Source organism: Nocardia sp. CDC159 (assembly GCF_023740735.1).
Taxonomy (GTDB): domain Bacteria; phylum Actinomycetota; class Actinomycetes; order Mycobacteriales; family Mycobacteriaceae; genus Nocardia; species Nocardia pulmonis.
On sequence record NZ_JAMRXH010000002.1, the window covers coordinates 57,672 to 115,342 of the forward strand.

Genomic DNA, 57,671 nt, shown 5'->3' on the forward strand with positions numbered 1-57,671 from the left:
GATTCGAGTAACGATGTCAAATTCGTACGTTGGCCCGCCGAAAACGAAATGCGCAGGTATTGCCGGATGCACAACATTCCGTGCCTCCTCGTGGTGGAGGGCGGCGTGGAACCCCCGGTTTGCGACGACCCCTGTGAGGACTGGGTCCGGACGCCGATATCGCACTCGGACCTGGAAGCACGGGTTGCCGCCCTCCGGCATCGCGCCTACGGGCGGCAGGCACCCACTGTCGACGCCGCCGGCACGGTTCATTTCGGACGGAAAACAGTCGGCCTGTCGACCATCCAGGCAGAATTAATGGAGCTGTTGGTCGAGAGTTATCGAGATGTGGTCTATCGATCCGAACTGACCCAACGACTCGCGGAAAGCAGCCAGGGCGATGCGACCCGCAATTCGCTGGATCTGCACATCATGCGGCTGCGCAAGCGATTGACCCCGGTACAGCTGGTGATCCGAACCGTATGGGGTCGTGGTTATCGACTCGAACCGCAGATAAGAATTCCCATTCCCGCCGATAGATTGAATTCACGGGTGAGTTGAATGACATCCACAGAATGTTCGCAGGTGGCCCTCATATTTCCGGGCCAGGGCACGCAACAGGCCGGTATGGGCCGGATCTGGCGCGAAACGCCGTCGTGGCGACTGGTGAGCCAGCTGTCCGAGCTCACCGGGCACGACATCGCCGAACTGCTCACCGACCGTTCCGCCGAAGACCTGCGCCGCACGGATCTGGCTCAGCTGGCCCTCTTCTCGATCTGCGCGCTGGCGCTGGACGCCCTGACATCGGTCATCGAGCCGCGACCCGTCGCATTCGCCGGGCACAGCCTCGGCGAATACAGCGCCCTGTGCGCTGCGGGCGCTCTCTCGCTCGCCGACGGCGCGCGCCTGGTCCAGGTGCGGGGTCGTGCCATGCGGGAGGCCGCCGAGGAGCAGGCGGGCACGATGGGAGTCCTGGTCGGGCAGGATCTGCACGCGGTCCAGGCCGTGGTCGACGCGGTGCGCACGCGCGGCCACGGCCTGTGGTTCGCGAACTTCAACGGCCCTGGCCAGCACGTGCTGTCGGGCACGGTCGAGGGCGTCGCGGCGGCCGCCGAACTCGCCGGTGCGGCCGGATACAAGTTCATCGACATCCCGGTCGGCGGCGCATTCCACAGCCCGATGATGGCCGCCGCCGTCCCCGCGCTCGACAAGGCGCTCGCCGCGGCCGATTTCGCGCCCACGCACGGGCCGGTGGTGGCCAATGTGGATGCCGCCGTCCATACCAAGGGCGGGGTGTGGCCCGGCCTGCTCGCACGGCAGCTGACCCATCCGGTGCAGTGGGAGCGAACCGTCCGAACCCTCGCCGACGATCTGTCCTGCCGCAGGCTGATCGAGATCGGCCCCAAGCGAACCCTCGCCGGGATGGTGCGGCGCATCGCCCCCGAGGTCGAGGTCGTCAGCGTCGGCGGCCCGGCCGACATCGAGCGGTTGGCCGGGCGCGGCCGGGCCGCCGATCACGCGTGATCGGCCTCGGCCAGCCTGCCCATATACTCCGCGGTCTCCGCTTGCCTGCCCGAGCCGCCCTGGGCGAAGTGGCAGCGCACCCGGTCGCGCGTTTCCGCGTCCTGCTCCTGGCTGAGTTTGAACATCGCCTCGGCGCGGGTGATCGTGAGCCGGAACGCGCCGACGCCACCAATTATTCGGCGGAAGTAGTCGAGCGAGTCGGACATGTCCCAGCCGTAACCGAATTCGGCCTCGAGGTTCCGTACGGTGGTTTGCACCACGGACAGGGTTTCCTCCTCGGACTCGATCCTGTGGATTACCCCACGAATCTGCGCGGCGGTGAAATTCCAGGTCGGTGCCGCGGGAGTGAACCGGTAGACGGTCGGCGAGACGTAGGCGTTCGGTCCCGCGAAGCTCAGCACGGCGGGCATCGACGCCCGCAGGGCCTTCCACTGGGGATTCGCGCGATTCATATGCCCCAGCAATGTCGCCCCCGTCAATTCGGTGGGCGGATCGGCGAGCAGGTCCGGGTCCGGAACGACCGGCAGATGCGTCGCGTAGGGGCCGTCCGCGTCGGCGCCGTTGGTCATGAACAATGCCAATGGATTTCGGCGCATCAACTCGAGAATCCACGTCGAATCGGGTTCTCGATACATTCGAGGTACGAACATCACAACCACGTTTTCCAGAAGATCTCGCGACGGCGCTAGTCGGCCGCCATGGCCTCGCGCAGGGTCCTGGGACGCATATCGGTCCAGTTCTGCTCGACATAATCCACGCACTCGTTCCGGGCGGCCTCGCCGAACACCACCCGCCATCCCGCGGGGATCTCGGCGAAGCTCGGCCACAGCGAATGCTGATCCTCGTCGTTGACCAGCACGTAGAAGCGACCGTCCTCGTCGTCGAAGGGGTTGGTGCTCACTGTCTTTCTCCTTAGCTGTCGAAACGTCCTCAGGACGCGTTCTGGCTCTCGAGTTCCTGGTGGGCCCGCTGCTCGAGCAGGCGGGCGAGATGCTGCCAATCGTGTGCACGTTGCCGGGCGAGCTTGGCGACGCTGGCGACGGCGTGGCTGGGAATATTGGCAATCAGGGTGGTCCAATCGGTGTCGTCCCCGGCCGGGGCGTCCAGCCAACGCAGCAGGGTGCGCCCGGAATCGGTGAATCGCAACGACGGATCCTTGCGTAGGCGCCGCAACTCCTCGACCGACTCGGCCTTCGCCGCGGTCGCCGCTGCCGGCGCGGGCGCGAGTCTCGAGATCGACGTGTCGGCCGGTTCCGCGAGGGGGCGGGGGCGCAGACGTAGCGGGTCCTGCCCCTTGCGCAGGCGTTGGCGAATGTCCTTGGCGGTGGTCACCGATATGCCCGCCTTCGCCGCGATCGCCCGAACCGACGCACCCGGATCGGCGGCCCACAGCTCCACCGCCCGGGCGCGCCCCCGTACCCGATCGGTCCGGTGCCACACCCCGTTTCGCGCGACCCGGCCGGTCGGCTGCGGAGAATCCGCACTCAGCCGCCGGCGCGCGGCCGCGACCGTCTTGTCCGAGACGCCCGAGACCCCCGCGATCGCCCGATCCGACCACTGCGGATGCGTCCGCAGGATTCGTTCCACCGCGGCCTTGCGATCGGCCAGCGACAGCGGCAGCCCGTGCGCGGTGTTCAGCCGAACCGCCAGCACGAACGCCTCCGCGGGATCTCCCTCGAAAAACACCGCCGGCAGCCGCTCCTGCCCTCGTGCCTGCGCCGCCCGCCACCGGTGCACCCCGTCGATCACGCCCATCGTTGCGCGGTCCACGACTATCGGCGGCAGCCCGTTCGCCTCGGCCAGCAGCCGTACATGTCCGGCATTCTCCCCACCCGCCCGCAACGGCGAATCGCACAGCCGCAGATCCGCCACGGCAACCTCGACAACCTTCGAAAACATCAGCAGTTCGTGTTGCCTACCGGCACCCGACATGTCGTCTCTCATCGAGTCCGGATTCTGCGCGGATGAGCCCACACCTGTGGCGTCCATTCATTCCCTCCCCAATTCGAGGCATTACCCCCGATGAGCGACGGGCACGGCCCGTGTTCAGAACAACTCTGGCCACATCTTTGAACACCCCCCAGGTGGGCGTCAAGGATTAAACAAAGCAACGGATATCAGCCATAGGGCAGAGCTATAATCCGAGATGGAACATGTCGCGCTCAAATTATGCAACCACAGAAAACAGGGTCTTGCGCCCTCTGAACACAAACGGGAACGAATTTCCACCAGCACGCACGGCAGGCATCGAAAACCTGGGTCACGCATATCCAATCAATTGCTTGAAATTTGCAGAAAAGACCAACTAATCCCGATCGGATCGCCACACCGAGATCACCGATCGGCTGGTACCGTGCGAAAACGAGTCGCCGATGCGCCCGCCGCGAGGGCACGGAGCGCGATAGCTGACAATCCAGCACACATCATCGAAACCACGCCGAGCCTCTTGTCAAGATCTGCCCATAACCGAACGCTTTGGTGGACTGGCCGCCCGCGCGCCGACGAGTCGGACCCCCGGCGATCAGCCTGTCCGTGGTATCGGGCCTGCCTGGATCGTTTGGACTGGTGCACGGTCAAGCCAACATGCACGGCGAGCCCTCGCGCCCACAGGACGTCCGGCACCGCACCGATCGAGGCAGCGTCCGTAACGCTTGCCGCCGTCCAGGTCGAATTCGACTTCACCAAGCGACCAGCAAGAAGACGCCGGTCGGCACTTATCCCATACATATGGAGCCCCGCCGGGGGCTCCATGGTCCTTCCGGTGGGCTTCGAAGGCGTCCTGGCAGTAGGTGCCGGGGTCGGTGCCCCGAAGACCCATTGATCATGAATCCGACACGAGCGCAACCCGATCCGTCCCGACGAAGAACAGTCTACGTGGCAGGAATTCACTGAACACGCCTAGACAGGAGGCGAGGCGCACCAGCCACCCTCGCTCGGACCTCGGGGCCTGATCTTCTTCGGCGACTATCCCGAAACGAAGTAAACAGCTATTTCGAGACCTGTCTGAATATCAATGGACGCCTTGCGGGCAACCGCTCGACGTCTGCGGGACCCACCTTCTGGATCGGCGACGGCCAACCGACCTGCCCCGCCCACCGATGACGTGGTACTGGCACCCAGCGTGTTCGGTCAGCGCGACCATGCCGGCGAAGTCCCGTGATCGAGCTGAGACAGAAGCTGACCAGATCGGCAATGTGGGACACCCTCTAAGCAAACCAGTTCTTTCGAACTTACCATGGGTGCAGGCTGTCACCCGAAGCGGAATCCGAAGATTCCGCCGGCATCAGTATCGTCAGTCAGGCGTGTGTTGAGGATGTAGGGCTTGGATTCGAAAGCGCCGTCGCTCTGCACCTCAACACTCGTCAAGAAATCCGAGTTGAGCGTTACGATGTACTGGAACCCATGTTCCTCGGCTAGCCTGGCTCCGATATTGAGGCAAGATGCGACTTGCCTTCCATCGATCGCATCAAAGAGATGGCTGTCATGAACAAGAATGCGCGGCGCTCGCCTCGCTTTGATCGCGGATATAGCGCAGACGATGTCAAGCATAAAAGTTTTCACGCTACGAATACCCGAGCTCGCGTCACCAGAGATACGCGGTTCGACGGTAAGAATACCCTTGGAATTAGTTGAAATGAGGAGCGATGCCTCGCGGTCGATGTAGATCTCGGCACCGAGTTCACTGAACAGTGAGATCGCTTCGTCCAGCTGTTCTGCTCGTTCATGCGTCTCCGCTCGAACCGCGGTGACAAGTTCGGCTGTCTTCAGCTTGATTGTGTCGTTGATCGTACTGATCGACTGAGCAGCATCGAGTCGCCGTTCGAGGTCTGCAACGTCGGCCTCACGCTGAGCAAGATCGCGTTGCGCGCTCAGGAACGTGTCGAGAGCGACGGTCTCGCTGAGCAACTGCATGACTTGCGCTCTCTGACGATCCAACACCCGGCGTTCCTGATCGATCACCTCGAGCCGGGACCGCACTGCGCCCAACTCTTGTTCGAGAAACAATTGCCGATTGCGCACGATCGACTCATGGAAGACTGCAACTTCCTCATAGCGCCGCATTACTGAATCCGGCACTATCAGGCCAACTTCCGCGTAGACCCGACCGAGCCGCGCAGTCAGATCGGTACTCGTGGCGATGGTCGCCTCGTCACGCAGTGTCTCCTCCAGTTCTCGCAATCGCCTCTGGAGCGTCAGTCCCTCGTCGTTGAGTCTGCGGATTTCCCCGCTCAACCGGTCGGCTTCTCGCTGATGGTCGGCGTATCGTCCGTCAACTTTGAAGGCGCGTAGATCATCCCGCATACGCTCACGCAGCCGACGAGCTGTTGCAAGGCGGGCACGCAGAGCGGACTCGTCGAGAGAAAGGTGCGCGAGCGCACCTTCCTGGACTGCCTTGCGGATCGCCTTGCTCTGTTTGGTGAGCCGGTCGATTTCACCAGCCTTACCCAAAATTTCCGGTGACAGGCCCAACATAAATCCGAGCTTTACGCCGGATTCCCAATCAGATTCGGCATGATGCCCCTTGATCGGGCTGCCAAAATAAGTGCGGATCAGCTGCGCCCATATCTGGCCGGACGTCGGACGGCTGACATTGTCCGGAATATGAAAAACCCTTCGGGACAGCAGCTCCTTCCAATCGTCGACCCGTAACTCCGAACCGCCCACAACCTCCGACCAACCGGATACCCACACCTTGGTGCTAGGGGATACCGCACGTGTGATAGATACCTCCTCGCCTGTCTCATCAGACCCGGAGAGCTCTAGACGGGCCGTGAATTGATGCTCCGACAGTTCTGCTACTTTGAACTCCGGAGGTAAATCACCGCCGAGCAGGTAGCGCAGAATCTTGACGAAACTCGTTTTACCACTGCTGTTTCGGCTCTCACCCTGTTCTGAAGCCACCGTGCGGTCCGCAACGAGAATGTTGAGGCCCGCGCGAAACCGCACTGCCTTGAACCGCGGATCCGAGGAGGACAGCTCACTGAGAAACATCGATGCGCCTTACTCGGCCGTCGTCGAACAAGTCGACCAACCGCATCGTATACAAGGACGCAAGTGCGAGCGAGAACCAGTCGAAGGTGATCCGCCGAGGAGACCTCGATGAACGCTGACGGGCACAGTAGCGCTCCCAGAGCGCGGAGACCGATATCGGGTCGTTCAGCTCCTCGAGAAGCTCGGAGCCAACTGTGATCAGAGCACGCTCTGGCGACACCCCTTTAGTTGGCAGAAGCATCGGAAAGCTCCACATTGGATACCGTTTCTGAACTGGACGGCAGCTCGAAGATATGGCAAGAGTCGAAGAAGTAGGAGACAACAGCGAACGCGGCGTTGGCGCGCGTGCCGTCCATGCGCACATTCGCGCCAGCGACGGCGACGTACAGGCGCTCCAGGATCTCGGCTGGATTCGATGTGATTGACCGCGCTTCCTCATATAAGGCGCGGAACCGAGCACCATGCGCGTCGTAGAGTCCTGGATCTGAAAATGCCTCATACCACTGGTCTATTCGCGGTGCTAGTAGTCGGCCATAGTTGAATTCCGCCCGGCTGGCCGCAGGAAGATCGTTGAAGTCCATTTTAGTCTCCGGGACAGGCAGCACCGCGCCCTCCGGGGCGGTGGCCTCATTCGCAGTGCCGAGGGCGTCGAGCAGCGGGATCAGGTCTGCCAGCTCGACGTTCGCGATTCCCGGCGCACCCGGAAACAGCTCGTTCAAGACCGACATACCCAGCTTAGCCACCACCTCGAGCCACAGTCTCTCGGAGTTGAAAAGACGAATCGTCAACGGGCGCTGGGATTCCTGCCCATGAGCCTGCTGCAGTCCGACGATAACCTTCGACGCCACCGGGCCGACAGGCGCATTAGTCACAAACCGCCAGGTATGAAAAGAGATCCACTGGTCGATCGCTCGTGCAAAGTCTTTACTGATCTTCTTGGCCAGCTCACCCTCGGCATTCCGGCCCGGCCGCTGTCCATAACAGGCATACGCGATGGTCCCAGCCTCAGCGAGACCATCGCATCCTCCGTCTCCCAGCCTGCCGGTTGGTGACGGGTTCAGGAAGTCGTCATGGAAGCGCGCGAGTACTTTCGCGACGTAGTCTTCGAACGGGGTTCCCGACTTGACACATTCCTGCTGATGGCGGCCGTGGTACCAGTCGAGCCAGTTGGCCGTCAGCACCGTTGGCACTTCCATCACCAATCCCCCTCAGATCGACTAATGATTGGTCTTCCGTCCAAGCTAACCGACAGCGCGACGGTCGGCACGAGAATGACGATACCGAGGTCCTGGACGGAAACAGTCATCATGGCGATGATCAACCTCGGTACCCACTAAGGTGGGAGTCCGTGTCAGAGCCTCGACAGGTAGCTGAAGACAGACAGGGGGAACGGTGACGGGCCAGGCTATCGACAATCCGATCCTAAACTCACCGTACGAGCAGCCGGACCGCTACTACGAGATCAACAACGGCCCCACCGGTGTCATCCGCGACGGGCGCAGGCCCAGTGAATCGTTCATCCCGATTGCGTTGTCCAGGAAAGGGCAGAGCGACGCGGTGCAGGGAGAGTTCGACCTGCTTACCGGGGAACGCACCGTGCGCAACAGACTGATAAACGACCTGCGTCGCGACGTCGACCGCTGGCGCCGCGGCGGACACTACGACGGAGCTACAGCGATCAGCCGTAAGCTGCTGCAGCACTGGGCCGATCCGGAGCGCGAGAACCGGGTGCTGTTCTGTCAACGAGAGGCCGCGGAGACTGCCATCTTCCTAACGGAGGTCGCCGGCCGTAAGGGCATGACCGACTGGCGCAAGCGGCTTGAGCCGGAGAACGACTCGCATAACGCGGGGCTCCCCCGAGTCGCACTGAAGATGGCCACCGGCTCGGGCAAGACCGTAGTGATGGCGATGCTCATCGCATGGCATACGTTGAACAAGATGTACTCGCCACGCGACGCGCGTTTCACCAATCGCTTTCTCGTGGTCGCACCCGGCATCACCATCCGGGACCGGCTGCGCGTTCTGCTACCGGAGGACCCGGACAACTACTATGACCTGCGTGATCTGATCCCGACCGATCTCCGGGGCGGACTCGAGCAGGCCCGCGTCGCGATCACCAACTATCACTCCTTCCTCCTCCGGGACGCCAAGGAAGTACGCGGGATCGCGCGCAACACCAGGCTGCTTCTGCGAGGCGATCGCCCTGACGACCCGTTCAGGGAGACGCCGCAAGCAATGGTGTCCCGGGTGCTACGCAATCTGGGCGTGACCGCCAAGAACCAGCAGCAGATCGTCGTGCTCAACGATGAGGCCCACCACTGCTATCAGGACCGCCCGGTGAGTTCCGGGGTGAAGCTCACAGCCGAGGAGCAGGAGGCGAATGAGGAGGCCCGGGTCTGGTTCAAGGGTCTGCAGGCGGTGGCAAAACATGCTGGGATCAAACAGATTTACGATCTCTCAGCCACCCCGTTCTATCTGAGCGGCTCCGGGTACAACGAGGGCCATATCTTCCCGTGGACCGTGAGCGACTTCTCGCTGATGGACGCCATCGAGTCGGGTATCGTCAAGGTGCCCCGTACACCGGTTGACGACGACGCGGCGCACCCGCTGGTGACGTACCTGCGGCTGTGGGAGTTCGTGGGTAAGAGCCTGCCCAAGCGTGCCGCCCGAGGCGTGGTCGACAACTGGATTCCGCAGCCCGAGCTCGAGGGTGCGTTGCGTAGTCTCTACCGCAGTTACGAACGGGCGTTCGCGCATTGGGAATCCGTCCTGCGCCACCATGGCGAGACTCCACCGGTCTTCATTGTCGTCTGTCCGAACACGGCGGTGAGCAAGCTGGTCTACGAGTGGATCGCTGGTGAAGAGGTAGTCCAGGACGACGAAGTCGTTGCGCATCGGCCTGGCAACCTCGAGCTGTTGAGCAACGTCGTGGATGGTAGACCACTGGCTCGGCCGCGCACGATCCTCATCGACTCGGCCCAGTTGGAGTCGGGTGGGGGCATCAAGGCCGATTTCAAGCAGGCCGCCGGCGCGGAGATCCTCGCGTTCAAACAGGAGTACCGGCTGCGCAATCCAGGCGCAGACATCGAGAAGATCGGCGACGACGAGCTGCTTCGCGAAGTGATGAACACCGTCGGCAAGCGTGGCAAGCTCGGCGAGCAGATTCGTTGTGTCGTGAGTGTGTCGATGCTTACCGAAGGCTGGGACGCCAACACAGTCACCCACATCCTCGGAGTGCGTGCCTTCCGCAGCCAGCTGCTGTGCGAGCAGGTGGTTGGGCGGGGCCTGCGGCGGCGTTCGTATGCCGTGAATCCGGAGACCGGGCACTTCGAGCCCGAATACGCAAACGTGTACGGCATTCCGTTCCAATTCATTTCGTCGGACAAGCCGTTGCCGGATCCGATGCCTCCGCGACCGGTCATCGAGGTCTGTGCGACTAAGGGCCGGGAGCATCTGGGGATCACGTTCCCAAAACTGGACGGATATCGGGTCGAAATACCGGACGAACCCCTCGTGTTCGACCCGGAAGGCCTGCCCACTTTCGTGATAGGCCCCAACACGGTACCGCGCTGGGTCGAGATGCAGGGGGTTGTCGGCGCCTCCGAGCACGAAGGCGGCGACCACCGGAAGTACCGGAAGCAGGAGGTCGCCTACGCCCTCGCCAAGCGCGTTCTGGATAGGTGGCTGAACACAGGCGAGGATCGGCGGCCGTGGCTATTTCCGGAACTCGTGCAGATTTGCGCTGAATGGCTCGATCGTTGCGTGACCATCACACCGCCGTATGATCTCGGTTACCTGATGACCATCACGGAGGCTCAGGTCGAGGCGAGCGAAAAGATCTGGGATGCGATCGTTCGTGAACAAGGCGACCGCCGTGACCGATTGCGTCCGATGCTCAACCGCTTCGACCCCGAAGGTTCCACCGGCGAAGTCTGTTTCCCGACCCGCAAGGCGGCGGTCGAAGCAGTGAAATCGGAGGTCTCTCACGTGACCCTCGACGGCAAAGACGGCAACACCTGGGAACAGCTGCTCGCCGCGGAACTGGAACTCAACGACAATGTCCATTCCTACGTCAAGAATGACCACCTCGGGTTCATCATCCCGTACGTGCACAAGGGCCGCAACCACTCGTATCTGCCCGACTTCCTGGTGCGTTTGCGACAGCGCGATTCTGAAGATGTCCCCCGCACGCTAATTATCGAGGTGTCCGGTAGCCGGAAGAGTCCCGGCCCGACGCAGGCGAAAGCGGAGACTGCACGGAACTCGTGGTGCGTCGCCGTGAACAACCACGGCGGATTCGGACGGTGGGGCTACGTCGAGATGACCAATCCGCTTGAGTTCAAGACGAGGCTGGCGGACGCGATCCGGCAGCTGTACGACAATGCGCCGATCATCGGCGACCCTGACCTGCTGGACCTCGACATCTGGAGGAGCGCACGTGGCGCGTAGGAACACCCCGGCCGGCCCGACCGCAGTCGACGCCATCCGGCACACCGACAAACGCGCCAACATCCCGACCGCCGACGCACAAGAATTCGTCGGGCCGGAGGTCGAGGCCGTTCGGAAGGTTCGACTGGAGCGCGACGAGAGCCTGGACCCGCAATTGGTGTGGAAGGGCAAGTACGATGCCAACGGGGCAGGCAACGACCTGGTTACGGATGCTCCGCCGATATACATCCAAGAAAAGATTGCCCCGCGCGTGCTGATAGAAAACCTTCGCCGGACCGCCAAGCGTCCGGGAAATGAGCCGGAACCGAGCCTCTTCGACGACTTCGCCGACTTCGACGGACTTCCCGAACTTGACCGGCTCGATTTCTACAATCACGGCGCCAAATGGTCGAACCGGATAATCCTAGGTGACTCTCTTCAGGTGATGGCCTCGCTGGCCGACCGAGAGCAGTTGCGCGGCAAGGTGCAGATGGTCTACATCGACCCGCCGTACGGGATCAAATTCGGGTCCAATTGGCAAGTATCGGCGCGGAAGCGGGACGTCAAAGACGGCAAGCTCGAGGATGCCGCTCGGGAAGCTGAGCAGATTAAGGCTTTTCGGGATACGTGGGAGTTGGGAATCCACTCGTACCTGTCGTATCTGCGCGACCGATTGCTTATGGCGCGAGAATTGCTCACCGAGTCGGGATCATGCTTCGTACAAATTGGTGACGAGAACGTACATCTCGTGCGGAGTTTGATGGATGAAGTCTTCGGTAGTGAGAACTTTGTCAGCCAAATTTCTTTCTCGACCACATCAGGCGCCGGCAGTTTTGCAGGTGGGACAAACGTGTTGCCATCCGTAAATAGTTTCATAATCTGGTACGCGCGCGCTATGGATCGCGTGAAGTACCGCCAACTGTACCGGCTGCGAGAGCACGGTGGCGCTGGGGCGGGGAAATACACCACGGCAGAGCTGGCCGACGGTTCAAGAATTCCTGCATCGCAGCTCATCGACGGACAACAGGCACGGCTTCTTCGCTACGACAACCTCACCTCCCAAACGACACGCGTCGGTCAAACTACCGTCTTTCCAGTCACTATCGATGGGAAAACTGTCAAGCCCCAGTCAGGTGGATGGAAAACGAACATCACTGGCATGGGAAAGCTCGTGGCGGCTCAACGAGTCGCACTGACAGGAAGAACACTTTCGTATATCCGTTATTTTGACGACTTCCCGGCCTTTCCACTGACGAATAGTTGGCCCGATATCGGTGGTATTCAGAGCCGGGCGGACCCGAAGGTCTATGTAGTTCAAACAGCTACATCGGCAGTCGAGCGGTGTCTACTTATGTGTACCGACCCGGGTGACCTCGTCGTCGACCCGACTTGCGGCTCCGGTACGACAGCGTTCGTAGCCGAGCAGTGGGGGCGCCGCTGGATCACTATCGACACCTCCCGCGTTGCGTTGGCCCTGGCCCGCCAACGCATCATGGGTGCGAAGTATCCGTGGCACCTGCTTGCTGATTCAGCAGATGGCTATGCCAAAGAACAATCGCTCACTGTTCAGCCCCTGCCCCGCAAGGATTTCACCAACGACATACGTCATGGCTTCGTCTACGAGCGAGTCCAGCACATCACCCTGAAGTCCATCGCGAACAACCCAGACATCAAGGAAGGCATGAGCCGCAAAGAGATCGACGACGCGATCAAGCGGCACGCCGAGTTCGAACTGCTCTACGACAAGCCCTGCGAGGACAAGCGGAAGGTTCGTGTCTCCGGCCCCTTCACTGTCGAGTCGCTGAGCCCGCACCGCTCGCTGGCGTTCCCAGGTCCGGAGTCGGTAACCGCCGAATCACGCTGTGAAACGGAAGCGGCAAAGGAGGCGGACGCGCCGACCTTCGAGCAGTCGATCCTCGACAACCTCGCCAAGGCCGGAATCCAGAATGGGCGCCGCAACGAGCGAATCACGTTCGTGGCTTTCGCGACCTACGCCGGCACCTACATCCAGGCCATCGGTGAACGAGAGGCGACAAACGGCGACGAACCGGGCGAGCCCGCCCGCATTGCAATCGCCGTCGGCCCGCAATACGGCACAGTCAGCGCCTCCTACGTCAAGCAGGCGGCGCGTGAAGCGATTAGGGCGGAGAGCGTGGACCTGCTCTGCATCCTCGCCTTCGCGTTCGATCCACAGGTCACCGGCATCACCGAGGAGGACGGCGTGACCGTGGACACCTCGGACGACGGATTTGCGAACGTCGCGGGTTCTCGCCGGCTCGGCAGGTTGCCGGTGCTGATGGTCAGGATGAATCCCGATCTGCTTATGGGCGAACAGCTACGCAAGACCGGTGCCGGAAACCTGTTCACTGTCTTCGGCGAGCCAGACATCGATATGACCGAAACGCCCGAGGGCTACGTAGTCACCATCAATGGGGTCGACGTCTACGACCCGACCACGGGCAAGGTCCGCAGCAAAGATACGAGCCAGATCGCGCTGTGGATGATCGATACTGATTACAATGAGGAGTCGTTCTTCGTCCGGCACTGCTACTTCACGGGCGGCGGTGACCCGTACAAACGGCTCAAGATCGCCCTCAGAGCCGAAGTCGACGCGGCTGCGTGGGAGTCGCTGTACCGCACCGAATCCCGCCCGTTCCCACGGCCGGAGAGCGGCATGATTGCGGTGAAAGTGATCAACGACTACGGCGACGAAGTCATGAAAGTGCTCGAGGTGTGATGACCGAGTACACCGCTTCCCAGCAGGAAGCTATCGCTTGTCTTGACGAGCCCCTGCAAATCATCGCATGCGCCGGCTCGGGGAAAACCCAGGTGATCTCTCAGCGAATCGCCGACATCCTCGCGCTGCCGGGAGTCGAGCCCCGCAACGTTGTCGCGTTCACCTTCACCGATAGGGCAGCGGCGGAATTGAAGGATCGTGTGCTACGCATGGTCGAGAAGCAGCACGGCACGATTACCGGGATGGCCGAAATGTACATCGGCACCATGCACGGCTACTGCCGGGATCTGCTGCAGCGGCTCGTGCCCGACACCTTCAAGTTCTCGGTGCTCACCGAGATCACGGCTCGGCTGCTGGTCGACCGCAACAGTCGGAAGTCCGGGCTCACTACATGTCCGACGTCTTCATCGCGGGTGCCGACGTTGCGGCGCTATATCCATTCAGGACTCTTCCTGCAAGTTATGAGCGTGCTTCGCGAGGACGAAATCGCCGACGACCTCGTGCCAGCCGAGGTGTGGCAATCGTTCGTCGCCTACGTGACACTCCTTAATCGTCATGCGAGCTTCGATTTCACCGAGTTGATTAACCAGTCGGTGCAACTGCTGTCCGGCGATCCCGCCGAGGATAAGGATGCGCGTGTGGTCCAGGCGCACATCCGCGACGACATCAAGTACGTGGTGGTCGATGAATACCAGGACGTCAACGCCCTCCAGGAGCGGCTCGTCGAGGGACTGGTTCGGTTCGGCGCCAACTTGTGCGTGGTCGGCGATGACGACCAGACGATCTATCAGTGGCGTGGCAGTCAGGTTTCCAACATCATCACCTTCGATAAGCGCTATGTCGGCGTCCGAAAGGTCACGCTGGCGGACAACTTTCGGTCGAGCAGGGGGATCGTGGAGCTAGGACAGTCGGTGGCCGAGCGCATTCCGCGCAATCAACGGCTGGCGAAGGAGATGGTGTCGGTCGAGCGTCAGCAGTGGGAGCGTGGCGACCTGCTCGCTCTCGATTTCGCCGACGCTGGCGCCGAGGCACGTTGGATCTGCGATCGGATCGAAGAGCTGCGCGGTGTCCTTTTCCGCGACGACCCGGAATCTTCACCACGCGGACTGTCGTGGTCCGACTTCTCGGTCTTGTTCCGCTCGGTGGCCAAGGACGCCGACCCGCTGGTTGCCCAACTGCAGCAGCGCGGTATCCCATACGTGGTAAAGGGATTGAATCGCCTCTTCGAGAGCGCCGAAATCCGAGCCGTTGTCGGCATTTTCAGATTCATGGCGCGTGAGCTGTCAGCCGGAGATCTCCGTGCGCTCTGGGATCATGCCGACCTACTTCCGGAGCCGCATCGGTGGGAGCCCGCGCTCGCGGTCCTCGAGCAGGGACGTGACTTCGATCGCGGCGCCCGCTGGGGTGTTTACAATATCCAACGTCTCTACCTGGATTTCCTAGAGGCGTTGCAGCTTCGCGAAGAGACTGTCCCCGGCCTGCCTGGGCGGGGCGAGCTGGTGTTCTACCAGCTTGGCAAGTTCAGCCAGGTGATCTCCGACTTCGAGCAGATCAACTTCAACACCGAGCCTGCCGAGAAGTACGCCACGTTTGCGAAATGGCTCGAGCATCAGGCGCCCGACTATTACGCGGAGTCCGACGCAGATGTCGGCTACGCCTCACCCGACGCCGTCATGCTGTCCACGGTGCATCAGGCGAAGGGCATGCAGTGGCCAGCGGTGTTTATCCCCTGTCTGCGCCGCAACCGCTTTCCCTCGAAGCGCCAAGGCGGCCTTGGCGTCTTTCACATCGTCCCTGAGGAGGCGATCGAGGACGCGGACCGGTACCGTGGGACGGTCGAGGACGAGACTCGGCTGTTCTATGTCGCGATCACGAGGGCGCAGAAGTATCTAGCAGTCACTTACTCGCCCGGGCCGAACCAAATGTACCGAAAGCAGTCCGAATTCTTCACTCACTGCACTGGCAACCCCTGGGTATCGACCCGGCCGAGCCTCCGGCCGCTGCTGAAACGGATCGAGCCCCGTGCGCTGCACGAGGTTCCACAGGTCACGTTCTCGTTCTCCGAGTTGAAGTATTTGTTCGAGTGTCCATACTCGTTCAAGCTTCGCTTCCTCTACGGTTTCAACCCACCAGTGCACGAAGCCATCGGATATGGCAAGGGCCTGCACGATGCACTCGCCGAAGTGCACAAGAAGGCTGTGGCCGGCGAGGTCCTTGATGCCTCGTACGCCGAGGAACTGGTCGAGCGGCATCTGTATACACCCTTCGCAGACCTGGAACTCCGGGATACGCTGAAGCGGTCTGCCAAAGCCGCCATCGAGCGCTACTTCGCCACGCACGGTGACGATATCCCCCGGACTGTCCATTCGGAGAAGCAGATTCAGGTGCACATCGCTCCGGGCATCACGGTCGATGGCCGGATCGATCTGATCCGGAGGCTCGACACCGACGAGCTCGCAATCGTCGATTTCAAGTCGACAGACAGGGCGCAGGCCGAGGATGTCACACGGGATCAGCTGCATGTTTACGCAGTCGGGTACGAAGAACTCACCGGTCATGATGCCGACCTCATCGAGGTGCTCAATCTCGATGAGGAAGGGAAGAGCACCCGGGAAGAGGTCGAGGAATCACTTCTGTCGGCCGTGAAGATCCGCATCAAGGAGGCCGGGGACGCCCTGCGCGCCAACCATCTGCCCCGCCTACCCTCGTGGTGTTCCCACTGTGACCGATGCGACCTGGCTGGACTTTGCCGAAGCAAGAGCTGATCCGGAACTGGCCAGTGAATCCACACCACTCGGCCCAACCCACAGCCCCACCGCCGATCACAGCGCCAAGTCCGCTTCAATGACCAGTTGGCTTCAGGGGGACCCGCTGTTCACCACGGTTACCATTCGACGCCGGCTAGGTAGGCGCTGGAGTTGTAGGCGGTTGGGTCCATGTGGGGTGCCTTCCCTTGATTCACAACAGCTTTCGCAGCTTCAGGTCGCTGACGTACTTCTCGATCAGCTGCGGGGTCAGGTCGGGGATGTCGCGGGTGGGGCCGAGGGCGGCGGACTGGACGGCGGACTGGAATTTCTTGGCGGGCAGGAGGGCGCCGCGGATCGGGTCGGCGGGATGGCGGTAGGCCTGTAGCAAGGGTAGGACCGATTGTTGGCGTTGGGGTTCGGGGAGGGCGCGCAGGGCGGCCTCGAAGCGCGAGAGCCATTCGGAGTAGTCGTCGACGCGGTCGATCGGATGTCCGGCCTCGATCAGCCAGTCGACGAAGGTGTCCAGAGAGATGCCGTCGTCGTGCGGGTTGAGGACGTCGAAGGTGTCGAAGCCGGTGGGCTTTGCCAGGGTGGTGACGGCCGCGGCGGTGAAGTCGACGGGCAGGCCCTCGTAGTGCGCGCGCTGGCGGTGGCCGGTGGCGTCGAGGCGGTAGAACGAGCGCGGGGCGAGGCCGGTGGTGAGCAGGCTCAGCAGCAGGCGGGTGAACATGTCGGCGATGTTCAGCTGGCCCGCGTAGCGGGTGTGGGCCAGGATCATGTCCGATCGGAACACCGTCACCGGCAGGCCGCACAGGTCGTGGGCCTGGCGCAGCAGCACCTCTCCGGCCCATTTGCTGTTGCCGTAGCCGTTGGCGTAGCTGTCGTCGATCGAGCGCTCCGCGCTCATCCGGCGAATGTCGCCGTCCTCGGTGAATTTCGCGAGATCTATCTGCGTGGTCACCGCCACCGAGGACAGGTAGGTGAGCGGTTTGCGGCGGCCGGTGAGCGCCAGCCGAATGATCTCCGCGGTGCCGACCACATTGGGGCCGAACAGCTGACCGTAGGGCAGGACGTGGTTCACCAGCGCGGCGGCGTGCACGATCACGTCGACCGCGTCGGCCAATCGTCTCCAATCCCGTTCGGCCAGGCCGAGATTCGGATCGCCGATATCGCCGGGCAGCACCTCCAGCGTGCCCTCGGCCAGAGTGCGGAAGTGCCGCAGTAGATCCGGATCGCCGCTGTCGAAGGCGTCGTCGAGCCGGGCCCGGGCCGCGGCGGCGGTGCTGCCGCGCACCAGACAGATTACGGTGCCACCCGCCTCGTGCAGCCGCTGCAGCCACTCCAGGCAGAGAAACCGGCCGAGGTAGCCGTTGGCGCCGGTCAGCAGCACCGTACGCACCGGCTGCGGTGCGGGCGGGACCGTGCTCGCGGCGGAAAGCGTTGCGGCATCGAGGAATCGGTCCAGGGTGAGGTCCGCGGTGCGGATCCGCGTCCCCGTGCCGTGCACGGACGTCGCCGTGGGCCGCCGCAGGCCCGACCGCCGTTGCGTCTCGATGTAGTCCGCGACCTGGCGCAGGCTGTTGGCCGCGCTGACGATGACGCCGACATCCACCTCGACGCCGAACATCTCGCTCAGCAGATTCGACAGCGACAGCGCAGACAGCGAGTCCCCGCCCAGATCGGTGAAATGCGCATCCGGATCCACATCCGTTGTAGCCGAACCCAATACCGCTCGCACCGCACGGCACACCCCCGCCAGCGCCGGTTGGTCGGCCGCGTCGCCGCCGCGCAACCGTCGCAGTTCGGCGACCTCCTGCCGGGCCAACTCGTCGTACAGCCGCTCGAGTCGTTCGCCGTAGCGCTGTTTCAGCTTGGGCCGCAACAGCTTTCCAATACCCGACAGCAGCCCGTCGGCCGTGCTGAACGGCTCGGTCTCGATCAGGAAGTCACGCGGAATCTCGTAGGAGCTCAGCTCGGCGTCCTTGGCCACCTGGCGCAGTGACGCACCGATCGCGGCCTTCAGCTCCGCGGTGTCCGGATAGGCGGCCAGTGCGTCGGTGGTCGGCACGATCACCGCCAGCAGATAGGCCCGTTCGCCGCTGCCGTAGACGTAGATCTGCCGGATCAGCAGGCTGGTGGCGTAGATGGCCTCCAACTTCGACACCGCCACGTATTCACCCTGCGACAGCTTCAGCACATTGTTGCGCCGATCGACATAGGCCAATCGGTCCGGCCCGATCTGGGCCATGACGTCGCCGGTGCGATAGAAGCCGTCGTCGTCGAAGATCGTCTCGTTCAGCTCGGGCCGCCGGTAGTAGCCGGGGATCAGCGTTTCGGTCTTCACGAGCAGCTCGCCGCGCGGAAACGGGGTGTCGGTCCCGTAGTAACCCAGCTCGGGCACGTCGACGAGCTTGTAGTCGATCACCGGCGGACGCTGAATCCTGTTGTCGACCAGGATGTCCACCCCGGTCTCGGTCGCGCCGTAGCCGTCCACGACGCTCATCCCGAGGACCGATTCCACGAATGCCCGCATCTCCGCCGACAGCGGTGCGCTACCGACCGTGACCGTCAGCAATCGGCCACCGAAAACCTGTTGTCGCAGTTCGATTCTCACCTGCTCCTCGACCGCCGACTGGTCGCCGCCGTCGACCAGTCGGCGGTCGACCTCGTGCTGGAACCGCTGAAACACCATGTCGCAGACGCGCGGAACCAGGAACTGCACCGTCGGCCGCGCCAGTGCGATGTCGTCGAACAGCGTGGACATATCGCTGCGCGCGGCGAAGTAGACGGTGCCGCCCTGGCCGAGGGCCGACATGAGCGAGTTCCGTCCGGCGATATGGCTCATCGGCAGATAGTTCAAGACAATGCTCGGTACCGCCACCCGGTCACCGGCGTGCCACATCCGCGCGACCAGCCGCTCGGGATACATCGCGCCCTTGGGCGTTCCAGTGCTGCCGGAGGTGTAGATGAGCAGGGCGAGCTCGTCCACATTGCCGTCGGTGCGCGGCGACACGGCCGGAGCTTGCCGCCCGCGCGCGAGCACCTCGTCGAGGATCTCCACCCGCACCCCACCGCCGGCCAGCCGATCGCGGACCGACGCCACGGCGGCACGATGATCGTCGTCCTCGGCGTGGTAGTCGAATACCACCAGCGACTCCACCGAACCGGCGCCGTGCACCAGCTCCGCCGCCCGCTCCAGTTGTTCGACATTGGTCGCGAGCACCCGCGGCTCGGTCTCGGCCACGATCGCTGCCAGCTGCGCCGATGCCGCACCGGCCTGCAGCGGTACCGACACCAGACCGAGTACCGCACAGCCGAGGTCGACGGTGGTGTAGTCGACGCTCGCGAAGCCCAGGATCGCGACAAAATCGCCTGCCCGCCTTGGCCTTTCCGCGTCGTGATGCCAGGCCGCGGCCAGTGCGCCGATTCGTTCCCCCAGCTCTCGATAGGTGATGGTCTCGAACTCGGCCAGCAGCCGCATCCGGCGTCGGCCGGTCTCGTCGGTGACGAATTCGATCGCCCGCCGACCGAGCGCCGGGCGGTCGGCATAGCCGTGCACGACCGTGGCCACGATCTGCGCCAGCCGCATATCCGGTCGCCGCAGGGCCGCGTCGATCTCCGCGCTCGGCAGCGCGGCGCGGACCTGTTCGTCGCGCGCCACCAGATCGGCGACCCGCTGCCGTAATTCGGTTGACCACTCCTCGTTTTCGGCCGACATGTCCGACCGGCCCTAGCTGCCGTATCCGACGGCGAGTTTCCGCATATCTCCTCCTGAATGCTCGAGAGGACACGGTTCGGTAATGGCTACAGCCCCGTCTCGAGGAACTCGTGAATCCGCTCGCTCAATGCCGTCATCGCGGCCATCGGCCGGATCATGCTGGTCATGACGGCAATTCGATCGGAATCATCGACCTGCAGCAGCGCGATACCGTCGGCGGCCACATTGTCGACATGACCACGAAACAACAGCACCCGCGCCTGTGCGGGACCCGAGTTCCAGACCGCCCCCGACAGTTCGCCCAGATAGTGAACGTGGTCGAAGACCTCCAACAGGGCCTGGAACAGCGGACGTCCCGCATCGCGCCCCCGAATCGGTTCGGCCGCCACCGCGGAGTGCAATTCGAAATCCGGCCCGAGTTCGGCCGTCATCGCTTCCAGGTCATGGGCCAGATAGGCGGCGCGAAATCGGGTGACGGCGTCGGATAGGACAGGTCCCACGGCAACCTCCTATTGTGTCGGTGCCAACGTACACCCGCGGCCCGAATTCGTGGTGCTGTGTCAACGCAAATTGTGGTTTCCACGCGGGTATCGTGCCGAATGACGGATGGCACGTTCGAGCTCGCGATCACCGACACGACAATCGGAGGCAGCACGTGAACACCTCGCCGACAGCCGCCCTCACCCAGGAAATCAGCCGCTGGTACGGGAGCTATCTCGATGCGCTTCCCGAGATCGTCTCCGGCGAGGTCCCGAAACTGTTCGACTATTTCGCCGTACCGCTGCTGTCCATCACCAGCAGCGGCGCGGTGTCGCTGCGCGACGCGGCCGAGGTGGTGAACCAATTCGTGACCATGTTCGAGGGCACCCACCTGCCGGAGCACGGTCATGCGCTCGAATGCGGGCATACGATCCGCATTCTCAACGCCCGCGCGGCCATCATCGCCGCCACCTGGGAATGGCGGGACGGCAAGGGCGAGATCGGGAAGAGCATCCCCTACGAGAATCTCGTCGCCGACAGCGGGAACGGGTGGCGAATCGTGGTGATGACGCAACTGGATCCCGGGTTGGGCGCCACCGCGGCGAGCCCGCTCCCGTTGGAAAGCCGGGCCGTGCCGATCAATCCGCAGCTCGGAGCGTAGGCGTGGCCGGGCGGAAGGGAGCCGCGATTTCCTGGCGCCGCCGGGCGGGTGTCGCCGCCTGCCTGCTGGTGACGGTGTCGTCGGGGGTGCTGTCCGGCGGCTCGGCAACCGCGCAGCCGACCGGCGAGATCCCGATCGAGCCGCTGCCGGTGGCCGTGCTGCCCCCGGAACTCGACCCCTTCTACAGGGCGCCCGCGAGCGATATCGCCGCGACACCGCCCGGCGGCATTCTGAAGGCGCGGCAGATCACATCCTCCTATTTCAACGTGATACCCGAGCAGGTCGACGCCTGGCAGGTGCTCTACCGCACCAACGACAGCCACGGCCGCGCGACAGCCACCGTGACCACCCTGATCCGGGGACGCGGGGCACCGCCGCCGGCCGGCCGGAAATTGCTGTCCTATCAGATCCAGGAGGATTCGACCGCGGCGTACTGCGCGCCGTCCTACGGATTGCAGCAGGGCAGCATCCCGTACTTCTCGGACTTCCTCAATCAGTTCGAGAGCAATATCGGTATCGCCGAGGCCCTGTCGAACGGGTACGCGGTATCGATTCCGGACCACCAGGGCCCGAACTCGGCGTTCGCCGCGGCGATCCTCGAGGGTCAGGCCACTCTCGATGGCATCCGGGCGGCGGAAAACTTTGCGCCGCTCCAGCTTTCCGGTAAGGACACCCCGGTCGGACTGCTCGGTTATTCCGGGGGCAGCGTACCCTCGGCGTGGGCGGCCGAGAACGCCCGGACCTACGCCCCCGAGCTGAATATCGCGGCCATCGGCATCGGCGGTGTGGTGATGGCCGATCTGCCCGCCGTCGCGCGCAACAACAATGCCAACCTCTTCGCCGGACTGGTCGCGCCCGCGCTCTTCGGCCTGAGCACCGAATATCCGGATATCAAGCGCGTACTGGACACCAAGACCGACTGGCTCACCCGATTCGTGACCACCACCAAGGTCGGGTTGTGCCACACGCCGTACGGGACCATCGACTTCCCGTTCTGGAACCTCCTGGGCGGCTACACCGGAACCGAGCCCGGCGGACTGCTCGCCGAGCCCGCGATCGTCGCCGCGATCGAGGACACCCGGCTGGGCAAGAACCGCCCGAGCGTGCCGCTGTACGTCTATCACGCCCAGAACGACGAGATCATCCCGATCCCGGGCACCGACCGGCTGGTGGACTGGTACTGCCAGGACCCGGGCCAGTCGATCACCTACACCCGCGAACAGATCGCCGAACATCTGATCGGCTTCTTCTCGTGGATGGCCAAGAGTTACAACTTCGTCGTCGACCGGCTCGAGGGCAGGCCCGCGCGGCAGGGCTGCGTCGTCGACAGCCCGACCACGACCATCACCGACGGTGAGCTCGCGGGCATGCTCGAGGAGACCTTCCCGGCGACCGGAGCGCTCATGACCGGCCAGGAGGTGCGGCCGCGCCCGCATACGCCGCGCTGACCGTCAGCCGCCGCGCCCGGTGCGCTGCTGGAGTTCGTCGATCAGCCGCGACGCCTGTGCCTTGGTCAGGCCCTCCGGCACGTCCGTACCCGCCTCCTGGGCCAGGGTGTGCAGATAGGACTCCTGCGGGCCGGTGATCGGCTCGTCGCCGGTAGTCCACTCGTTCGGATCCTTCTCCGGATTCGGCTGCACCATCGCCGCTCCTCACGCTCGACAGAACAGGTGTTCGACTCCGACTTACCCGGATCGGCGATCTCCAATCATCGATGCCGGATTGCTCCAGCGGGCGAGCAGGACGGTGGCATCGTCCTGGAAGATGCCGTGCTGGTGGGCGAGTACCGCCCGGATCAGGCGGCGCGCGGTTTCGGGCGGCGGGTGGCCGGAGGCGGCCTCGCGGCGCAGGAAATCGACCAGGCGGCCCTCCCCGAAGAACTCGCCGTTCGGGTCGCGCGCCTCGGTGATGCCGTCGGTGTAGAGGATCAGCCAGTCGTCGGGCTGCAGGGCCTCCTCACCGACAGTCAGCTCGCCCTGGCCGATACCCAACGGTCGGCGGCGACCGGACCGGAGCGGCTTGACGATCTTTCCCGATCGCATGATCAGCGGCTCCGGATGCCCGGCGTTGATATAGCGCAGTCGTCCGGTCGGCAGATCCACCTCGGCGACGACGGCGGTGGCGAATGCCCCGGGGCCGAACTGATCTCGGATCGCCACGTCCATCACCCGGGCCTGCTCGTACAGGCCATGACCGGCGTGCCGAGCGCTGCGGTAGGCCGCCAGCGCGGTGGCCGCGATCAGGCCGCTGCGCAGATCGTGTCCGACGGCATCCACGACGAGGAGCCGGGCGGTGCGCTCGGTGAGGTCGTAGTCGAACGCGTCGCCGCTGTTGCTGTGGCGCGGTTCGACAACCGCGGATACGACGAAGCTGTCCACCCCGGCGGTCAGCGGCGGCAACAGCGACCAGATCAGCTCGCTACCGACGGTGCGAGCCGCGGGCAACCGGATCTGGTCCAGCGCATGGCCGTACTGGTCCATGATGGTCACCAGATGCCCCACCAGCATTGCCAGCCAACGGCATTGGGTGCGCAGCGCGGGGTCGTAGCGCTCCTCCGCATCGATGACCTCGACCTCCAGCACGCCCAGCCGTTCGACGCCGTCCAGCAACGGCACCCACAGCCGCGGACGCGGGGTGGCCTGCGGCAGGATGCGAACCTGCCGGAAGGCGCGGCCCGCCAGTGTCGCGTCCACATCCAAAAGACCATCCGAACCGGCATTCTCACTCGCCCGGCCGGTGCCGACCGGACGTAGGAAGCGCTGGTCGTAGTCGATCAGATACATCCTGATCCGGACGTTCAAAGCTTGTCCGGCGGCCTCGAGCAGGACGGGCAACCGCTCCGGCGGAGCCAACTCGGCCGATTCCAGCAGTGACACCAGCGCGGTCAGCATCTGTCCGCGCGGCGCGCTCTCGCGCAGCCGCCGGGAATAGGTTGCCCGGTGCGACCAGGTCAGCTCGTCGAGGCGCTCGTTCACCGCCTGCGCGAGCACATCGCGTTGCAGGGTCTCCAGTGCGCCCAGACCGTGGACGTAGGCGTCGACCTCCCACAGGCCCGCACTGCCGCCGATGGCGAAATACCGCAGCCACAACTGCTCCACGCCCAGTTGGGCGCGTTGTAACGCCAGCGCGAGACTGCGCTGCTGCTGTTCGGCCCCGTCGTGCTTCATCCGCTCACCGAAGCCGCCGCACCGTGGAACCGACGAGGCGTTCCGCGGCGCGCTGCACCGTCATTCGGTGCTGCCGAGCCGTCTCCGTGAGTTTCAGGAAGGCGGTGCGCTCGTCGACGCTGTCGCGCGCCATCACGATGCCCTTGGCCATTGCCATCACCTCCCGCCCGCGCAGGCTCTGCGTGAGCAGATCGCTGACGCGCTCGGCCTCGCGCGCGGTCTGCATATTGGCCAGCAGGAGGGCCGCCTGGGCGGCGAACAGGGTGAGCCAGTGCTCCTCTCGCTCTCCATACGAATTCGGTTGATCGGCATAGATTTTCAGCGCTCCGAGTGCCTGCGATCCGGCGACCAGCGGCACGCTGAGCGAGGATCGCAGGCCCAGCCCGGCCGCCTCTCGCGCCCATCGAGGCCACCGGCGGTCGCCGTTCAGATCGTCGATGCGCACGACCACGCGATCCGCCCAGGCCGTCAGGCACGGCCCCTGCCGGATGCGGTACTGCACCGCGTCGGCCTGTTCGACCACGGCATCGGTCGCCGCGGCGGTGACGCGTTCGCCGTGCGAATCCAGCAGCGTGATGCCGGAGCCCACCGTTCCCGGAACCGTCAGCGCGGCAAGCGAAGTGATGAGCTCCAGGGCCGTGTGCACGGTCTCGGCGGACAGCCACAGGCCCGAGGCGCGCGCGAACGCCGCCACCAGCTCGTCGGCCATCGCGGCATCGGCGCTGTTCATCTCGACCTCCAGGGGTCCGCCGACCCATCGGGCGACCGAACCATCGGTTTGGTGGCGGGCCCACCCTCTCGGTCCGAAGACGAACCCGTCCTCTTCGGGATAGCAAGATGCGGCATCCGCAAACCCGGCATCGCGGGGCAGCGATGTACAAGGCCCCGCACCTCTGCTATGAAGGAGAAGCGGAATAGCCTTGAATGGGCAGGGCCGATTTCGTGTCATCGCGCACCGTTGTGCGCCGACGAATCGAGTGCACCATGAGCACTACCTCCGATCTTGCGAATCTTCTCGGTCACCACGCCGTGCTGGACGACGAACCGGCGGGTGCGCGCCGTCGACTGTCCACCCGGCTGGAGCACCGCGGCCGGGCGGTCATCGTCCGGACCGACGGCGAGGTCGACGCCTACACCCTGCCGACCTGGCGACGCCTACTCCGGGAGGCCGCCGCCACGGTACGGTCGGGCCTGCTGATCGTGGACACCACGGGCCTCGATTTCATGGGATATCGCGGATACGTTGCGCTGGCCGAGGAATCGGCACGCTGCCGACACCGCGGCGTCCAGCTGCGCATGGTGGCCGACCGACCGGTCGTGGCCCGCCTGCTGGCGGCGGCCGGACTGAGCGCCGAACTGCCGATCCACGCCGACACAGATCAGGCCCTCGCGCAGCCGGAGGCGGAGGTAAACCGTTCGAGGGCGATATGGTCCGATACTGGCCGCTCGGCGTAGGACGGATCGTCACCGGTGAATTCGGGCCCCGACCCGATGGTTTCCACTGGGGCGCCGACTTCGGTCGCGTCGGCGGCAGTGCCGGCATGCCGGTCTACGCCTCCCAGGGCGGCAGCGTCGTATACTCCGGTGCCGCAAGAGGATTCGGCGGCCCCGACCCGGCGGGCTGGCTCGTTGTCGACCATCCGACCGAGGACGGCAGCGGCACCACCGTCTACGGGCATATCGTGCGCGAGGTGCCACACAATGCCCGGGTCGAGGCCGGGCAGCGGATCGCTCGGATCAATCCGGACCGGGCCACCAACGGTGGCGTGGCACCGCATTTGCATTTCGAGGTCCATCGCTACAGCTACGCCCCACCCGGTCCCGACCGGCTCGACCCGCTAGCGTGGCTGGAAGGCGCCGCCGAACCGGAGACGGCTGGAGACTGCCGGTAAGGGTTTGGTGCGCCCGGCACGGGAATCCAGGAAACGATGAGCGAACCGATCGACTTTGCCCCGGGCGACGCGGCCGACGTGGCCGCGGCGACCACCCGAGTACCCACGGTCGGCAGCTTCCGCGTCTGGTTCGCGACCCGCCGCTGGGAGTGGTCGGAGGACCTCTACCGGATGCACGGCTACGTGCCGGGCGAGATCGAGCCCACCACCGAACTGATTCTCCGGCACAAACATCCCGCCGATCGCGAACACGTCGCCGCACTCATCGATCGGTCGCTGAACCAGCGCGAGGCGTTTTCCAGCCGACACCGGTTCTTCGACACCGCCGGAGCCGAGCACAACGTCATGGTGGTCGCCGACCTCATCTACGACCAGGACCGGAAGGCGGTCGGCACGTCAGGGTTCTACATCGACCTCACCGACACGCTCGCCGAGGCCAGAGCCGCGGCGGTGAACGCGACGCTGCCCGACGTGGTCCGCGCCCGAGCGGAGATCGAACAGGCCAAGGGCGTCCTGATGCGCATGTACAAGGTCAGCGCCGATCAGGCCTTCCGCGTCCTGGTCTGGCGATCGCAGGAGACCAATACGAAACTGCGGGACCTGGCCCAGCAACTGCTCGCCGACCTCGACGACCTGCCCGCCTGCCCACCCGGTCTGGTCAGCGAGTTCGACCACATGCTGCTGACCACCCACCTGCGGGTGCGGTCCCGACAGCAGCCGTAGCCGACCGCTCCGCTAGGACGTCGCCGCCAGTTGCGCGCGCAGCCGGGCGTTTTCCTGCTCCAGCAGGGTCAGCCGCTCGCGGATGGGGGTCAGCGCGCGCTCGAGTTCGGCCTCGGAGTAGCGCGGGGTGATGTGCTGATGGCAGTTCCAGTTGTAGCCCTCCACGCGGATGAGCAGCAGGCGCTCGGGGCGGCCGTCGGTGCGGATCGAGCACAGGCGCTCGGTGAGCGCGGGGTCATCGGTCAGCGCGCGGGTTTCGGCGCGGCCGAAGATCTTCAGGCGCAGGCGGCGCGGATAGTCCATCAGGAACAGGGCGACCCGGCCGTCGGCGCGGATATTGCCGGTGGTGATGTATTGGCGGTTACCGCGCACCTCGGCGAGGCCGATGGTGTGTTCGTCGAGGACGTGTGCGAAACCCGGTGGGCCGCCACGGAACTGGACGTAGGGCCAGCCGGTCTCGCCGACGCTGGCCAGATAGAAGCCGTCGCGGGATTCGATGAAGGCGATCTCGTTGTCCCGCAGCGGTTCCGGGTCGGCACCTCCGCGCAGCGCGCGCTCGGCCGCCGCGGCGCTGCCCTGTTCGCGCTGGACCTGCCGCACGGAGTCGGTGTAGGCCAGCTGCGCGTAGCGTCCCATGGTCGTTCCTCTCTCAGGCGGGCCGCTCGCCCGGCAGGGCGGCGTCGAGCAGTGCCGCGGCGGCCGCGCGGGCATCCGCTGCCGCCGTGCCGTCGCCGTCGATCTGGGTGACCACCACCGCACCCTCGATGAGCAGCAGCAGCTGGCGGGCCAGCGGCGGCGGCGCGGCCACGCCCGCCTCGCGCAGCAGTTGCTCCAGCAGCTGCCGGTAGCGCGCCAGATGCTGGCGGGTGAGGTCGCGGGCGGACTGTCCGCCGCGGCTGTCGGCGACGTAATTGAGCACCGGGCAGCCGTGGAAACCCTGTTCGGCGAACCAGCGCGCCAGCAGGTCGAACAGGGCGAGCACCCGCCCCCGCCCCGCGGGCGCCTCGGCCAGACCGGCCCGCAGCCAGGCGTGAATACGGTCGCTGCGCTCCCGCACCACCGCCGCGGCCAGCCCCTCCTTGGATTCGAAGTACCGATAGATGGTCAGCGGCGAGGCATTGGACGCCGTGGCGATCTCGCGCATACCCACCGCGGTGAGGCTGCGCTCGTAGAACAGCCGGGCGGCCGCGTCCAGCACCCGCGCGCGGGTCGCCTCGGGATCGATCGTCGCTCCGGGCCCGACCGGCATGGCGTCACCTCACCTGTTGTCCTGTTCAGAAGATAACGCTCGTTACCATCCGGGTCAACCCGTCCCGGAAACGGCAACATCCTTGGCCAATCTCGCAGGGGCGCACCGATGCTCGTCCGCAAGCGATCCGATATGACGAGAACGGTGGGTGTTTCGCAGATGACCGATACCAAGCAACTGGTCCACAACCGAGATGGAGCCCTGCCCGCCGGGGTGTATCTGCTGGGCTTCAGCTTGTTCGCGATGGGAAGCGCGGAGTTCCTGCTGGCCGGTGTCCTCCCCGAGGTCGCCGCCGACCTCGGGGTTCCGCTCGCCTCGGCGGGAATTCTGATCACCGCGTTCGCCCTGGGGGTGGTATTCGGCGGGCCGCCGTTCGCCGTATTGAGCCTGCGCTGGCCACGGCGCACCGCGCTGCTGGCCACCCAGGGAGTCTTCGCGGCGAGCGTCGCCGCCGGACTGGTCGGCGATTACCGGATGCTGCTGATCTCCCGCGTGGTGGCCGGCATCGCGTACGCGGGCTTCTTCGCCATCGCGTCGGTGACCGCGATCGGCCTGGTGACTCCGGACCGCAATGCCCGGGCGTCCGGCGTCGTGGTCAGCGGTTTGAGCGTGGCCATGGTCGCCGGAGGACCCGCGGGAACTCTGCTCGGCCACTTCACCGGCTGGCGCGGCGGATTCTGGGCCGTGGTGGTGCTGACGCTCGCCGGGATGATCGGATGCGCGCTCGGAATACCTTCCACCGCAACGGATCAGCGGGCGAGCGCGGGGCCGGACGTGCGACGCGAACTCGCCACCATGCGCAGGCCGATGCTGTGGAACGTCTACGCGATCACGATCCTGACCACCGCGGCGTACATGATCACCTTCAACTACCTGGCCGCCATGCTGGCCGATATCACCTCGGTTCCCGAGGTGTGGATTCCGGCCGTGCTCGCCCTGTTCGGTATCGGGGCCTTCCTCGGCCTGTCCATCGGCGGCCGGATCGCCGATCGGAGGCCGGGACTGGCTCTGGGCGCGGGGACGGCCGCGATCGTCGTCCTGTCCGTCGTGTTGGCGGTCGCGATGGCATCTGCCTGGGTGGTCGTGCTCGCGGTATTCCTGCTCGGGATCGGGGCCTTCGTCCTCAATCCGGCCCTCTACGGCCGGGTCTTCGCCATCGCCGCCGACGCCCCGACCCTCGCCGGAGCCACCACGGTGTCGGCCTTCCAGCTGGGCATCAGCGGCACCCCCGTCCTCGCGGGCGTGGCCCTGAGCCAGGGCGCGGGCCTCCCCTGGATCTGCCTGATCGGCGCGGCCCTGGCCGCGGCCGCCGGACCGCTGATCCGCATCGATGGTCAGCGCAGGCTTTCGGGATCCAGCTCGACCAGTGGTTTGCGAAGCAGTTTGCCGGTTGCGTTGCGGGGCAACTCGTCGAGGAAGATCACCTCGCGCGGCACCTTGTAGCGGGCCAGGTTGGCCCCGACGTAGTCCTTGATCCGCTGGGGGTCGCGGTCGGCGTGCGGCGCGGGAACGACGAAGGCGCGCAGGCGTTTTCCGAAATCCCGATCGTCGACGCCGACGACGGCGGCCTCCAGCACGTCGGGACGGTCGGCCAGCAGGTTCTCGACCTCCTGGGGGAAGACGTTCTCGCCGCCGGAGACGATCATGTCGTCGTCGCGGCCGTCGATGAACAACAGGCCGCTGTCGTCGAAATGGCCCACGTCGCCGGAGGAGATCATGCCCTCGACGGTCTCCTTGTCGCGGCCGTCGGTATAGGTCCGGTGGGCGTGGGGGTTGGCGATGAAGATCGTGCCCGGCACATGCGGAACCGTGATCCGGCGGCGGTTCTGGTCGTAGAGGGCCAGACCGATGCCGACGGGGGGACGACCCGCGGTCGTGGGCGCGGCGCGCAATTCGGCCGGGGTCGCGATCGAGATGACCGTGCACTCGGTGGAGCCGTACATGTTGTAGAGGACGTCGCCGAAATGATCGAGCGCGCGGGTCACCACATCGGCGGCCATGGCCGAGCCGGAGGCGACCAGCACCCGCAGCGAACTCGTGTCGTACTTCGCCAACACCTCCGGGCCCAGGTTCAGGATGCGCTGCAGCATCGTCGGCACGAGCACGAGGGCCTCGGCCCGGTACTCGGCGATATGGGCGAGGGTCTGCTCGGGATCGAATCGACGCTGCTGGAACACCACTCGGTTGCGCAGCGCCAGGCCGAGGGTGAACTGGGACAGGCCGGTGCCGTGAAAGGTGGGGGCCGCCATGACGATCGTTGCGCCCCGGGGCAGCGGGATCCGGTCCACGAATTGCGCCGAGGCGAAGGGGCTCGTCCGATCGCGCGGTATCCCCTTCGGCGTGCCGGTGGTCCCGCTGGTGAGCATCACCATCCCGCCGGGTCGCGGCGGCGCGGGCAGCGCCGCGGTGGACCGGTCGGCCGCCAGGCTCGCCACGGTCGGGGTCGACGGATCCACCTCGTCCCACTCGTCCACCCAGGTGAGAATGCGCTCGACGGTGGCGGGCAGCGCGGCGAGCAGGCCGCCGAACTCGCTGTCGTACAACACCGTTCGCGCCCGCTCGCGCGCGGCGACATCGGCCAGCTGCGGCCCGCCGAAGCCGGTGTTCATCAGCACCGTGCGCACCCCGAGCTTGCCGGCCGCCAGCAGGCTCAGCACCATGCCCCGGTGATCGCGGGCGAGCAGCGCCACCACATCGCCCGGCCCGAGCCCGGTCGCGGCCAGCCCGCGGGCCAGCGCATTGGACTTCCGGTCGAGCTCACCGAAGGTCAGCGCCCCGGCCTCGTCGACGATCGCGACCGCCTCCGGATGGGTCAGCGCGCCCTGGCGAACCACACCCGCGAACGGCCCGAAGCGGGCGACATCGCGGGCCGACCGCAGCGCCAGATCGGGCCGCAGCGGATCGAACAGCCCGCGCCGCCGCATGACATCGACACCCAGCGCCAGATCCGCCACCTTGCGCAGGACGGTTTTCGTGCGTGCCATCGGCGCCTCTCCTGTACGACGAGCGAACCCGGATTCCCGAGTTCGACATTCGGCGAATCCCCGCGCGGAAGCAGTAGCAATTAGTTGCCACGCCGCGGTGATTGCGCCGGAAACGCGTTCGATGGAGCGTTGTTACGGGCCCGCGAGTCGTGAGGAACCAGCCAGTGCGATCTTTCATCATCGGTCTCGGCCATGCCGGGCGGAATCTGCATCTGCGTGCCCTGCGCACCGTGCGGGCGCAGGCGCGCGATGATCGAGACCTGGCCGCGATATTCGACGACGCGCAGCCGCTCGGCTACGACCCCCTCCCCCGGCCGGTCGACGGGGTGCACCTGGTCGGGTCGCCGCGAGAGGCGTTGCGCCACACCGATCCGCGCACCACGATGGTCCACCTGTGCGCGCCGCCCGCGGCCCGCCTGGGGCCGGTGGCCGAACTGGCCGAACTCGGCTTCCGGCACTTCCTCGTCGAGAAGCCGCTGGCCGCCGACGCGGCCGGGGCGCGCGCGCTGGCCGTGCTGACCCGCCGTCACGGCCTGCGGCTCACGGTGGTCGCGCCGTGGCTGTACAGCGGTGTGACACAGCGGATTCGGGCGCTGGCGGCGGCGGGCGAACTCGGCCGCATCCGCCGCATCTCCATCCGTCAGACCAAACAGCGCTCGACGACTGGCGATGGGACGGACGCGCACGGCAATGCCTTCGACGTCGAACCCCCGCACAGCGTCGGCGTCGCCCTCGAACTGGCCGGTGACGCGCGGCCGACCGCCGCGTGGCTGCGCGACACCCCGCCGATCGACGGTCGCGTCGTCGCCGATATGGGCGGCGCGGGACTGGTGCTCGCGCACCGCGGCGGCGTGGTCACCGATATCGAATCCGATCTCACGGCCCCCGAGCGGGTCCGCCGCATCGACGTGGAATTCGAGCACGGGAAGGTCACCGGCCACTATTCGCTGTCGGCCGACGATCTGAGCGGGCGCGTGGACATCGAGGGGCGACCGACCGAGACCTTCCCCGACGACGCGCTGCGCACGCTGTTCCTGCACGCCTACCGCGGCAGCGCGGCCGACCGTCTCGAATTGCATTGCCGGGTGGTCGAAGTGCTCGACACCGCCCGCGCCCTGGCCCACTCCGCCCGGGTGCTCGAACCCGGAGGCGAATGTGCCGCACTCTGACCGTCTCACCCGCCCGGCCGTGCGCCGAGCGGGCATCGGTGACGAGGCGCATGCCGAGCTGGGCCAGCAGATCGCGGCCGTACGGGCGCTCGGCTGGAATCGGCTCGAGTTGCGCAGCGTCGACGGCACGGCGGTGGCCGACCTGGACGACGGCCGATTCGCTCGCGCCGCCGAGCAACTCGCGGACTCCGGCGTCGAGGTGGTCTGCCTGGATTCCCGGATCGGCAACTGGGGACGGCCCGTCACCGGCCCCCTGGCCGAGGACGTCGCGGAAGTGGAGATCCTGGCCCGTCGCGCCGTGGCCCTCGGCTGCACTCGGATCAGGGTGATGTCCTACCCCAATGACGGTCTGTCCGAACAGGATTGGCGCGCCGAGGTGCTGCACCGACTGGCGGAGCTGGCCAAGGTGGCCGCCGATCACGGGGTGGTGTTGCTGCATGAGAACTGCGCGGGCTGGGCGGGCACCGATCCGCGGCGGGCGATCGACCTGCTCGACAGCATCGACTCCCCCGCGCTGCGGCTGCTGTTCGACACCGGCAACGGACCCGCTCACGGTTACTCCGATTACGACTATCTCGCCCCGCTCGTGGACCTGGTCGACCATGTGCACATCAAGGACGCGATCGCGACCGACGCCGGGGTCCGGTACGTCCGCCCCGGGCAGGGCCGCTGCCGCGTGGCCGACGGTGTGCGGCTGCTGCTCGCACATGGCTATTCGGGGGTGTTCTCCATCGAGCCCCATCTGACCCTGCGCCCCCACGAGTCGATGACCGAACTCACCGACATCTCCGAATTCGTGGACTACGGAAGGCATTTCGACGCCCTCCTGGCCGATATCGTGGACGGGCCGACACCGTGAGCGCCGCGATCTTCGGCGCGGCCGATCTGGAACTGCTGCTGGAGTTGCTCGCCCTGCCGACCGCGGGACCGCTGGAACATCCCGACGGCCCGCCGCCGCGACTGTGGGAGGCCGGGCGGCGCATCGCGGCCCACGCCGAGCGATTCGGCTTCCGCATCGAGCGGCACGCCGCCGCCGAACCCGCGTGGCTGCACCGGCCCGGCGTGCCGGAGATCGTTCGGCAGGCGGCCGCGGTGCGACCCGATTTCCTGTCGTCGCAGCCGAATCTCGTGCTGCGCTGGGGTTCACGCGCGCCGGTGGAACGCACCCTGATGTTCAACGTCCACCTCGACACCGTGGCCGACGTCCCCACCCCGCGGGTCGACGGCACCCGCGTCTACGGCCGGGGCGCGATCGACGCGAAGGGTCCGGCGGTGGCTTTGCTGGCCGGTCTGCGAAACGCGCTGGCCCCCTTGGATTCCGAGCGGCCCGAGCTGTGCGTACTGGTACAGCTGGTGGCGGGTGAGGAGGGCGGGGCGATGGGCGTCTTCGGCACCCGCCCGCTGGTGGCGGACGGTTACGTCGGCCGGATCAACATCTTCTGCGAGCCGACCGGCGGGCGGCTGTTGCCCCGCAGCACGGCGGCCATGACCGCCCGTATTCGGGTGCGCGGCGAGGATGCCATCGACGACCATCCCGAGGCGGGGCACAACGCGAGCGTGCTGCTCGGCTACCTCGCCCACCGCCTCGCCCAGACCCAGCCCGAATGGGCCGCGCGAGCGCGGGTCTGCATTGCCGGGCTGCACACCGGGCGGCTGCACAATCGCGTCTACGGCAGCGGCGATCTGCTGCTGAATATCGCCTACCGGGACGCGGCCGTGGCCGATCGGGTGCGTACCGCCCTGGAAACACGCTGTGCCGCAGCGGCCGCCGAATTCGCCGAACTGTACGTGAACAACCCGGCAATGGCCCGCACCGCCGACGCCGCCGCGAGTCTGGTGGGCGTCGACTGGCTGAAAAGCGGTCTGCCGACGCTGAATTCGATCGATCCGTGGGCGGAGGAGATCGTGGCGGGCCGAGGTCCCGCGGCGGTGCCGTGGGCCGCGCCGGACGAGGAGGGCTTCACCTGCGACGCGATCTGGATGGGTGAGGTGCCCGGGACCTACACGGTGGTGTTCGGCCCCGGCGACCTGGACCGCAACCGGGCCCACGCCGCCGGTGAATTCGCCGATCTCGGCGACCTCGACCACTACGCCGCCCAAATCGGCGCGCTCGTCGGCAGATTCGCCGCAGCCCCTACCGGCCTCGAGTGAATGGATAGGAACCGCATGCTCGACATCGAGACCGCCGACCGACCGTCCGTCGACCACGACGAGCTGGTCGGCTTCGTGACCAAGATCTTCACCGGCCGCGGCGTGCCCGCCGATCGGGCCGTGGTCGCGGCCCGCGCGCTGGTCTACGGCGACGCCGCCGGACTCGGCTCGCACGGCCTGGCCAATCTGACCCGGCTGTATCTGCCGCTGTTCGACGCCCGCCGCGTCGCCCCGGCCGCCGACCTCACCGTGCTGTCGGACCGCGGCCCCGCCGCGGTGATCGACGCCGAGCGCACGCTGGGTCTGTGGACGGCCTCGGCGGTGCTCGACGATGCGGCCGAACGCGCCGCGCGCTACGGCGTCGGGGTGTGCTTCGTGCGCAATGCCACCCACTTCGGCTGCGCCGGATTCCACACCCGCGCACAGGCATTGCAGGGTCGCATCGCGCTGCTGTCGTCCAACTGCGGCGGCCAGCGCATCGCCCGTCCGCCGGGTGGGCGGTACGCGATGCTGGGCACCAATCCGCTCAGCATCGCCGCACCCGCGGGCGCGGCCGACCCGTTCGTCCTCGATATGAGCACCACGGCCGTGCCCACCGGCAAGATCCGGGTCGCCGCCCGCCGTGGCGAGCCGATTCCGGAGGGCTGGCTGGTCGACGCGGCCGGGTCTCCGGTCACCGACCCCGCGGCCCTGGATCGCGGCGACGGCTTCCCGGTATGGCTGGGCGGGCGGCCGGCAACGGGGGCATACAAGGGCTACGGCCTGGCGCTACTCGTCGAGGTGCTCTCGGCGCTGGTATCGGGAGCGGGTCTGGGACCGGACGCGGCCGCGTTCACCGGCTCGGGCGGTCCGACCGGGCGCGACGACGATATCGGCTATTTCGCCATGATCATCGATCCCGTTGCGCTGCGCGGCGATTCGGCGGTGGCCCCGGCGGCGGAGGCCATGTTCGCGGCGCTGCGCGAGTGCGCGCCGATCGATCCGGACGAGCCGGTCGGCTATCCGGGGCTGCGGGAGGCCGAGCGGGTGCGCGCGTCCCTGGCCGAGGGGATCGCACTGGATTCGGCGCTGTGGGCCGAGGTGCTCGCCCTCGCCCGCGCCGAGGGCGTCGACGCACCGGCGGGAGCGCTCCGATGAGCGCCCCGCTGCGGGTCGGGCTGGTCGGACTGGGCGTGATCGCGCCCTACTATGTGGCCGCCTTCGACCGGGTCGACGCCGCCGAACTGGTCGCGGTGTGCGATCTGCGCGCCGAGCGGCTGCGCGGCCTCGCCGACACCCACGCCTGCTATACCGACCACCGCGCCATGCTGGCCGAGGCCGGGCTGGATGCGCTGATCGTCAACGTGCCCAACGATGCTCACGTCGAGATCTGCGCCGACGCCGTGACGGCGAATATCGCGGCCTGCGTGGAGAAACCGCTGGCCATCGAGGTCGGCGCGGCCCGCGAACTCTGCGCGGCCGCCCGCGCCGCCGGAGTCACCCTGTTCACCGCGTTCCACCGCCGCTACAACGACAATGTGCTGAACCTGCGCGCCCGCGGGGCGGCGCACGGATCGGTGCGCTCGGTGGTGGTGCACTACGACGAGCTGATCGAGGAGCATGTGGGCGAGGACCGGTGGTATCTGGATATGGAGCGCTGCGGCGGCGGCTGCGTCGCCGACAATGGACCGAACGCGCTCGACACCGTCCGCATGTTCCTGCCGGACCTGGCCGTGCAGGATGCCTCCATCGAGCGCGATGGCGCGGGCGTCGATCGCAAGGCCGATATCACCCTGGCCGGTACCGACGGCGCGACCGCGCGCGTACTGCTGGACTGGTCGTATCGGCACGGCGAGCGCAAGACCGTCGAGGTCGAATACGGCGACGGCACTGTGCTTTTCGCGGATATGCTGGGCGGGCACCAGGGATTCAAGAGTTCGCTGTGGCATGAATACGTCGGCATCCTCGACGATTTCGTGCACGCGATCCATACCGGTGGCACCCACGGCGAGGACGGCCTGATCGCCCTCGAGCTGGTCGCCGACAGCTATGCCCGAGCCGGACAGGACGGTCCGCGATGAATCCCTTCGAAGACGGCGCGAAACTGGCGGTCTCCGGTTCGGTGGTCAAGGTGCTGCGGCATCGCCGCGACGACCGCGGCATGTCGGTGTCGGAGTGGGCGAGCCGCTGCGTCACCCGCGGCGAGGTGCACGAGCTGGTGACCACCGACCACACCGACGACAGCACCGGCGCGCGCATCGATCGGGTCGGCTTCCTCGGCTTCGCGGAGATCACCTCGGCCGGTGTGATCGATCGCGGTGACGAGGTCCGGGTGGACGGGATCGTGATCGGTTCGGTCCTCGGATTCGACTGCTGCCACTATCCCAACCACTACAACGTGCTGATCCGCACCGAGCGACCGCTCACCGGCGTGGGGCTCGGCCTGCGCCCCGGCTCCTCGGTCACCTTCACTCAGCCGAACTCGTGACCGGACAGCTCACCGCCGGACGCGTCCGCCTCGCGGACCTGTCGGTCTCGGCGATCGTCGCCGGTTTCATCGCCGTGGCGGTGTCCTATTCCGGTCCCCTGCTGGTCGTGCTGGCAGCGGCCGCGGCCGGGGAGCTGAGTGCGGCGCAGACCATCTCGTGGGTGTGGGCGATCTCGCTCGGCAGCGGGGCGGTCTGCGTCGTCGCCAGCCTGTGGACCAGGACACCGGTGATCGCCGCCTGGTCCACGCCCGGGGCGGCGCTGCTGGCCACCGGATTCGCCGAATACGGCTATCGGGCCTGCGTGGGCGCTTTCGTCGTGGCCGCCGCGGCGACGCTGGTCTTCGGGCTCACCGGATGGTTCGGCCGGATGCTCGACCGACTGCCCGCGGCGCTGTTCCCGGCCATGCTGGCGGGCATTCTGCTGTCGTTCGGCCTGGACGTCTTTCGCGCCCTGTCGGTGGCTCCGCTGATCCCGGCCGTCGCGCTGCTGGCCTATCTGATCGGCAAGCGGTTCGCCCCGCGCTACGCCATCGGCGCGGCGCTGCTGGCCGGTACCGGGGCGGCGCTGGCGCGGGGACGGGTCGACTTCGGGCGGGTGGATTGGGAATTCGCCCGGCCGATCTGGACGACACCGCAGTTCACGCTGCCCGCGCTGATCGGCCTGGCGGTGCCGCTGTTCGTGGTGACAATGGCCTCCCAGAACGCGCCCGGTCTGGCCGTCCTGCGCGCGGCGGGCTATCGCACCGACGATCGCAAGCTCGTCGGCGCGACCGGCGTGGCGGCGATACTGTTGGCCCCGTTCGGAAGTCACGCGATCAATCTGGCGGCGATCACGGCCGCCATCTGCACCGGACCCGAGGCGCATCCGGACCCCCGGCGGCGCTACGTCGCGGGGGTGGCGTGCGGGATCTGGTATCTGCTCATCGGTGCGGCCGGGGGCACGCTGATCGGCGTATTCGCCGGGCTGCCGAAGGAACTGGTCATGGCGGTCGCCGGCATCGCGCTGCTGGGTGCGCTGCTCGGCGGGCTGGCCGGGGCGCTGGCAGAGGACGGCGACCGCGAGGCCGCGCTGCTCACCTTTCTCGTCACCGCCTCCGGCCTCACCATGTTCGGTATCGGTTCGGCGTTCTGGGGGCTGGTGTTCGGCCTCGCCGCCCACCTCCTCGCGCGGCGGCGGCGCGCGCGATACTGATTCAGCCCCGCAGCGCCGCGGCCGTCGCGCGCAGATCGCGGTGCAGCAGATGCCAAACGGTGTGATAGCTGTCGATCAGCGGGGAGGCCACGTAATCGTGGTCGCCCGACTCGATGGCCTCGGCCGCCGCGCCGAAGCGGGCCGGGTAGCCCGACCACAGGATGCCGCTGGCGCCGATGCGCGCCAGCAGATCCCGCTGGGCGCGATGGAATTCCACGACCGCGCCCGCGCCCGCCGCGTCCCGGGCGCGCTGGAAGGCCGTGACGTGCTCCTTGAGCACCGGGTCGGCGCGCTCGAATTCCCGCAGCAGCTCGGTCAGCTCGGCGATCGCGGGCAGCGCCAGCGCTCCCGCCGCGATCGCCGTATCGGCCTGCCGCGCACCGGATTCCGTCGCACCGAACAAGCGGCCCTGGGCCGTGTCGGCCTGCCGCAACAGTTCCCGGCCGACCAGTGCGGCCAGCGTGCCGTCCAGATCCGGCACCGCCTCGGGCAGCCAGGAGCGGACCCGCTCCGATCCGAGCCAGCCCGCCACCCGAATCGCGTGCAGAATGCGCGGTTCCAGCGCCTCGATCTCGATTTCCGTTGTCACCGTCGTCCTTTCTCGTTCGCGGCCAGCAGCTCCCGCAGTCGCGCCGGGCGCTCGCCGTCGGGCGGTGCGTCGCCGAGCAGGTCGGCGGGCCAGTCGACGGCGGGGCGGGAGACGGCGGGAACCCTTCCCTCCCAGACCCTTCCGGTGGTGCCGCAGACGGTCACCGTCGCCGCCGCATGCGGCGCATCCGGCCAGTCCGGATCGGTGAACCGCGCGCCGACCACGGCCGGGCGGCCGAGTTCGCGGGCCACGACCGCGGCGTGCGAGCCGAATCCGCCCGCCAGCGTGATGATTCCGGCCGACTGGGTCATGCCGAGGAAGTCCTCCGGCTCGGTGGTCGGCCGCAGCAGCACCACCGGCTCGCCCGCATGGGCCAGCGCCTCCTCCACCGTTCGCACCACCCGGCCGGTGGCCACGCCGCCCGCCGCGCCGATGCCGGTGGCCAGCAGCCGCCCATGCCCGGCCGCGGCCTCCTGCCGGTCCTCGGCGCACAGCGCCCGCGGCGACAGCCGCACCAGCGCGGTCGCCCGATCCAGCAGGCCGCTGCGCCAGGCGTCGATGGTGACCACGGTCCGGACGGCCTCCGAGGCGGTGGCCGCGCGCAACTGCACCAGCCACAGCCGCCCGCGCTCGACGACGAATTCGACCTCGATCAGCACCCGTTGCCAGGCGAACAGCTCGCCGACGAACCGGTCGAGTTCGGCGTGGGCGGCCGGAGATTCGCGCGCGAGCCGCGCCAGCCCCTCGGGGGTCACCTGACCCGCGACCAGGGCCGCGCCGGTGCTGGCGGACAGGTATTCACCATGCATACCGCGCGCGCCGGTGAGCGGATCGTGGCTGAACACCACGCCGCTGCCGGAGCGCTCGCCGAGTCCGAACACCATCGCCTGCACCACCACCGCCGGAGCCAGGCCGTCCGAAATCCCTTGGTCGCGACGGTAATCGCGGGCCCGTTCGTTGTTCCAGGAGTCACGCACCGCCGCGACGGCGGCATGCACCTGATCGACGGGCTCCTCCGGTACCCGCTCACCCAGATGGGTGCGCAGGTCGCGCTCGCCGATCCGCAGCAGCGTGCGCGCCAGCTCCGCGCTGCCCAGCCGGGCGGTCAGGGCGGGCACGGCGGTCTCGCCGACGCCCAGCCCGAGCAGCGTGTCCATCATGCCGGGCATACTCACCGGCGGGCTCGAGCGGACGGCGAAGGCGACCGCCTCGGGCTCGACCGCCATGCGGGTCGCCGCCTCGCCCCGCAGCCGGTCCAGCAGTGCGGCGATCGATGCGCGATCGACCCCGGCGCGGATCGCCGGGCCGTCGAGCACCGCGAACGGCGGGACCGGATAGCCGCGCTCGGACAGCAGATGCAGGTGAAAGCCCTTGTTACCCAGGCGTTCCCGAGTGATTTTCGACGCACTCATCGCAGTCGCTCCCGCAGCGGCGAACGCGTGCCCACATGACAGACCCGCGCGGTGACCTCGCCGTTGTCCAGCAGCTGCCACAGCTCGGCCCGCTTGGGTTTACCGCTGGTGGTCCGCGGCACCGCCAGCGGCGCGATCACGGTCAGCGCGGCATGGTCGGCGGGTAGCCCCATCCGGGTCAGCACGCCCAGTGCGGCCGCCACCTTCTCCGGCGGCACCCGCTGCTGGAAGATCAGCAGGGCCGCGGCGGTATTCGGCTCGTCGAGATCGCGCAGCACCGCGGTCACCTTGTCGTGATGCAGCCCCAGCCGCTCCGCCAGCGCCATCTCCACATCCTCGGCGGTGACGAAGTTGCCGTTGATCTTCACCGAATTGCCCAGGCGGCCCAGCACATAGATCTGCCCGTCGCGCAGGAAGCCCAGATCGCCGGTGTGGTGGCGGCGATTGCTCGCCGCGATCGGCACGCTCGCCCCGTCCTCGAGATATCCGCTGAATATCGCGGGCGATTCGACCACCAGTTCGCCGACCCGACCCTCCGGCAGCGACTCCCCCGCGTCGTCGGTCACCAGCACACGCGCCCCCGGCAGCGGCTCCCCGCAGCCGACCACCCGGACCGCGTCCGCATCGTCGCCGGTCACCGGCTCGAGCGATTCCCGCCCGAGCACCGGAACCGCCTCGCCCGCACGGAATTTAGTCCCGTCGACCAGCAGCGCGTGCGGCGACTCACCCGGTCCGGTGGTCGATACGGCCAGGGTGGTCTCGGCCATGCCGTATCCGGGTTTGAGCGCGTCCGCGCGCAGGCCGAACGGCCCCAGCAGGTCGTGCAGCGCCCGCAGCGCCCCGATATTGATGCGATCGGAGCCGATGATCACCGTGCGCCAGGTGGAGAAGTCCATGCCCGCCAGGCTTTTCGGGCTCACCACCCGCACGATCCGCTCCAGCGCGAAATTCGGCGAGGCCGAATGGTTGACGCCGTGGCGGCCGAACAGCTCCAGCCACAGCAGCGGCCGCCGCACGAACTGCTCGGGCCGCATCAACCACACGTCCTTGCAGTGGCTGACCGGCGTCAGAAACGTTCCGATCAGCCCCATATCGTGATGCATCGGCAGCCAGGAGCCGAACGAGTCCGGATCGTCGGCGGGCCGATCGCGGAAGACCGTCTTCAGCATCTCGATGTGGGCGACCACCGCCGCCGAGCTCAGGCATACCGCGCGCGGCGCGCGGGTCGACCCCGAGGTGAACTGGATGATCGAAATATCCTCGCCCAGTGCGGGATCGATGGTGGTGTCGATGCTCTCGCCGACCGGCTCGGCGGTGTCGATCCGCTGCGGCCCGGCCGGATCGTCCGGCAGCAGCGCCAGCGTCTGCGCCTCGGCGATCACCGCCCGCGGCGCCAGCGCGCCCAGCAGCGTCGCAACGTATTCGGGGTAGCTCACCGTGCCGTGCAGACCCGGCGGCGCGATCACGGTGGGAATCGCGCCCAGGGCCAGCGCGCCGAAGAAGTACCGCACGAAGTCGCGGCCGGTGGGCAGGATGATCGCCACCCGGTCGCTCTTGCGAATCTCGCGGTCGCGCAACCTGTTCGCCACCCCCAGCGACTCCCGCGCCAGCACCGGATAGCCGGTGCTGCGCCATTCGGAGCCCTGGTAGAAGGTCAGCGATGTGTCGGCGACGGGCTCGACCAGCCAATCGACTATCGACTTCATGAATGCCCCGATGCCGCCCGCACGCGCTGGATCAGCGTCACCAAATCCCCGACGGTCGCCACCGCGCCGATATCCGGGTCATCGATGAGTTCGATGCCGTAGTGATCCTCCACCCGGGTCAGCGCCTCCATCATCGACAGCGAATCCAGGTCGATGTCGTCGCGGATGGAATCGGTCATGCGCAGGTCCGGCCGGGGACGGCCGACGCCGAGCTGGTCCTCGATCACCGCCAGCACGGCCGCGTCGTCGACGGCATCGGCGTCCAGCCGGGTGAGCCTGGTGTGCTCAGTCAAGAATCGTCACCTCTCCTTTGTCCCCGTCCACCTGGACGCGTTGTCCGGACTTGATCTCCGCGGCCAGCGGATGCGAGACGACCGCGGGAATCCCCACCTCACGGCAGATGATCGCGATATGGGAGTACTGACTGCCGCGCGCGGTGACCACCGCGGAGACGAACGGCAGCAGCGGCATGATGTTGGCGTCGGCGCTCTCGCACACCAGCACCGCGCCCGGGGCCTGCGGCAGTTCGTCGAGGCCGATGGCGACCCCGTCGTACACGCCCGAGGACACGCCCCGGGGTCGCCGCACCGGTTGCACGTGCCGCGGTGCGCCCGGTGTCCGGTCCAGGTAGTCGGGCATGTCGACGGCCAGGGCGTCCTCGCAGGCGAGTCGTCGCGCCTCGAGCTCCCCCGGATCGGGCAGCGTCTTCGCGCGTAGTTCGGCCATCGCGAGATAGGGCCACTCGTCGGTGCGCAGTCCGCGCAGTTCGGCCAGCCGCGGGACGAACCGGCGGTGCGCGTGCAGCAGCCGCATCGCCAGCGACTTGCTGTGTTCGCGCAGGGCCATCACATCGCCGAGGAACAGCACGGTCGCATCGATGCCGACCCCGCGCCAGCGCCCGCGCATGCCGATCAGCGCCTCGCGCGGGGACACCTCGACGACCTCGCCGCCACCGCGCGTCACCTCGCCCATCGGGGGCAGCGTGTAATCGCACCAGGGCGCCTGGGTGTCGGCGATCTCGTAGAACGGATACCGAACGAACTCCGACGGCCCGCCCTCGATGGGGGCCATGTCCGCGATCGGACCCCAGGGCAGTTCGGCGGGTTCGCGCAGCCAGTTCAGGATCGAATTACTCTGTACGGCAAGCCGATGCACGGCCGTGCGCTGCAGCACATCGGCGGCGATCGAGCCCGAGGTCCCGATGATGTGCAGATGCCAGGCCCGCTCCAGCAGCCCGTTGCCCACCTCGGCCAATTCACCTAGCCGCCAACCACTCTCGGTGGCCATGACATCGTCGACGAGCTGCTCGAAGTCGAAGACGCGCTGTTCGAGTTCGATGACCCGCGGCCGCAGCGTCACCAGTTCGCGCAGCATGCGATAGGTGGCCCGGTTGCGGCCGACCCGGCCGGGCCCGCGCCCCAGCATGGTGCGCGGCGGCTCGATGCCCTCGAAGTAGGCCGCGGTCACATCCTCGGGGGTCAGCAGGTCCACATGTTCGGCGATATGGCAGTAGGCGCTCAGGTTGTGGTACGGGCGGCAGTTGAAGTAGCCGGTGAACACGTAGTGGGATCCGGTGGCCCACACCGGATCCCGCAGAATGTCGGAGACGAAGGTGCGGGTGCCCAGCTCCATCGGGCGGCCCACCAGCGACCAGGACATCGGCGACAGCCGCTCGGGGGCGATCTCACCGAAGTTGCCCGCCGAGTACACCCGCAGCACCGGATGCGGTGCGGTATCGACCCGGCAGATCTCAGCTGTCGACACGAACGGCTCCCCTCTCGCGGGCGGCCGTCGCGACCATGCCCGCGTGCACCAGCGAACGACCGGTCGCGGCCAGATAGTCCGGCGTGGACGGGGCCGGGCCGCCGGGCAGTGCGTCGAGAATGTCCGGCTCGAAGTCGAACAGCGGCCGGGCGTAGTCCACGACCTCGGGATCGACGCCGAACCGCCGGGCCAGACCGCGCTGCAGCACCCGGGACAGGCCGCCGGTGTCGACCAGTTTCGGCATGACGTTCCAGGGTCGGCACAGCTCGTCGAGCACCTGCGCCATGGTCGGCAGGTCCGGATCGAAATAGGTGTAGGTGGAGGACGGTCCGTCGTCGGTGAGCAGCCGTTCCACCACCGCCGCCGAGGCGGCGATATCGGTGGCGTAGACCGGATAGTCGCCGCGGCGCTCCAGCAGCACCGGCAATCCGCTGAGCACATGCGGCAGCACGGCCACCGGACCGCCGTGGCGTGGAATCAGCCGCGCGGGCGCGGCCCCGAACAGCGTCCCCAGCCGCAGCACCGTCACCGGCAGCGCGCGTTCGCGCCGGATCACCAGCTCCGCACGGTATTTCGCGTACTCGTACCAGTTGCGGAAGGTCTGGCCCCGGGACAGATCCCGATTGCCGAGCGCACCGCGGGCGCGGCCGAGCGCCAGCACGCTCGACACATGCACCAGCCGACGCAGTTCGGTGCAGCCACGCGCGAAGTCGAGCACATTGCGCGTGCCGGTGAGATGTACGTTCACCACCTCGGCGGGATCGGCGGCCATGCCGACCGAGCCGAAGCAGGACACGATGCCCGCCACCCCGGTCAGCCGCACCCGATCATCGGGGGCGAGTCCAAGGCCGGGCATCAGCACGTCCCCGACCACCCCCGCCCCCACGTCCGAACGTCCGGAGCGACTGAGTGCGGTGACCTCGTGTCCGGCGGCGACGAGGCGGCGTACCACGGCGTGGCCGAGATAGCCGGTGGCGCCCACGACGAGCACTCTCATGCGAACCTCCCCAGCGGCAGACCGGCGAAATCGTCCACCGGAGGCGCGGTTTCGAGCCCGAAGGCGATGTCCAGGATCTCCTCGACCCCCACCGCGGGCGTCCAGCCGCCGGTGAGCGCGGCCAGCCGCGACCGCTCGAAGACCCGATCGATGGAGACGTAGCGCAGCCCGTGCAGCCGATTGCCCATCTCCCGGCTCCACCGGGCGTACTTCAACACGACGTTCTCGCCGAGTCGCAAAACCCGCGGCGACGCGGTCACCAGCCGCGGCGGGCGATAGCGATGTTCGACATCCTTGGACTCCAGCAGGGCCAGCAGCGCGGCCAGCGTGGGCGCCTGCTCCCCCGCGCACAGATGGACCAGCGCGCCCCCGTTCCAATCGCGAAAATCCGTTGCGGCGCCGCGGCTCAGCAGCCGCACCAGCCCCTCGCCGACCACATCGCGCGGCAGGATGTCCACCCGCGCGCCGGGCCGCACCGGCAGGATCGGGAGCTGTCCACGCGACAGCGGCGCGACCAGTTGATACAGCGAGCTGTAGCGGGTCGTCGACCGGGTGGCCGAACTGCCGATCACGCCGCCGATGCGGGCGATCAGGACCGGATGTCCGGTATCGCCGGCCGCGCGCAGCAGATGCCGTTCGGCGAACCATTTGCTCAGCTCGTAGGGCGTGCGATCCGGATGCGGCGCGTGCTGCTGCTCCGGTATCCGCCCACCCAGGGTGCCCGCCACATACGCGGTGCTGGCATACAGATACGGGATGCGGCGGCCGATGCGCTCGGACAGGGCCCGGGCCACCTCGAGGCCGGTGATGGCGCCGAGGTAGTTGACGCGGTCCATATCGGCCTGCGACGCGGTCCAGTCGACGATCCCGGCCAGGTTCACCACCGCCGCGATATCGCCCCGAACGGCCAGGGCGTCCAGATCCAGCGCCCACGCGGGCGCGGTGACATCGCCGAGCAGCTGGGTGATGCGCGTGGTTCCGGGTGCATGGGCGCCGCCGAGGTTGCGCCGCTGCCGCCGCCGGACCACCGCCCGCAGCTCCAGTTCCGAGGCGATACCGGCCGATCCGGTCAGCACCGCCTCGGCGAAACCCTGGCCGACCTGACCGGACAGTCCGGTGACGAGCATGCCCGCGGCCGTCATCGGGTGATCCTGATCAGCCGGTCGTACATCTGAGCGTCGCCGCGCAGGGTGTCGCTGACGATCGCCAGCATCATCTCGTCGGTGCCCGCGCCGATCCGAGCGACCCGAATATCGTTCCAGTACTGACCGAACGGCGTCTCCGCGGTCAGATAGCCCGGGCCGCCGAAGGTCTGCATGGCATCGCTGATCACGCGCTCACCCGCCCGGGCGGCGCACAGCTTCAAACCGGCTATGCGCGAGATGAGTTCGCGGTCCAGCGTCCGGGTCATCAACTGCCGCGCCACATCTCGCACCGCCCCGCGCAGCACCTCGACCTCGGCGCTGAGTTCGGCGAGCCGGAAGGCCAGATACTGGTGATCGCGCAGCCTGCGGCCGAACTGCTCCCGGCGCTCGGCATGTTCCACCGCCAACCCGATCGCCGCGGCACAGCCGCCCGCGACCTGCGCGGCAATGGCCAAGCGCTCGAAGGACAAACCGTAGTTGAGATTCAGCACACCGAGCCCGCGCCGCCCGAGCAGCGCGTCTTGGCCGATCTCGACGCCGCGGAACTCCACCGCGACGGTGTCGAGCGCATGGGTGCCCAGCTTGTCGTGCTCGCGAATCCGCACGGCGTCGGCCAGCGGCACCGCGAAGAGGGCATGGCGCTCGGTCGGCGTACCGTCCGCGGTGGCCAGCCGGCACAGCACGATCGCGAAATCGGCCACCGCGCCGAGCGATACGTACTTCTTCGCCCCGTCGATCACCCAGCCGTCGGCCGTCGGCCGGGCGAGGGTGGTCACCGCCGACAGATCGCTGCCACCGGTCGGCTCGCTCGCCGCGATCGCGCCGACGATCCGGCCGTCCAGCGCGCCCTCGCGCAACTCGTGCAGCCGGATGCTGCTCCCGGCGAAGCGGTGCAGCAGCGACAGCACCGTCTCGGTGTGCAGCGAGACGCCGATCGCGATCCCCGCCGGGGCCCGGGTGCTCAGCGCATCACCCAGCGCCACACCGTATTCCACATCGCCCGCCGGTCCGGCATCGAGATCCCAGCGCCGCCGCAGCACCCCCGCCGCGCCCAGATCGCTCAGCACCGAACAGGGGAAGCGCCGCGCCCGGTCGGCCTCGGGCACCCGCGCCAGGGCGGCGTCCACCACCGCCGCCAGCTCCTCCGGAGCCGGACGCGCGCCGGGCCGCCGCCCGTTCGACTCGACCACTCCGGCCGACCCTGCCGTCACCTCGCGCTCCTTCCTCAGGTCCACAGACCCGTGCCGTACCCGGCGTCGGTGCCCAGCACCGCCGCGCGCAACTCGTGCCTGCGCACCTTCCAGGTGGCGGTCCGGGGCAGGTCCTGCCACGGCACGATGATCGGATCGGCCAGCGCGGGCAGATCGGCCACCGCACTGCGCCAGCGCTTCTCGTCGAGGGTGTCGCCGTCCACGCACAGCACCGGCACCGGCAGCTGGCCGGGCACGCCCAGCACGGTCACCTCGGTCGCCTCCGGCACCCGATCCAGCAGCGTGCTCTCCAGGGCGAGTCCGCTCGTGCCCGGGATGATGTCCACCTCGCGATCGACCAGCTTGAGCCGCCACAGCCAGTCGCGGTAGCCGATATCGCCGGTGTTCCACCACTTTCCGCCGTCCTTGCGGTCGTGCCGCTCGCTCTCGCCGAGATAGTTCAGGCAGCGTGCCCGGCTGGCCGCCAGGAGCAGTCCGGGGCGGCCCAGCCCCCGGCGCTTGCCGGTCTCCGGATCGGTCACCCGCACCCGCGAGACGGTCGGCAGCGTCCAACCGACATCGCTGGTCACCGGATTGCCGATGCGGCGCAGCCGCCCCCGGGTGAAGATCGCGCTGGAGATCGGCCCGACCTCGCTCTGCCCCCAGGAGGCGACCCACAGCGGCATCCGGCGCTTCGATGCCGCCAGGAAGGCCCGCACCGTCGGCGGATGCACCATGTCGAAGGTGCTGATGTACAGCCGCACCTGGGTCAGGGCGTCGGCGTGGGTGCGGGTCAGGCCCCGCCAGCGCTGAAAGATGTTGGGGCAGGCCTCGATGCTGGTCGGACGGAACTCCTTCAGCATCCGGCCCACCCGCTCCGGCTCGTGATCGGCGACTACCACCAGCTTCTCCGGCGCGAATCTGGTCTGCGCGACCGCCCAGGTGACCGCTCGCCAGTGTGCGAACGAGATCGACGACAGGACAACGTCTTTGCGGCGGCTCACCACGAACGGAATCGGCATGAGTTCCAGGCGGCTGGCCGCGCGCAGCGTGCGCGGCGACTGCACCACCAGCTTCGGCACCCCCGTGGTGCCGGAGGTGTGGGTCATCAGCAGCGGCTCGTCGTCGCCGACCAGATGGACCGGCGCGGGCCGCGCGGCGGCGAGCGCGTCCTCGAAGGGTATTGCCCCGGTGGGTAATTCGTTTCGATCGAGCGAGACGCCGACGCTCGGCAACACGACCGTGCGCCGTCCGCCCAGCACCTCGTCGCCGGAGTCGACGATGCGGCGGACCACACTCGCCGACATCACCACCAGCGCCGGATCCAGCCGGTGCAGCAGCGCGTGCAGCGCGGTGAGGCTGTTGGCGGCGGCGATATTCGCCGGTGTCGCACCAATTCTGGTGGCCGCGGCCGCGGTCAGGACGAAGTCGAAGTGATTGTCCTTGATCACGGCCAGGCGATCGCCCGGCCGGACGCCGACGCCGTACAGCCAGCCCGCCGTATCGTCCACCAGGCGGGCCAATGCCGCCGCGTCGCAGACGATGCCGCCGTCCGGCGCGATGTCGAACGGCCGGTCCAGATGCAGTGTCGTTTGCTTGGTCCGCTCGGCATGGTCGTGGAACACCGTGCCCAGGTTGATCGGTCGTGCCATACGGGTTCACTCTCAGAGCAGTTCGACATGCGGGTGTCCGGGCAGCCGCCGTCGGCAGTCCAGGACGTAGGACGCGTGGTCGACGACGAGGTCGTAGTCCACGTAGTCGTGGTCGGTAAGGATCACGACCGCGTCGGCGGCCTGCAGATCCCCGGCCGTCGGTTCGGACCGGACCAGCCCGGACAGCTCGGGCTTGTCCGCGATCAGCGCGTCGGCGTAGTGCACCTCCGCGCCGGTCGCGACCAGGCGGCGGCAGACCTCGAGCGCGGGTGAACAGCGCGCATCGGAGACATTCGGCTTGTAGGCCAGGCCGATGGCCAGGACCCGCGCGCCCGGCAGCGCCTTGTCGCGCCGCCGCAATCCCCGTTCCAGCCTGCTCACCACATAGCCGGGCATCTCGCTGTTGATGTCGTCGGCCAGTTCGACCATCCGGAACGGCCGCCCGGTCTCCTGGGCCACCTTCCAATACAGGTAGACCGGATCGATCGGCAGGCAGTGCCCGCCCACGCCCGGACCGGGCAGGAACTTCATGAAGCCGAACGGTTTGGTGCCCGCGACCTCGAGCGCCTGCCAGACATCGATCCCGAGCCGGTCGGCGTGTATCGCGAGCTCGTTCACCAGCGCGATGTTCACCTGCCGGAAGGTGTTCTCGAAGACCTTCGCCAGCTCGGCCACCTTCGGGGTGCCCGCCGCAACGATGTCGTCGAGGAATCCGCCGTAGAAATCCCGGGTGCGCGCGAGGGATTCGGCATCGATCCCGGAGACCACCTTCGGGGTGGTCTCGATGGTCCACCGGACATTGCCCGGATCGATGCGCTCCGGACTGAATCCGAGGGCGAAATCGGCGCCCGGCTCCAGACCCGACTCCTTGCGCAGTATGGGGGCCAGCACCTCCTCGGTGGTGCCCGGGAAGCTGGTCGACTCGAGGATCACCAGGCAGCCCGGCCGCAGCCGCCGTCCCACCTCGACGGCGGCGGTCTCGACATGACCGAGATCGGGGAGCCGCTCGTCGTTCAACGGGGTGGGCACCGTGATGACCGCGATATCGAAATCGGCTAGTTCGGCCGCGTTGTCGGTGGGCCGGTAGCGGCCGGTGCCCAGCAACTGGGCCAGCCGGGTGGAGGTGACGTCCGGAATCGGCGAGAGCCCGCCCGCCAGCGTGCGCACCCGTTCCGGATCGGAGTCGTAGCCCACCACGCCGTAGCCGTTTTCGGCCGCCGCCACGGCCAGTGGCAGGCCCACGTGCCCCTGGCCGAGCACGACCACCTTCGCCCGCCTGCGCGGCGGTGTCGTGACCGCGGTCATGACACGAACTCGCAGACCGAATCGGCGATGTACTCGACCTGGGCGTCGGACAGATGCGGCCAGATCGGGATCGCCAGATTTCGATCCGACACCGATCGGGCGCGCGGCCAGCGGCCGCCAGCGGCCCACGCGGCGAAGGCGGGCTGCTCGGGCAGCGGCACCGGATAGTAGACGTGGGTGCCGATCTCGCGCTCGGTCAGCCAGGCGCGCAGATCCTGGCGGCGGTCCACCAGCAGCGAGTACACGTAGTAGCAGCGGCCGTTGCGGCCGGGCGGGGGCGCGAGGATGCCGTGCTCGGAGAGTTCGGCGAAGCGGTCGGTGTAGTAGTCGGCGATCCGCGCCCGCCGCTCCAGCCGCTCGGCGAAACCGTCGAGGCGGGCGAGCTGGAAGGCGGCGATTATCTCGTCGAAGCGCTTGTTCTGCCCGATGACGTGATGCAGGAACCGGGTCTGGCCGTCCTGGCCGTGATTGCGGTGCATGCGCACCGCCGCGGCCAGCTCCTCGTCCTCGGTGAGCACCATGCCGCCCTCGCCCGCCGTGCCCATCGCCTTCACCTGAAAGAACGAGTACACCCCGAGATCGCCCCAGCGCCCGGCCGGTACGCCGTCCAGCACCGCGCCCTGGGCCACCGCGGAATCCTCGATCAGGGCCAGCTCGTGCCGCCGCGCGATCGCCCGCAGCCGCGGCATATCGGCCATGATCGAGAAGACGTGCGCGGCCATCACCGCCCGGGTGCGCGGGGTCACCGCCGCCTCGGCGGCATCGGGATCGATGACCATCGTCCAGGGGTCGACATCGACGAAAACCGGTGTCGCCCCGGCATTCACGACCGCGCTGGCCACCGGCTGGCAGCAGAAGGCGGGCACGATCACCTCGTCGCCGGGCCCGAGGCCCAGCGCGGCGACGCACAGTTCCAGTCCGCCGGTGCCGCTGGAACAGGCGATGGTGTGCCGCGCACCGGTGGCCGCCGCGATCGCCGCCTCGAATTCCGCGGTCCGCTCCCCGAGAATGAATTTCTGCGCGTCGCCGGTGCCCAGTGCGAACAGCAGTTCCAGCAGCGTCTTACGGTCCGGTTCGAAGAGATCGGGCGGAAAGAATGGAATCATCACCGGCCCCCTCGATAGAATTCGGAAATCGCCGAGCACACCGCGTCGACATCCCGCTCGGTGAGATCGGGGTAGAACGGAAGAGCGATGGCCCGGCCCGCGGCGGCGACCGCATTCGGGAATTCGTCCGCGCTGTTTCTCGCGCCGGCGAAGCAGGGCTGTAGCGGTAAGGGCCGCGGATAATAGATTTCGGTGCCGATACCCCGGGCGGTCAGATATTCGGCCAGTTCGTCGCGCCGCTGCGCCTCGATCAGATAGACGTAGAAAACCGGATCGGTCTTCGCGTTTCGCGGCACCACCCGCGGGGTGCGCACTACGGCGTCGATCCCGGCCAGCCGCTCGTCGTAGGCGGCCGCCAGCCGCGCGCGCCGGGCGATATCGGCGTCCAGCCGGGCCAATTTCGCCAGCAGCACCGCGGCCTGGATGTCGTCGGTCTTGCTGTTGGTGCCCGACACCCCGGACAGGTTGGAAATCCCCGCGATGTGATCGACCGTGCGGCCCATCCGCCCGTGATGGCGCAGCATCTGCACCTCGGCGGCGACGGCCGCGTCATCGGTGATCACCATGCCGGCGTCGCCCAGCGCGCCCAGCGTCTTGGTCGGGAAGAACGACAGCACGCCGCCACGGCCGTGCCGTCCGGCGTGTTTTCCGTTCCAGCGCATGCCGATCGCCTCGGCGCTGTCCTCGAGCAGTTCGATCCCGTGCCGGCGCGCGAAGGCGACCAGTGCGTCCAGGTCGGCGAGCTGGTGGAACAGGTGCACCGGCATGACCGCGCGGGTGCGCTCGGTGATCCGCGCGGCCGCCGCGTCGAGATCCAGGGCGTAGTCACCGGTGTCGGTGATGTCGGCGAACACCGGGGTGGCGTGCACGAGCGCGACCGCGGAGGCACTGGCGAAGAAGGAGTACGCGGGCACGATGACCTCGTCGCCGGGACCGATACCCAGGGCGCGCAGCAGCAGCACCAGGGCGTCGGTGCCGCTGTTGACCGCGACCGCGAATTCGGCTCCGGTGTAATCGGCGACCGCGCGCTCCAACTGCGCGACCTGCCGTCCGTGCGAATACTTCCCGCGGTCGAAAACCGCCTCGACGTTCTGCTGAATTTCCGGCCAGGTTTCTCGAAACGATCGGGCCTGAGAAAAGAAGGGGACCGCGTGCATCTCAACGTCCGATCTGATCATCTGACCTCTGTTCGCCGAACTTCGACTCGCAGTAGACGTTATGTCGCACGATGGAGGGCCTGCACTAGCAAGAACCTGTCGTTGCCTGTACCGGCCGCCGCGGCCGTGGTTGTATCGATCTCATGAGAGCATCGGCCGCACTGCTTCGAACTCCTACTCGCGCCGGTCGATTCACTCGCGGACATCCCATTGCTGGAATGCATATCCTGATAACCGGCGCCTCGTCGGGGATCGGCCGCGCCGCCGCGCTCGAACTGGCGGGCCGGGGCGCCCGGCTGATTCTGGTGGCCCGCCGCGAGCCGGAGTTGCGGCTGGTGCACAAGCAGATTGCGGAATTGGGCGGTGACGCCGAATACCACGCCACCGACCTGTCGCTGCCCGAACAGGTGGACGGGCTGGTCGAGCGGCTCGGCGCCGACGGCGCCCGGGTCGACGTGCTGGTCAACAATGCCGGGCGCTCGATCCGCCGCCCGGTCACCGAATCGCTGGATCGCGCCCACGACTACGAGCGCACGATGGCGATCAACTACTTCGGCGCGGTGCGGCTGACCCTGGGCCTGCTGCCCGGGATGCTCGCGCACGGCAGCGGCCATATCGTCAACATCGGCACCTGGGGCGTGGGATTCGAGACCTCACCGTACTTTTCGGCGTATCTGAGCTCCAAGGCCGCCCTGATCGCCTTCGGCCGCTGCCTCGACGCGGAGCTGGGCGGGCGCGGAATCCACACCACGGCGGTGAATTTCCCGTCGGTGCGGACCGCGATGCTGGCCCCCACCGCCCAGTACGCACGGATGCCCGCCCTGACCCCCGAGGAGGCGGCGAACTGGATCGTCACGGCGATCCGCACCCGCCCGGTGCGCATCGAACCGTATGCGGTACATGCCGTTCGGTTGGTGTCGCTGTTCTCACCGCGGGCGGCGGCGCGACTGTTGCTGCGCGCCGGGATGTGAGGCGCTAACCCAGCCGCCGGACGTCGGAATCCGGCTCGGGCGTGAAGTCGGCCGCCGGATGCTCCAGCGCCGCCTCCCGCTGCACCACGAGCGCCACATGCAGGCGCGACGGACAGTCGAGTTTGATCATCACCTGGCGCAGATGGTTGACCACCGTCCACTCCGACAGCCCGAGGCGGCTGGCGATCATCCGGTTCGTCAGCCCCGTCGCCACCAGTTCGGCGACCTCCCGCTGCCGGGGCGTCAGCACGGCCAGCGGGGGTTCGGCGTCATCCGCGGGCTCCGGCGCCGCGCGCACCCGATCGATCACTTCCGACAACTCCATTCCTGACACGCTCCGCCGGATCTCACAGAACACCTTGTCGCCGAGGGCGTCTCGCCACGAGACGCCGTCCGGCGCGGTGCCCGGCGCGTCGAGCTGGGGTATTCCCTTGCGCCGCCGCAGATGTTCGGCCGCCAGCGACAGCAGCGCGGCGATCTCCAAATGCTCCTCGCCTGCCAGCGCATGCACCCGGGCGCAACCCTCCACGGCCCGGATCGCCTCGAGCACACACCATTCGGCGTCGGCGTGGTCGAGCACGCTCAGATACAGCTGTCGGGCCCGGCGCAGCGTGTCGCGCGAGAGTTGGCTCGCGGCAAGCTCGTTCAGCGCAGCGGCCCCGCCGCGATGGAACTCCGGTTCGAGGGCGCGGCGGCGCGCCTCGGTCCACATGGTGTCGTCGCGGCCGGGCGGATCCGGTAGGGCGAGCAGGGCCAGCGCGATCTCGATCGAGCCGCAGCCGGGATCGAATTCGGGCCCGGCCGCCTCGCCCGCCGCCCGCAGCAGCGCCCGCGCCTCGGTGCGCCGACCGTGCCGCCGCAATGCCTCCCCCAGCAGCGCCGCGCTGCACCGCGCGGCCTCGCCATCGCCGGCCCGGCGCGAGCTCGTCTCGGCCTCGGTGAGCAGCCGCAGCGCGCGTTCGTCGCGACCGGTCCGCAGGGCCCAGCGCCCCAGCAGTTGCAGGCAGCGCCGCGTCGCGGCCGAGGACGATTCGGCCGATCGCGTGGCGAGCACATTGGCGACGACCCGCTCGGCATCGGACAGATAGCCCAGCTGAATCCACGCCTCCTCCAGCACCGCCGCCAGCCGCACCGCGCGCTCCGGGCGGCCCGCCTCGATGAAACCGCCGACCGCGGCAAGAAAGTCGCGCGCCAGCCCGGCCGCGGTCTCCGGCAGGGGCCAGCCCGGACCGTTGCGCCGGATCGAATCGCCGACGGTTTCGGCGAGTTCGGACAGCCGATCGGCGTGATCGGCGCGAATCCGCCTGGCCCGCACCGGATCCGCGCCCAGCATGCGACGGCACCAGGCCCGCACCGGGGCGACCAGCGCATAACTGCCCGCGCCGTGCCGATCGGCGCGGTAGTCGAGCAGGCTGTGGTGCACCAGCGCGGCCAGCGCGGTCGTGGTGGCCTCGGTATCGGCGCCGCCGAGCAGCAGTGCGGTCTCCCGGTCGAGCGCGCAGTGGCACAGCGACAGCCGCAGCAGCAGTTCCACCGCACTCCCGTCGAGGCCGCCGACCCCCCAGGCCACCGCGGCGTGCATGGAGCGGTGCCGCGGCGGGGTGTCGGCGTATCCGGCCGAGACGAGATCGCCGCCCGCCTCGACGAGCCGAAGCGTCCGCACCACACCGACTCTCGCGATGGTGGCGGCCGCCAGCTGCAGGGCCAGCGGAACGCCGTCGAGCACCTGCGCGATCTCGTCGAGCAGCAGCTGATCGGCGAGGGTGATCGCCCCGCGGTAGCGGCTGTCGATGCGATCCAGCAGCAGTCGCGACGCCGGCGCGGAGCCCGGCGGGCCGTCCTCGGTCTGGCTGCCCACGGGCAGCGGGAGCACGCAGAACACCCGCTCCGGATCGAGATTGAGCGGTACGCGGGTGGTCGCGAGGATCACCAGTTCGGGGCAGCGCTGCAGCAGCAGCGCGATATCGCGGGCGATCCGTCCGGCCACCGGATCGCAATTGTCGAGCAGCAGGGCGCGTCGATCGGCGCCGATATCCGCCGCCACATCGGCGAGCAACGCCTCGGCATCGCGATCGGTGTCGGGCGGGCGCAGGTCGCGGCGGACCGCCGCCCGGACGAGGGCCCACGCGGCCGCCCGATCGATCGCCTCGCTCAGCTCGACCACGACGGCCGACTCCCGAAAAGCACTGGTGCGCAGGGCCTCCCGGGCCAGCTGCGTCTTACCCACCCCGGCCGTTCCGGTCAGTGTGACCAACCGAACCCGGTGCTCGGCGAGCACGGACCCCAATTCCGCGAGCTCGGACTCCCGATACTCGACGGCGGAAAAACGATATGCCCCAGCCGATCTCTCGAAGTCCGGAGAGCGACCGGTGGGTGTAACGGTTGCCGTCCGGATATGGTTATCATGTTTCACAGTCCCCCCGATCCGAGTTCTCGCGGCTCGACTCGTACGGCGAACTTTCGGCGCACTGTTGCGCGCTGATCTCTGCGCGCCCCGAGCGCTCACGCAACGGATACGATAACCGGCTTTTCAACCTGAAACAACGTTTCATCCACCTTTGCTCCACGCTCGCCGAAGGGATTCAGCGATCGGCATTCGCGATATAGCAAATTCCTGTCATATAGCCGGTTCCGCGCGCTCGACGAGAATGATCATGGATCTGTGCGCCCTGCCCGACCTCGGTCTTCACCGAAACCTCCCCGAAGATCGAGATTTCGGGAATTCGACCGACGGGCGGTACGAGCAAAAGGATGACGAAGCCGTACAGTTCGATCTCGCCGAGCAGGAACGACCAGTGTGTGGGAAACACCTTGTCGCTCGATCTCTTGACGAACGTCGCCGCGTGATATCGCTGATCGAACGCATTCGCGCGCGCCACCGTACTCATTTGTGTACCACTCCTCTCCGCGACGCTCTGATCGACGCCCACACCGACTGAGCACCGACGCCGAACGGGATCGCGAGGGCATCCTCCGGAGGCTCTCGCGATCCCGTTCGGCGTCGAGTCCTATTCCTGGGCAACCAGTTCCGCGAGCGGGATCTCCTGCGAGGAGCGGCGCGCCACGAACAGCGCGATCAGCAGCGCCGCGAGGGTCAGCGGCAGGCTCAGCACCAGCAGCGGCACCGGAATCGTGATGGGCGGCAGCAGACCGCTCTGCACCGACAGCGCGCTCATCATCGCGGGCATCGCCAGCAGTCCGCCGGGCACCGCCACCACCCAGGCCACCGCCACGATGATGGTCGATTCGATCAGGAGCTGACGGCGCACCGACCGCCGCCGCCCACCGGTCAGCCGGGTCAGCGCGATGGCGCGTTGCCGTTCGGCCAGGCTCGACGCCAGCGTCGCCGCGCCCACCGCGGTGGCCACCACGAACATCACCCACGCGAATGCCTCGAATGCGCTCACCAACCGCCCGGTCAGCGAGACGAAACTCGCCCGCAGACCGGCGTCGTCGATGGTGCGCGCCCGCGGGTACCGGTCGGCCAGCAGCGACCGCACCTGCCGCTCGACCGCCACCCGATCCGCACCGGGGACCAGATCGAGGCAGAAGGTGTTCACCCCGCTCGCGCCGACCAGCAGGCGGAACAGGCCCTCGCTGGCGATCACCGTGCCGCCGTCGGATACCGAATCGTCCACGATCGCGGCGATTCGCACCGTCCGATGCCCGTCGGGCAGCGGCAGATCCAGCGTGGAACCGACATCCTTGCGCTGGATCCGGGCGAAGTTGGAGGTCACCGCGACGGTGTCGTCGGTCGAACTCTCCAGCACATCGACGGGTCCTTCGGTCACCCGCAGCCGGGTGAGTTCGCCCAGCCGCGAGCCGCTCCACGACCACAGCGGATAGCGCGCGCCGTCGATTCCGACACTGGCATAGGAGAATCCGTAGGCCGTGCGCACCCCGGGCACCCGCTCGAGTTCGGCGGCCAGCGCCGTCGGCATGGCCTCGCCGGTGAGCAATTCACCGGTGGGCGCGGCCTGCACGAACAGATTCACCCGCGACCAGCGGTCGACCGAATTGCCGACCTCGTTCTTGATGCTCGTGGACACCCCCGACATGGCGATGGCGGTGACCATGGCGACCGCGAAGGTGATACTCAGCGCCGCGTTGCGCCGCCAGCCCACCTCGAGGTGGCGGCCCACGAACAGCCCGGTCGGCCCCTGCGCGGACCGCCGCAGCACGGTCCCGGCCAGCACCGGGACCACGGTGCACAACACCGCCACCGCATACAGCAGCGGCACCAGCGCGGCCGCCTTCAGCAGGGTCGGGGCCCACAGCAGGATCACGATCGCGAGCACCAGCGCCGCGACGGCCGTCAGCATCGGTGTGGTGATCTTCGACGGCGTGACCGCGGCGGTGTTCCGGTTGTTCACCGCATCGATCGCGGCCACCCGACGCAGTCGCAGCAGTCCGGAC

The 57,671-nt window shown here is 67.5% G+C and carries 48 protein-coding genes (2 of these 48 cut by a window edge); 19 read left to right on the forward strand and 29 right to left on the reverse strand.

Annotated elements, in window-relative coordinates:
- Both NDR87_RS04000 and NDR87_RS04005 read left to right on the forward strand, forming a co-directional pair.
- A protein-coding gene (locus NDR87_RS04000; protein ID WP_251910154.1) for a winged helix-turn-helix domain-containing protein crosses the window boundary here: on the forward strand, window positions 1-540 show its 3' portion. The gene continues 21 nt to the left of window position 1, outside the view; only the last 540 of its 561 coding nucleotides appear in the window; its start codon lies beyond the left edge, outside the window; its stop codon occupies window positions 538-540.
- Between the two features lie 24 nt (window positions 541-564).
- Entirely contained in the window at window positions 565-1,503 is a 939-nt protein-coding gene (locus tag NDR87_RS04005) for an ACP S-malonyltransferase (protein WP_251910153.1), read from the forward strand.
- Here NDR87_RS04005 and NDR87_RS04010 read toward each other — a convergent pair.
- The 6 genes from NDR87_RS04010 to NDR87_RS04030 all read right to left on the reverse strand — a co-directional run bounded on the left by NDR87_RS04010 (window position 1,494) and on the right by NDR87_RS04030 (window position 7,691).
- Complete coding sequence (locus NDR87_RS04010) at window positions 1,494-2,153, reverse strand: FMN-binding negative transcriptional regulator (protein WP_286013097.1); 660 nt, start codon at window positions 2,151-2,153, stop codon at window positions 1,494-1,496. The two genes, NDR87_RS04005 and NDR87_RS04010, sit on opposite strands and share 10 nt — an antisense overlap.
- A 35-nt stretch (window positions 2,154-2,188) precedes the next feature.
- Window positions 2,189-2,404, reverse strand: a complete 216-nt coding sequence (locus tag NDR87_RS04015; RefSeq protein ID WP_251910151.1) for an MbtH family protein — start codon at window positions 2,402-2,404, stop codon at window positions 2,189-2,191.
- 29 nt (window positions 2,405-2,433) lie between these two features.
- Window positions 2,434-3,402, reverse strand: a complete 969-nt coding sequence (locus tag NDR87_RS04020; RefSeq protein ID WP_251910150.1) for a helix-turn-helix domain-containing protein — start codon at window positions 3,400-3,402, stop codon at window positions 2,434-2,436.
- Window positions 3,403-4,752: 1,350 nt separating this feature from the next.
- On the reverse strand, window positions 4,753-6,495 hold the full coding sequence (locus NDR87_RS04025) for an ABC-three component system protein (protein WP_251910149.1): 1,743 nt from the start codon (window positions 6,493-6,495) through the stop codon (window positions 4,753-4,755).
- Window positions 6,482-6,751, reverse strand: a complete 270-nt coding sequence (locus NDR87_RS37840; RefSeq protein ID WP_374211125.1) for an ABC-three component system middle component 6 — start codon at window positions 6,749-6,751, stop codon at window positions 6,482-6,484. Before NDR87_RS37840 ends, NDR87_RS04025 begins: the two co-directional genes overlap by 14 nt.
- Window positions 6,720-7,691: an ABC-three component system protein gene (locus NDR87_RS04030; RefSeq protein WP_251910148.1), complete on the reverse strand. Its 972-nt coding sequence runs from the start codon at window positions 7,689-7,691 to the stop codon at window positions 6,720-6,722. The genes NDR87_RS37840 and NDR87_RS04030 overlap by 32 nt, the downstream gene beginning before the upstream one ends.
- A gap of 196 nt (window positions 7,692-7,887) precedes the next feature.
- Here NDR87_RS04030 and NDR87_RS04035 point away from each other — a divergent pair, with 196 nt between their 5' ends.
- From NDR87_RS04035 to NDR87_RS04045, 3 genes are read left to right on the forward strand one after another with little or no spacing between them, the layout of a single operon-like run.
- Window positions 7,888-10,944 (forward strand): BPTD_3080 family restriction endonuclease, encoded by a 3,057-nt coding sequence (locus NDR87_RS04035; protein ID WP_251910147.1) that lies wholly within the window; start codon window positions 7,888-7,890, stop codon window positions 10,942-10,944.
- Window positions 10,934-13,660 carry a site-specific DNA-methyltransferase gene (locus NDR87_RS04040; RefSeq protein WP_251910146.1) on the forward strand — a complete coding sequence of 909 codons (2,727 nt, stop codon included), beginning with the start codon at window positions 10,934-10,936 and terminating at the stop codon, window positions 13,658-13,660. Before NDR87_RS04035 ends, NDR87_RS04040 begins: the two co-directional genes overlap by 11 nt.
- Window positions 13,660-16,425: an ATP-dependent DNA helicase gene (locus NDR87_RS04045; protein WP_251910145.1), complete on the forward strand. Its 2,766-nt coding sequence runs from the start codon at window positions 13,660-13,662 to the stop codon at window positions 16,423-16,425. Before NDR87_RS04040 ends, NDR87_RS04045 begins: the two co-directional genes overlap by 1 nt.
- A 193-nt stretch (window positions 16,426-16,618) precedes the next feature.
- Here the strand turns inward: NDR87_RS04045 and car are convergent, their stop codons facing one another.
- Complete coding sequence (gene car, locus NDR87_RS04050; RefSeq protein ID WP_251910144.1) at window positions 16,619-20,125, reverse strand: carboxylic acid reductase; 3,507 nt, start codon at window positions 20,123-20,125, stop codon at window positions 16,619-16,621.
- A gap of 86 nt (window positions 20,126-20,211) precedes the next feature.
- Complete coding sequence (locus NDR87_RS04055) at window positions 20,212-20,625, reverse strand: nuclear transport factor 2 family protein (RefSeq protein ID WP_251910143.1); 414 nt, start codon at window positions 20,623-20,625, stop codon at window positions 20,212-20,214.
- 155 nt (window positions 20,626-20,780) lie between these two features.
- Between NDR87_RS04055 and NDR87_RS04060 the strand changes: the two genes are divergently transcribed.
- Together NDR87_RS04060 and NDR87_RS04065 are read left to right on the forward strand one after the other, a co-directional pair.
- Entirely contained in the window at window positions 20,781-21,266 is a 486-nt protein-coding gene (locus NDR87_RS04060) for a hypothetical protein (protein WP_251910142.1), read from the forward strand.
- 2 nt (window positions 21,267-21,268) lie between these two features.
- Complete coding sequence (locus NDR87_RS04065) at window positions 21,269-22,714, forward strand: lipase family protein (protein ID WP_251910141.1); 1,446 nt, start codon at window positions 21,269-21,271, stop codon at window positions 22,712-22,714.
- Window positions 22,715-22,717: 3 nt separating this feature from the next.
- Here NDR87_RS04065 and NDR87_RS04070 read toward each other — a convergent pair whose 3' ends face one another.
- From NDR87_RS04070 to NDR87_RS04080, 3 genes are read right to left on the reverse strand one after another with little or no spacing between them, the layout of a single operon-like run.
- Window positions 22,718-22,909, reverse strand: a complete 192-nt coding sequence (locus NDR87_RS04070) for a DUF3072 domain-containing protein (RefSeq protein WP_251910140.1) — start codon at window positions 22,907-22,909, stop codon at window positions 22,718-22,720.
- 42 nt (window positions 22,910-22,951) lie between these two features.
- Window positions 22,952-24,433 carry a PP2C family protein-serine/threonine phosphatase gene (locus NDR87_RS04075; RefSeq protein ID WP_251910139.1) on the reverse strand — a complete coding sequence of 494 codons (1,482 nt, stop codon included), beginning with the start codon at window positions 24,431-24,433 and terminating at the stop codon, window positions 22,952-22,954.
- 4 nt (window positions 24,434-24,437) lie between these two features.
- Window positions 24,438-25,163 carry a GAF and ANTAR domain-containing protein gene (locus NDR87_RS04080; protein ID WP_251910138.1) on the reverse strand — a complete coding sequence of 242 codons (726 nt, stop codon included), beginning with the start codon at window positions 25,161-25,163 and terminating at the stop codon, window positions 24,438-24,440.
- A 254-nt stretch (window positions 25,164-25,417) separates the two neighbouring features.
- On the opposite strand from NDR87_RS04080, the gene NDR87_RS04085 reads away from it, so the two are divergent.
- Genes NDR87_RS04085 through NDR87_RS04095 form a run of 3 tightly spaced genes read left to right on the forward strand, consistent with a single transcriptional unit; the run spans window position 25,418 to window position 27,048 of the window.
- Window positions 25,418-25,888 (forward strand): anti-sigma factor antagonist, encoded by a 471-nt coding sequence (locus NDR87_RS04085; RefSeq protein WP_251910137.1) that lies wholly within the window; start codon window positions 25,418-25,420, stop codon window positions 25,886-25,888.
- Window positions 25,861-26,325: a peptidoglycan DD-metalloendopeptidase family protein gene (locus NDR87_RS04090; protein WP_251910136.1), complete on the forward strand. Its 465-nt coding sequence runs from the start codon at window positions 25,861-25,863 to the stop codon at window positions 26,323-26,325. The genes NDR87_RS04085 and NDR87_RS04090 overlap by 28 nt, the downstream gene beginning before the upstream one ends.
- A gap of 36 nt (window positions 26,326-26,361) precedes the next feature.
- Entirely contained in the window at window positions 26,362-27,048 is a 687-nt protein-coding gene (locus NDR87_RS04095) for a PAS and ANTAR domain-containing protein (RefSeq protein WP_251910135.1), read from the forward strand.
- Between the two features lie 12 nt (window positions 27,049-27,060).
- Here NDR87_RS04095 and NDR87_RS04100 read toward each other — a convergent pair whose 3' ends face one another.
- Together NDR87_RS04100 and NDR87_RS04105 are read right to left on the reverse strand one after the other, a co-directional pair.
- Window positions 27,061-27,684, reverse strand: coding sequence for a pyridoxamine 5'-phosphate oxidase family protein (locus NDR87_RS04100; RefSeq protein WP_251910134.1), 624 nt, complete (start codon window positions 27,682-27,684; stop codon window positions 27,061-27,063).
- A 13-nt stretch (window positions 27,685-27,697) separates the two neighbouring features.
- Window positions 27,698-28,297 carry a TetR/AcrR family transcriptional regulator gene (locus NDR87_RS04105; RefSeq protein WP_251910133.1) on the reverse strand — a complete coding sequence of 200 codons (600 nt, stop codon included), beginning with the start codon at window positions 28,295-28,297 and terminating at the stop codon, window positions 27,698-27,700.
- 159 nt (window positions 28,298-28,456) lie between these two features.
- Between NDR87_RS04105 and NDR87_RS04110 the strand changes: the two genes are divergently transcribed.
- Entirely contained in the window at window positions 28,457-29,740 is a 1,284-nt protein-coding gene (locus NDR87_RS04110) for an MFS transporter (RefSeq protein ID WP_251910132.1), read from the forward strand.
- Here the strand turns inward: NDR87_RS04110 and NDR87_RS04115 are convergent.
- The gene (locus tag NDR87_RS04115) at window positions 29,632-31,281 is read right to left on the reverse strand and encodes an acyl-CoA synthetase (RefSeq protein WP_251910131.1); all 1,650 of its coding nucleotides are present in this window, start codon (window positions 31,279-31,281) and stop codon (window positions 29,632-29,634) included. The two genes, NDR87_RS04110 and NDR87_RS04115, sit on opposite strands and share 109 nt — an antisense overlap.
- Window positions 31,282-31,445: 164 nt before the next feature.
- Between NDR87_RS04115 and NDR87_RS04120 the strand changes: the two genes are divergently transcribed.
- Genes NDR87_RS04120 through NDR87_RS04150 form a run of 7 tightly spaced genes read left to right on the forward strand, consistent with a single transcriptional unit; the run spans window position 31,446 to window position 38,261 of the window.
- Window positions 31,446-32,450 (forward strand): Gfo/Idh/MocA family oxidoreductase, encoded by a 1,005-nt coding sequence (locus tag NDR87_RS04120; RefSeq protein ID WP_251910130.1) that lies wholly within the window; start codon window positions 31,446-31,448, stop codon window positions 32,448-32,450.
- Window positions 32,437-33,309, forward strand: coding sequence for a sugar phosphate isomerase/epimerase family protein (locus NDR87_RS04125; RefSeq protein ID WP_251910129.1), 873 nt, complete (start codon window positions 32,437-32,439; stop codon window positions 33,307-33,309). Before NDR87_RS04120 ends, NDR87_RS04125 begins: the two co-directional genes overlap by 14 nt.
- Window positions 33,306-34,601: a M20/M25/M40 family metallo-hydrolase gene (locus tag NDR87_RS04130; RefSeq protein ID WP_251910128.1), complete on the forward strand. Its 1,296-nt coding sequence runs from the start codon at window positions 33,306-33,308 to the stop codon at window positions 34,599-34,601. Before NDR87_RS04125 ends, NDR87_RS04130 begins: the two co-directional genes overlap by 4 nt.
- Before the next feature lie 15 nt (window positions 34,602-34,616).
- On the forward strand, window positions 34,617-35,738 hold the full coding sequence (locus NDR87_RS04135) for an Ldh family oxidoreductase (RefSeq protein ID WP_251910127.1): 1,122 nt from the start codon (window positions 34,617-34,619) through the stop codon (window positions 35,736-35,738).
- Window positions 35,735-36,661, forward strand: a complete 927-nt coding sequence (locus NDR87_RS04140; protein ID WP_251910126.1) for a Gfo/Idh/MocA family protein — start codon at window positions 35,735-35,737, stop codon at window positions 36,659-36,661. Before NDR87_RS04135 ends, NDR87_RS04140 begins: the two co-directional genes overlap by 4 nt.
- Complete coding sequence (locus NDR87_RS04145) at window positions 36,658-37,068, forward strand: hypothetical protein (protein ID WP_251910125.1); 411 nt, start codon at window positions 36,658-36,660, stop codon at window positions 37,066-37,068. The genes NDR87_RS04140 and NDR87_RS04145 overlap by 4 nt, the downstream gene beginning before the upstream one ends.
- Window positions 37,065-38,261, forward strand: coding sequence for a benzoate/H(+) symporter BenE family transporter (locus tag NDR87_RS04150; RefSeq protein ID WP_251910124.1), 1,197 nt, complete (start codon window positions 37,065-37,067; stop codon window positions 38,259-38,261). Before NDR87_RS04145 ends, NDR87_RS04150 begins: the two co-directional genes overlap by 4 nt.
- A gap of 1 nt (window position 38,262) precedes the next feature.
- Here the strand turns inward: NDR87_RS04150 and NDR87_RS04155 are convergent, their stop codons facing one another.
- The 12 genes from NDR87_RS04155 to NDR87_RS04215 are packed head-to-tail and all read right to left on the reverse strand — an operon-like array spanning window position 38,263 to window position 52,305.
- Window positions 38,263-38,850: a hypothetical protein gene (locus tag NDR87_RS04155; RefSeq protein ID WP_251910123.1), complete on the reverse strand. Its 588-nt coding sequence runs from the start codon at window positions 38,848-38,850 to the stop codon at window positions 38,263-38,265.
- The gene (locus NDR87_RS04160) at window positions 38,847-40,262 is read right to left on the reverse strand and encodes a PEP/pyruvate-binding domain-containing protein (RefSeq protein ID WP_251910122.1); all 1,416 of its coding nucleotides are present in this window, start codon (window positions 40,260-40,262) and stop codon (window positions 38,847-38,849) included. The genes NDR87_RS04155 and NDR87_RS04160 overlap by 4 nt, the downstream gene beginning before the upstream one ends.
- Window positions 40,259-41,968: an AMP-binding protein gene (locus NDR87_RS04170; RefSeq protein WP_286013100.1), complete on the reverse strand. Its 1,710-nt coding sequence runs from the start codon at window positions 41,966-41,968 to the stop codon at window positions 40,259-40,261. The genes NDR87_RS04160 and NDR87_RS04170 overlap by 4 nt, the downstream gene beginning before the upstream one ends.
- Window positions 41,965-42,261 carry an acyl carrier protein gene (locus tag NDR87_RS04175; RefSeq protein ID WP_251910121.1) on the reverse strand — a complete coding sequence of 99 codons (297 nt, stop codon included), beginning with the start codon at window positions 42,259-42,261 and terminating at the stop codon, window positions 41,965-41,967. Before NDR87_RS04175 ends, NDR87_RS04170 begins: the two co-directional genes overlap by 4 nt.
- Window positions 42,254-43,732 (reverse strand): PEP-utilizing enzyme, encoded by a 1,479-nt coding sequence (locus NDR87_RS37660; RefSeq protein WP_251910120.1) that lies wholly within the window; start codon window positions 43,730-43,732, stop codon window positions 42,254-42,256. Before NDR87_RS37660 ends, NDR87_RS04175 begins: the two co-directional genes overlap by 8 nt.
- Complete coding sequence (locus NDR87_RS04185; RefSeq protein ID WP_251910119.1) at window positions 43,719-44,729, reverse strand: NAD(P)-dependent oxidoreductase; 1,011 nt, start codon at window positions 44,727-44,729, stop codon at window positions 43,719-43,721. The genes NDR87_RS37660 and NDR87_RS04185 overlap by 14 nt, the downstream gene beginning before the upstream one ends.
- Complete coding sequence (locus tag NDR87_RS04190; protein WP_251910118.1) at window positions 44,726-45,871, reverse strand: SDR family oxidoreductase; 1,146 nt, start codon at window positions 45,869-45,871, stop codon at window positions 44,726-44,728. The genes NDR87_RS04185 and NDR87_RS04190 overlap by 4 nt, the downstream gene beginning before the upstream one ends.
- The gene (locus NDR87_RS04195) at window positions 45,868-47,085 is read right to left on the reverse strand and encodes an acyl-CoA dehydrogenase (RefSeq protein ID WP_251910117.1); all 1,218 of its coding nucleotides are present in this window, start codon (window positions 47,083-47,085) and stop codon (window positions 45,868-45,870) included. Before NDR87_RS04195 ends, NDR87_RS04190 begins: the two co-directional genes overlap by 4 nt.
- A gap of 14 nt (window positions 47,086-47,099) precedes the next feature.
- Window positions 47,100-48,716: a class I adenylate-forming enzyme family protein gene (locus NDR87_RS04200; RefSeq protein ID WP_251910116.1), complete on the reverse strand. Its 1,617-nt coding sequence runs from the start codon at window positions 48,714-48,716 to the stop codon at window positions 47,100-47,102.
- Between the two features lie 12 nt (window positions 48,717-48,728).
- On the reverse strand, window positions 48,729-50,021 hold the full coding sequence (locus NDR87_RS04205; protein ID WP_251910115.1) for a nucleotide sugar dehydrogenase: 1,293 nt from the start codon (window positions 50,019-50,021) through the stop codon (window positions 48,729-48,731).
- Complete coding sequence (locus NDR87_RS04210) at window positions 50,018-51,127, reverse strand: DegT/DnrJ/EryC1/StrS aminotransferase family protein (protein ID WP_251910114.1); 1,110 nt, start codon at window positions 51,125-51,127, stop codon at window positions 50,018-50,020. The genes NDR87_RS04205 and NDR87_RS04210 overlap by 4 nt, the downstream gene beginning before the upstream one ends.
- Window positions 51,127-52,305, reverse strand: a complete 1,179-nt coding sequence (locus tag NDR87_RS04215) for a DegT/DnrJ/EryC1/StrS aminotransferase family protein (protein ID WP_251910113.1) — start codon at window positions 52,303-52,305, stop codon at window positions 51,127-51,129. Before NDR87_RS04215 ends, NDR87_RS04210 begins: the two co-directional genes overlap by 1 nt.
- A 122-nt stretch (window positions 52,306-52,427) precedes the next feature.
- On the opposite strand from NDR87_RS04215, the gene NDR87_RS04220 reads away from it, so the two are divergent.
- Window positions 52,428-53,255 (forward strand): SDR family NAD(P)-dependent oxidoreductase, encoded by an 828-nt coding sequence (locus tag NDR87_RS04220; protein ID WP_372494097.1) that lies wholly within the window; start codon window positions 52,428-52,430, stop codon window positions 53,253-53,255.
- Window positions 53,256-53,259: 4 nt separating this feature from the next.
- Here the strand turns inward: NDR87_RS04220 and NDR87_RS37665 are convergent, their stop codons facing one another.
- From NDR87_RS37665 to NDR87_RS37670, 3 genes are all read right to left on the reverse strand, one after another.
- On the reverse strand, window positions 53,260-55,533 hold the full coding sequence (locus NDR87_RS37665) for a LuxR C-terminal-related transcriptional regulator (RefSeq protein ID WP_251910111.1): 2,274 nt from the start codon (window positions 55,531-55,533) through the stop codon (window positions 53,260-53,262).
- A 304-nt stretch (window positions 55,534-55,837) separates the two neighbouring features.
- Window positions 55,838-56,185 carry a hypothetical protein gene (locus NDR87_RS04230; protein ID WP_251910233.1) on the reverse strand — a complete coding sequence of 116 codons (348 nt, stop codon included), beginning with the start codon at window positions 56,183-56,185 and terminating at the stop codon, window positions 55,838-55,840.
- A 78-nt stretch (window positions 56,186-56,263) separates the two neighbouring features.
- A protein-coding gene (locus tag NDR87_RS37670; RefSeq protein WP_251910110.1) for an FtsX-like permease family protein crosses the window boundary here: on the reverse strand, window positions 56,264-57,671 show its 3' portion. It continues 1,112 nt past the right edge of the window; only the last 1,408 of its 2,520 coding nucleotides appear in the window; the start codon falls outside the window, past its right edge; it ends in the stop codon at window positions 56,264-56,266.

Bases quoted from the DNA above. Each gene is read 5' to 3' on its own strand.
- NDR87_RS04010 (WP_286013097.1), bottom strand. From the start codon at position 2,153: ATGTTCGTACCTCGAATGTATCGAGAACCCGATTCGACGTGGATTCTC.
- NDR87_RS04020 (WP_251910150.1), bottom strand. From the start codon at position 3,402: ATGTTTTCGAAGGTTGTCGAGGTTGCCGTGGCGGATCTGCGGCTGTGC.
- NDR87_RS04025 (WP_251910149.1), bottom strand. From the start codon at position 6,495: ATGTTTCTCAGTGAGCTGTCCTCCTCGGATCCGCGGTTCAAGGCAGTG.
- NDR87_RS37840 (WP_374211125.1), bottom strand. From the start codon at position 6,751: ATGTGGAGCTTTCCGATGCTTCTGCCAACTAAAGGGGTGTCGCCAGAG.
- NDR87_RS04030 (WP_251910148.1), bottom strand. From the start codon at position 7,691: ATGGAAGTGCCAACGGTGCTGACGGCCAACTGGCTCGACTGGTACCAC.
- NDR87_RS04045 (WP_251910145.1), top strand. From the start codon at position 13,660: ATGACCGAGTACACCGCTTCCCAGCAGGAAGCTATCGCTTGTCTTGAC.
- car (WP_251910144.1), bottom strand. From the start codon at position 20,125: ATGTCGGCCGAAAACGAGGAGTGGTCAACCGAATTACGGCAGCGGGTC.
- NDR87_RS04070 (WP_251910140.1), bottom strand. From the start codon at position 22,909: ATGGTGCAGCCGAATCCGGAGAAGGATCCGAACGAGTGGACTACCGGC.
- NDR87_RS04075 (WP_251910139.1), bottom strand. From the start codon at position 24,433: ATGAAGCACGACGGGGCCGAACAGCAGCAGCGCAGTCTCGCGCTGGCG.
- NDR87_RS04080 (WP_251910138.1), bottom strand. From the start codon at position 25,163: ATGAACAGCGCCGATGCCGCGATGGCCGACGAGCTGGTGGCGGCGTTC.
- NDR87_RS04085 (WP_251910137.1), top strand. From the start codon at position 25,418: ATGAGCACTACCTCCGATCTTGCGAATCTTCTCGGTCACCACGCCGTG.
- NDR87_RS04090 (WP_251910136.1), top strand. From the start codon at position 25,861: ATGGTCCGATACTGGCCGCTCGGCGTAGGACGGATCGTCACCGGTGAA.
- NDR87_RS04095 (WP_251910135.1), top strand. From the start codon at position 26,362: ATGAGCGAACCGATCGACTTTGCCCCGGGCGACGCGGCCGACGTGGCC.
- NDR87_RS04100 (WP_251910134.1), bottom strand. From the start codon at position 27,684: ATGGGACGCTACGCGCAGCTGGCCTACACCGACTCCGTGCGGCAGGTC.
- NDR87_RS04105 (WP_251910133.1), bottom strand. From the start codon at position 28,297: ATGCCGGTCGGGCCCGGAGCGACGATCGATCCCGAGGCGACCCGCGCG.
- NDR87_RS04110 (WP_251910132.1), top strand. From the start codon at position 28,457: ATGACCGATACCAAGCAACTGGTCCACAACCGAGATGGAGCCCTGCCC.
- NDR87_RS04115 (WP_251910131.1), bottom strand. From the start codon at position 31,281: ATGGCACGCACGAAAACCGTCCTGCGCAAGGTGGCGGATCTGGCGCTG.
- NDR87_RS04135 (WP_251910127.1), top strand. From the start codon at position 34,617: ATGCTCGACATCGAGACCGCCGACCGACCGTCCGTCGACCACGACGAG.
- NDR87_RS04140 (WP_251910126.1), top strand. From the start codon at position 35,735: ATGAGCGCCCCGCTGCGGGTCGGGCTGGTCGGACTGGGCGTGATCGCG.
- NDR87_RS04145 (WP_251910125.1), top strand. From the start codon at position 36,658: ATGAATCCCTTCGAAGACGGCGCGAAACTGGCGGTCTCCGGTTCGGTG.
- NDR87_RS04160 (WP_251910122.1), bottom strand. From the start codon at position 40,262: ATGAGTGCGTCGAAAATCACTCGGGAACGCCTGGGTAACAAGGGCTTT.
- NDR87_RS04170 (WP_286013100.1), bottom strand. From the start codon at position 41,968: ATGAAGTCGATAGTCGATTGGCTGGTCGAGCCCGTCGCCGACACATCG.
- NDR87_RS04185 (WP_251910119.1), bottom strand. From the start codon at position 44,729: ATGAGAGTGCTCGTCGTGGGCGCCACCGGCTATCTCGGCCACGCCGTG.
- NDR87_RS04190 (WP_251910118.1), bottom strand. From the start codon at position 45,871: ATGACGGCCGCGGGCATGCTCGTCACCGGACTGTCCGGTCAGGTCGGC.
- NDR87_RS04200 (WP_251910116.1), bottom strand. From the start codon at position 48,716: ATGGCACGACCGATCAACCTGGGCACGGTGTTCCACGACCATGCCGAG.
- NDR87_RS04205 (WP_251910115.1), bottom strand. From the start codon at position 50,021: ATGACCGCGGTCACGACACCGCCGCGCAGGCGGGCGAAGGTGGTCGTG.
- NDR87_RS04210 (WP_251910114.1), bottom strand. From the start codon at position 51,127: ATGATTCCATTCTTTCCGCCCGATCTCTTCGAACCGGACCGTAAGACG.
- NDR87_RS04215 (WP_251910113.1), bottom strand. From the start codon at position 52,305: ATGATCAGATCGGACGTTGAGATGCACGCGGTCCCCTTCTTTTCTCAG.
- NDR87_RS04220 (WP_372494097.1), top strand. From the start codon at position 52,428: ATGAGAGCATCGGCCGCACTGCTTCGAACTCCTACTCGCGCCGGTCGA.